The sequence below is a fragment of the Aromatoleum bremense genome (assembly GCF_017894365.1).
In the GTDB taxonomy this organism is placed as follows: domain Bacteria; phylum Pseudomonadota; class Gammaproteobacteria; order Burkholderiales; family Rhodocyclaceae; genus Aromatoleum; species Aromatoleum bremense.
In genome coordinates, this window is record NZ_CP059467.1 from 2,667,063 (window position 1) to 2,723,689 (window position 56,627).

Annotated in this window: 49 protein-coding genes and 2 riboswitches (1 of these 51 only partly in view); of the genes, 23 read left to right on the forward strand and 26 right to left on the reverse strand. The window is 67.9% G+C overall.

Going from position 1 to position 56,627, the window contains the following annotated elements; genetic code table 11:
• The first annotated feature begins 114 nt into the window (after positions 1-114).
• Genes thiD (pbN1_RS12605) through hemL form a run of 3 tightly spaced genes read left to right on the forward strand, consistent with a single transcriptional unit; the run spans position 115 to position 2,935 of the window.
• On the forward strand, positions 115-984 hold the full coding sequence (gene thiD, locus pbN1_RS12605; protein WP_169203098.1) for a bifunctional hydroxymethylpyrimidine kinase/phosphomethylpyrimidine kinase: 870 nt from the start codon (positions 115-117) through the stop codon (positions 982-984).
• On the forward strand, positions 977-1,603 hold the full coding sequence (gene thiE, locus pbN1_RS12610; protein WP_169203099.1) for a thiamine phosphate synthase: 627 nt from the start codon (positions 977-979) through the stop codon (positions 1,601-1,603). The genes thiD (pbN1_RS12605) and thiE overlap by 8 nt, the downstream gene beginning before the upstream one ends.
• Before the next feature lie 48 nt (positions 1,604-1,651).
• Positions 1,652-2,935, forward strand: coding sequence for a glutamate-1-semialdehyde 2,1-aminomutase (gene hemL, locus pbN1_RS12615; protein WP_169203100.1), 1,284 nt, complete (start codon positions 1,652-1,654; stop codon positions 2,933-2,935).
• Positions 2,936-3,063: 128 nt separating this feature from the next.
• On the opposite strand, the gene mgtE is transcribed toward hemL, so the two are convergent.
• The 14 genes from mgtE to pbN1_RS12685 all read right to left on the reverse strand — a co-directional run bounded on the left by mgtE (position 3,064) and on the right by pbN1_RS12685 (position 16,641).
• A complete protein-coding gene (mgtE, locus tag pbN1_RS12620) occupies positions 3,064-4,506 on the reverse strand; it encodes a magnesium transporter (protein WP_169203101.1) in 1,443 nt (480 codons plus the stop codon).
• A gap of 171 nt (positions 4,507-4,677) precedes the next feature.
• A complete protein-coding gene (mtgA, locus tag pbN1_RS12625; protein WP_169203102.1) occupies positions 4,678-5,370 on the reverse strand; it encodes a monofunctional biosynthetic peptidoglycan transglycosylase in 693 nt (230 codons plus the stop codon).
• Complete coding sequence (gene aroE / locus pbN1_RS12630) at positions 5,367-6,200, reverse strand: shikimate dehydrogenase (RefSeq protein WP_169203105.1); 834 nt, start codon at positions 6,198-6,200, stop codon at positions 5,367-5,369. The genes mtgA and aroE overlap by 4 nt, the downstream gene beginning before the upstream one ends.
• Positions 6,201-6,202: 2 nt before the next feature.
• Entirely contained in the window at positions 6,203-7,132 is a 930-nt protein-coding gene (locus pbN1_RS12635) for an energy transducer TonB (RefSeq protein WP_210147488.1), read from the reverse strand.
• A gap of 12 nt (positions 7,133-7,144) precedes the next feature.
• Positions 7,145-9,052 (reverse strand): ribonuclease catalytic domain-containing protein, encoded by a 1,908-nt coding sequence (locus pbN1_RS12640; protein ID WP_169203952.1) that lies wholly within the window; start codon positions 9,050-9,052, stop codon positions 7,145-7,147.
• Between the two features lie 93 nt (positions 9,053-9,145).
• Positions 9,146-10,060, reverse strand: a complete 915-nt coding sequence (locus tag pbN1_RS12645) for a methyltransferase domain-containing protein (RefSeq protein WP_169203953.1) — start codon at positions 10,058-10,060, stop codon at positions 9,146-9,148.
• The gene (locus pbN1_RS12650) at positions 10,057-10,641 is read right to left on the reverse strand and encodes a YqiA/YcfP family alpha/beta fold hydrolase (RefSeq protein ID WP_169203954.1); all 585 of its coding nucleotides are present in this window, start codon (positions 10,639-10,641) and stop codon (positions 10,057-10,059) included. The genes pbN1_RS12645 and pbN1_RS12650 overlap by 4 nt, the downstream gene beginning before the upstream one ends.
• Before the next feature lie 62 nt (positions 10,642-10,703).
• On the reverse strand, positions 10,704-11,528 hold the full coding sequence (locus pbN1_RS12655) for an undecaprenyl-diphosphate phosphatase (protein ID WP_169203955.1): 825 nt from the start codon (positions 11,526-11,528) through the stop codon (positions 10,704-10,706).
• 86 nt (positions 11,529-11,614) lie between these two features.
• Positions 11,615-11,902 (reverse strand): YkgJ family cysteine cluster protein, encoded by a 288-nt coding sequence (locus pbN1_RS12660; protein ID WP_169203956.1) that lies wholly within the window; start codon positions 11,900-11,902, stop codon positions 11,615-11,617.
• Positions 11,899-12,423 (reverse strand): DUF2478 domain-containing protein, encoded by a 525-nt coding sequence (locus pbN1_RS12665; RefSeq protein ID WP_169203957.1) that lies wholly within the window; start codon positions 12,421-12,423, stop codon positions 11,899-11,901. The genes pbN1_RS12660 and pbN1_RS12665 overlap by 4 nt, the downstream gene beginning before the upstream one ends.
• 234 nt (positions 12,424-12,657) lie before the next feature.
• Positions 12,658-12,984, reverse strand: a complete 327-nt coding sequence (locus pbN1_RS12670) for a nucleotidyltransferase domain-containing protein (RefSeq protein ID WP_169203958.1) — start codon at positions 12,982-12,984, stop codon at positions 12,658-12,660.
• 9 nt (positions 12,985-12,993) lie between these two features.
• On the reverse strand, positions 12,994-14,910 hold the full coding sequence (gene thiC / locus pbN1_RS12675; RefSeq protein ID WP_169203959.1) for a phosphomethylpyrimidine synthase ThiC: 1,917 nt from the start codon (positions 14,908-14,910) through the stop codon (positions 12,994-12,996).
• 52 nt (positions 14,911-14,962) lie between these two features.
• On the reverse strand, positions 14,963-15,832 hold the full coding sequence (gene thiD, locus pbN1_RS12680; RefSeq protein WP_169203960.1) for a bifunctional hydroxymethylpyrimidine kinase/phosphomethylpyrimidine kinase: 870 nt from the start codon (positions 15,830-15,832) through the stop codon (positions 14,963-14,965).
• A gap of 45 nt (positions 15,833-15,877) precedes the next feature.
• Positions 15,878-15,979, reverse strand: a riboswitch (TPP riboswitch).
• A gap of 83 nt (positions 15,980-16,062) precedes the next feature.
• Positions 16,063-16,641, reverse strand: a complete 579-nt coding sequence (locus pbN1_RS12685; protein WP_169203961.1) for a TMEM165/GDT1 family protein — start codon at positions 16,639-16,641, stop codon at positions 16,063-16,065.
• Positions 16,642-16,646: 5 nt separating this feature from the next.
• Positions 16,647-16,821, reverse strand: a riboswitch (yybP-ykoY riboswitch).
• Positions 16,822-16,981: 160 nt separating this feature from the next.
• Between pbN1_RS12685 and pbN1_RS12690 the strand changes: the two genes are divergently transcribed.
• Entirely contained in the window at positions 16,982-18,499 is a 1,518-nt protein-coding gene (locus tag pbN1_RS12690; RefSeq protein WP_244856944.1) for a carbonic anhydrase, read from the forward strand.
• Between the two features lie 200 nt (positions 18,500-18,699).
• Entirely contained in the window at positions 18,700-19,914 is a 1,215-nt protein-coding gene (locus pbN1_RS12695) for a hypothetical protein (protein WP_169203962.1), read from the forward strand.
• Positions 19,915-20,035: 121 nt separating this feature from the next.
• Here pbN1_RS12695 and pbN1_RS12700 read toward each other — a convergent pair whose 3' ends face one another.
• The 5 genes from pbN1_RS12700 to pbN1_RS12720 all read right to left on the reverse strand — a co-directional run bounded on the left by pbN1_RS12700 (position 20,036) and on the right by pbN1_RS12720 (position 24,130).
• Positions 20,036-21,052 (reverse strand): c-type cytochrome, encoded by a 1,017-nt coding sequence (locus pbN1_RS12700; protein WP_169203963.1) that lies wholly within the window; start codon positions 21,050-21,052, stop codon positions 20,036-20,038.
• 140 nt (positions 21,053-21,192) lie between these two features.
• Positions 21,193-22,146 carry a YihY/virulence factor BrkB family protein gene (locus tag pbN1_RS12705; RefSeq protein WP_169203966.1) on the reverse strand — a complete coding sequence of 318 codons (954 nt, stop codon included), beginning with the start codon at positions 22,144-22,146 and terminating at the stop codon, positions 21,193-21,195.
• A 233-nt stretch (positions 22,147-22,379) separates the two neighbouring features.
• Positions 22,380-22,970 (reverse strand): hemerythrin domain-containing protein, encoded by a 591-nt coding sequence (locus pbN1_RS12710; protein WP_169203964.1) that lies wholly within the window; start codon positions 22,968-22,970, stop codon positions 22,380-22,382.
• A gap of 238 nt (positions 22,971-23,208) precedes the next feature.
• Entirely contained in the window at positions 23,209-23,646 is a 438-nt protein-coding gene (locus pbN1_RS12715) for a DUF4399 domain-containing protein (protein ID WP_210147489.1), read from the reverse strand.
• A 55-nt stretch (positions 23,647-23,701) separates the two neighbouring features.
• Positions 23,702-24,130 carry a DUF4399 domain-containing protein gene (locus pbN1_RS12720; protein ID WP_169202745.1) on the reverse strand — a complete coding sequence of 143 codons (429 nt, stop codon included), beginning with the start codon at positions 24,128-24,130 and terminating at the stop codon, positions 23,702-23,704.
• 309 nt (positions 24,131-24,439) lie between these two features.
• On the opposite strand from pbN1_RS12720, the gene pbN1_RS12725 reads away from it, so the two are divergent.
• Positions 24,440-25,591 (forward strand): formylglycine-generating enzyme family protein, encoded by a 1,152-nt coding sequence (locus pbN1_RS12725; RefSeq protein WP_169202746.1) that lies wholly within the window; start codon positions 24,440-24,442, stop codon positions 25,589-25,591.
• A gap of 48 nt (positions 25,592-25,639) precedes the next feature.
• Here the strand turns inward: pbN1_RS12725 and pbN1_RS12730 are convergent, their stop codons facing one another.
• Positions 25,640-27,703: a serine/threonine protein kinase gene (locus tag pbN1_RS12730; RefSeq protein WP_169202747.1), complete on the reverse strand. Its 2,064-nt coding sequence runs from the start codon at positions 27,701-27,703 to the stop codon at positions 25,640-25,642.
• A gap of 683 nt (positions 27,704-28,386) precedes the next feature.
• Here pbN1_RS12730 and pbN1_RS12735 point away from each other — a divergent pair.
• From pbN1_RS12735 to pbN1_RS12765, 7 genes are all read left to right on the forward strand, one after another.
• Positions 28,387-30,315 carry an HD domain-containing phosphohydrolase gene (locus pbN1_RS12735; RefSeq protein WP_244856946.1) on the forward strand — a complete coding sequence of 643 codons (1,929 nt, stop codon included), beginning with the start codon at positions 28,387-28,389 and terminating at the stop codon, positions 30,313-30,315.
• A 53-nt stretch (positions 30,316-30,368) separates the two neighbouring features.
• A complete protein-coding gene (locus pbN1_RS12740; RefSeq protein ID WP_244856947.1) occupies positions 30,369-31,790 on the forward strand; it encodes an efflux transporter outer membrane subunit in 1,422 nt (473 codons plus the stop codon).
• 89 nt (positions 31,791-31,879) lie between these two features.
• Positions 31,880-34,369, forward strand: a complete 2,490-nt coding sequence (locus pbN1_RS12745) for an FHA domain-containing protein (RefSeq protein WP_169202750.1) — start codon at positions 31,880-31,882, stop codon at positions 34,367-34,369.
• Positions 34,347-35,720, forward strand: a complete 1,374-nt coding sequence (locus pbN1_RS12750; RefSeq protein WP_169202751.1) for a beta-barrel domain-containing protein — start codon at positions 34,347-34,349, stop codon at positions 35,718-35,720. The genes pbN1_RS12745 and pbN1_RS12750 overlap by 23 nt, the downstream gene beginning before the upstream one ends.
• A gap of 34 nt (positions 35,721-35,754) precedes the next feature.
• Positions 35,755-36,507: a peptidylprolyl isomerase gene (locus tag pbN1_RS12755; RefSeq protein ID WP_011236755.1), complete on the forward strand. Its 753-nt coding sequence runs from the start codon at positions 35,755-35,757 to the stop codon at positions 36,505-36,507.
• A gap of 16 nt (positions 36,508-36,523) precedes the next feature.
• Positions 36,524-39,589, forward strand: a complete 3,066-nt coding sequence (locus tag pbN1_RS12760) for a peptidase domain-containing ABC transporter (RefSeq protein ID WP_169202752.1) — start codon at positions 36,524-36,526, stop codon at positions 39,587-39,589.
• Positions 39,586-40,905, forward strand: a complete 1,320-nt coding sequence (locus pbN1_RS12765) for a sigma-54 interaction domain-containing protein (protein WP_169118599.1) — start codon at positions 39,586-39,588, stop codon at positions 40,903-40,905. Before pbN1_RS12760 ends, pbN1_RS12765 begins: the two co-directional genes overlap by 4 nt.
• Before the next feature lie 35 nt (positions 40,906-40,940).
• On the opposite strand, the gene pbN1_RS12770 is transcribed toward pbN1_RS12765, so the two are convergent.
• The 5 genes from pbN1_RS12770 to pbN1_RS12790 form a co-directional block, all read right to left on the reverse strand.
• Positions 40,941-41,705, reverse strand: coding sequence for a PP2C family protein-serine/threonine phosphatase (locus pbN1_RS12770; protein ID WP_169202753.1), 765 nt, complete (start codon positions 41,703-41,705; stop codon positions 40,941-40,943).
• Positions 41,706-42,138: 433 nt separating this feature from the next.
• A complete protein-coding gene (locus pbN1_RS12775; protein WP_169202754.1) occupies positions 42,139-42,429 on the reverse strand; it encodes a hypothetical protein in 291 nt (96 codons plus the stop codon).
• A gap of 72 nt (positions 42,430-42,501) precedes the next feature.
• Positions 42,502-42,783, reverse strand: coding sequence for a hypothetical protein (locus pbN1_RS12780; protein ID WP_169202744.1), 282 nt, complete (start codon positions 42,781-42,783; stop codon positions 42,502-42,504).
• Positions 42,784-42,875: 92 nt separating this feature from the next.
• Positions 42,876-43,148, reverse strand: coding sequence for a hypothetical protein (locus pbN1_RS12785; protein WP_169118562.1), 273 nt, complete (start codon positions 43,146-43,148; stop codon positions 42,876-42,878).
• A gap of 84 nt (positions 43,149-43,232) precedes the next feature.
• A complete protein-coding gene (locus pbN1_RS12790) occupies positions 43,233-43,514 on the reverse strand; it encodes a hypothetical protein (protein WP_169202755.1) in 282 nt (93 codons plus the stop codon).
• A gap of 360 nt (positions 43,515-43,874) precedes the next feature.
• On the opposite strand from pbN1_RS12790, the gene pbN1_RS12795 reads away from it, so the two are divergent.
• The 7 genes from pbN1_RS12795 to pbN1_RS12825 all read left to right on the forward strand — a co-directional run bounded on the left by pbN1_RS12795 (position 43,875) and on the right by pbN1_RS12825 (position 52,502).
• Positions 43,875-44,369, forward strand: coding sequence for a pyridoxamine 5'-phosphate oxidase family protein (locus tag pbN1_RS12795; protein WP_169202756.1), 495 nt, complete (start codon positions 43,875-43,877; stop codon positions 44,367-44,369).
• Positions 44,366-45,361 (forward strand): radical SAM protein, encoded by a 996-nt coding sequence (locus pbN1_RS12800; RefSeq protein ID WP_169202757.1) that lies wholly within the window; start codon positions 44,366-44,368, stop codon positions 45,359-45,361. The genes pbN1_RS12795 and pbN1_RS12800 overlap by 4 nt, the downstream gene beginning before the upstream one ends.
• Before the next feature lie 285 nt (positions 45,362-45,646).
• Positions 45,647-46,750: an efflux RND transporter periplasmic adaptor subunit gene (locus pbN1_RS12805; protein WP_169202758.1), complete on the forward strand. Its 1,104-nt coding sequence runs from the start codon at positions 45,647-45,649 to the stop codon at positions 46,748-46,750.
• Positions 46,747-49,986, forward strand: coding sequence for an efflux RND transporter permease subunit (locus tag pbN1_RS12810; protein WP_169202759.1), 3,240 nt, complete (start codon positions 46,747-46,749; stop codon positions 49,984-49,986). The genes pbN1_RS12805 and pbN1_RS12810 overlap by 4 nt, the downstream gene beginning before the upstream one ends.
• Before the next feature lie 71 nt (positions 49,987-50,057).
• A complete protein-coding gene (locus pbN1_RS12815; protein ID WP_169202760.1) occupies positions 50,058-50,711 on the forward strand; it encodes a protein-L-isoaspartate O-methyltransferase family protein in 654 nt (217 codons plus the stop codon).
• 84 nt (positions 50,712-50,795) lie between these two features.
• Positions 50,796-51,119 carry a rhodanese-like domain-containing protein gene (locus tag pbN1_RS12820; RefSeq protein ID WP_169202761.1) on the forward strand — a complete coding sequence of 108 codons (324 nt, stop codon included), beginning with the start codon at positions 50,796-50,798 and terminating at the stop codon, positions 51,117-51,119.
• A 21-nt stretch (positions 51,120-51,140) separates the two neighbouring features.
• Entirely contained in the window at positions 51,141-52,502 is a 1,362-nt protein-coding gene (locus tag pbN1_RS12825) for a TolC family outer membrane protein (protein ID WP_169202762.1), read from the forward strand.
• 9 nt (positions 52,503-52,511) lie between these two features.
• On the opposite strand, the gene waaA is transcribed toward pbN1_RS12825, so the two are convergent.
• Positions 52,512-53,807, reverse strand: coding sequence for a lipid IV(A) 3-deoxy-D-manno-octulosonic acid transferase (gene waaA, locus pbN1_RS12830; protein WP_169202763.1), 1,296 nt, complete (start codon positions 53,805-53,807; stop codon positions 52,512-52,514).
• A 136-nt stretch (positions 53,808-53,943) separates the two neighbouring features.
• Between waaA and pbN1_RS12835 the strand changes: the two genes are divergently transcribed.
• The 3 genes in view from pbN1_RS12835 to pbN1_RS12845 are tightly spaced (each overlapping or abutting the next) and all read left to right on the forward strand, a layout consistent with a single transcriptional unit that may run on beyond the window.
• Positions 53,944-54,951, forward strand: a complete 1,008-nt coding sequence (locus pbN1_RS12835) for an NAD-dependent epimerase (protein WP_169202764.1) — start codon at positions 53,944-53,946, stop codon at positions 54,949-54,951.
• A complete protein-coding gene (locus pbN1_RS12840; RefSeq protein ID WP_169202765.1) occupies positions 54,952-55,935 on the forward strand; it encodes a UDP-glucose 4-epimerase family protein in 984 nt (327 codons plus the stop codon).
• Positions 55,932-56,627, forward strand: partial view of an MraY family glycosyltransferase gene (locus pbN1_RS12845; protein WP_210147490.1) — the 5' portion only. Its footprint extends 294 nt past the window's final position; the window shows 696 of its 990 coding nt (coding positions 1-696); its start codon is at positions 55,932-55,934; its stop codon lies beyond the right edge, outside the window. Before pbN1_RS12840 ends, pbN1_RS12845 begins: the two co-directional genes overlap by 4 nt.

Genomic DNA, 56,627 nt, shown 5'->3' on the forward strand with positions numbered 1-56,627 from the left:
GGCCATCTAGCGGCGTGTTCGGCGCGAATTGGCTGTAAAATCCGCCGCATCTTACCGCATTTTCCCTGCCGCGCCAGACCAGCCGGCGTACCCAGCAGCAGGTAGCCTTAATAAATGTCTTACGGTACTTCCGACGTTCCGCCTTCCGTGCTCTGTTTTGCCACCAGTGACGCGACGGGCGGCGGCGGCCTGCAGTCCGATGTCCTGACGCTCGCGAGCATGGGATGCCACCCGCTGACAGTCGTCGCGGCGGTCGCCGTGCGCGACACCCGCGGCATCGAGGAACTACTCGCGCTCGATGCCGACGCGGTCGCCGCGCAGGCGCGCGCGGTGCTCGAAGATATCCCGGTGCAGGCGCTCAAGCTGGGGCTGGTCGGGAACGTCGAAAACGTCGCCGCGATCGCCGAGATCCTGTCCGACTACCCCGATCTGCCGCTCGTGCTGGAGCCGGCGCTGTCGTACGTCGAGGGTGACGAAGGCGCGGCAGACGAGATGCTCGCGGCGCTTGCCGAACTGGTCCTGCCGCAGGTGACGGTGCTCGTCGCGAGCCGCCACGAAGTGCTGCGGCTCGCGCTCGCCAGCCTCGAGGACGCGGACGCCGACGGCGACGCCGACGCCGACGCCGACGAGCCGCTCCTGCTCGAGGACGCCGTCGCGCACCTGCTGGCGCTCGGCATGGAATACGTGTTGCTGACCGGGGTCGGCGAACCGGGGCCGCAGGTCGTCAATATCCTGATGGGGGCCGAAGGCGTCGTGCGCACCGACGCGTGGGAGCGGTTGCCGGGGCGTTTCCTCGGCGCCGGTGCGACGCTCGCGGGTGCGGTCGCGGCCGCGCTGGCGCACGGCATGGAAGTTCCCGAGGCGGTGCGCGAAGCGCAGGAGTTCACGTTCCAGGCGCTCACCGGCGCGTACCGGCCGGGGATGGGGCTGGCGCTTCCCGACCGCTTCTTCTGGGCGCGGCCCGAGGAGCGCGACGATGCCTGACACACGCCTGCGCGGCCTGTACCTGATCACCCCGGACTCTCCCGACACGACAACGCTCGTGGCGCAGGTCGAGCGCGCGCTCAGAGGGCAGCCCGCGCTGCTGCAGTACCGCAGCAAGCAGCCGGACGCCGCGCTGCGGCTCGGGCAGGCGCGGCAGATCGCGGCGCTGTGCCGCCAGGCCGGCGTGCCGTTCATCGTCAACGACAGCCTCGAGCTCGCGCTCGCGACCGACGCGGACGGCGTGCACCTCGGCCGCGAGGACGGCGATCTCGACGCGGCGCGACGCGCACTCGGGCCGGGCCGGATTCTCGGCGTCACCTGCTACAACGAGTGGCCGCGCGCGGTCGCGGGATGTGCGGCCGGCGCCGATTACGTCGCATTCGGCGCGGTGTTCCCCTCGGCGACGAAACCGGCCGCAGTGCGCGCGCCGCTCGAGCTGTTCGTCCGCGGCCGGCGCGAACTCGATGTGCCGCTCGCCGCGATCGGCGGCATCACGCTCGACAACGCGGCGCAAGTGATCGCAGCCGGGGCGAGTCTTCTCGCGGTCGTCTCCGACGTCTTCGATGCCCCCGATCCGGGCGCGCGCGCCGCCGCCTACCGCACGCTGTTCGACGCCTGAGGGCGTCCGCTTTTTTCCCTTCAAATGCCATCACGGGTTGCCATCGACATGACCAGCAGAAACGAAGCTCTTTTCCAGCGTGCCCAGAAGTCCATCCCCGGCGGCGTCAATTCGCCGGTCCGGGCGTTCCGCTCGGTCGGCGGCACGCCGCGCTTCATCGCCAGGGCCGAAGGGGCGCGCGTGTGGGATGCCGACGGCAAGGCCTACGTCGACTACGTCGGCTCGTGGGGGCCGGCGATTGCCGGCCACGCGCACCCGGCGATCGTCGAGGCGGTGCGCGCGGCGGCGCTGCGCGGGCTGTCGTTCGGCGCCCCGTCGGAGGCCGAAGTCGACATCGCCGAACTGATCTGCGAGCTGATGCCGTCGATCGAGATGGTGCGTCTCGTCAGCTCCGGCACCGAGGCGACGATGAGCGCGATCCGGCTTGCGCGCGGCTTCACCGGTCGCGACGCGATCGTCAAGTTCGAAGGCTGCTACCACGGCCACGCCGACAGCCTGCTGGTCAAAGCCGGCTCCGGCCTGCTGACGTTCGGCAACCCGTCGTCGGGTGGCGTGCCGGCCGACTTCGCCAAGCACACGATCGTGCTCGACTACAACGACCTGCAGCAGGTCGAGGACGCGTTCCGCGCGCGCGGCGGCGAGATCGCCGCAGTCATCGTCGAGGCGATCGCCGGCAACATGAACCTCGTCAAGCCGCTGCCGGGCTTCCTCGAAGGGCTGCGCCGGCTCTGCACCGAATACGGCGTGGTGCTGATCTTCGACGAGGTCATGACGGGTTTTCGCGTCGGCCCGCAAGGTGTGCAGGGGCTCTACGGCATCACGCCGGATCTCACGACACTCGGCAAGGTCATCGGCGGAGGGATGCCGGTCGGGGCATTCGGCGGCCGGCGCGACATCATGGAGCATATCGCGCCGCTCGGTTCGGTGTACCAGGCGGGCACGCTGTCGGGCAGCCCGGTCGCGGTCGCAGCCGGCCTCGCGTCGCTGAAATTGCTGCGCGAGCCCGGCTTCTACGAAAACCTCAGCGCGCGCACGACGCAGCTCGTCACGGGGCTCGCCGCGGCGGCGACCGACGCCGGCGTGAGCTTCAGCGCCGACGCGGTCGGCGGCATGTTCGGCGTGTATTTCAGCGCCGCCGTGCCGAAATCCTTCGCCGACGTCATGGCATCCGACCGCGACGCCTTCAACCGCTTCTTCCACGCGATGCTCGACGCCGGCCACTACTTCGCGCCGTCGGCGTTCGAGGCGGGTTTCGTGTCGGCGGCGCATACCGCAGCCGACATCGACGAAACGATCGCGGCGGCGCGCACGGTGTTCGCGACGCTGGGGTGAGCGGGGCCCGCGCCCCGTAGCGCGCAGGCGGATGAGCCGAGGGCGTCATCCGCGACCTGTTTCCGGCGTGCGCCCGGAAGGCGCTGCACTACCATGCTTCCCGCCTGTCGCCCGGCGGGTTCGGCGGCTCACAGCAGGAACAGCGTCGCGAGTCCGAGGAAGATGAAGAAGCCGCCGGAGTCGGTCAGCGCGGTGATCATCACCGAGCCGCCGATCGCCGGGTCGGCGCCGAGGCGCATGCGCAACATCGGGATCACGACGCCGGCGGCGGCGGCGAGCAGCAGGTTCAGCGTCATCGCGGCCGTCATCACGACGCCGAGCGACACGCTGCCGTAGAGCCACCACGCGAGCACGCCGAGCAGCCCGCCCCACACCACGCCGTTGAACAGTGCGACGCCGATCTCCTTTTTCATCAGGCGCTGCATCGCCGACGGCTCGACCTGGCCCATCGCGATCGCGCGCACGATCATCGTGATCGTCTGGTTGCCCGAGTTGCCGCCGATGCCGGCGACGATCGGCATCAGCGCGGCGAGCGCGACGAGCTTCTCGATCGAGCCTTCGAACGCGCCGATCACGCGCGAGGCGATGAAAGCGGTGACGAGATTCACCGCGAGCCATGCCCAGCGGTTCTTCACCGAATCCCACACCGACGCGAAGATGTCTTCCTCCTCGCGCAGGCCGGCGTGGCTGAGGATCTCGGCTTCGGATTCTTCGCGGATGAAATCGACGACGTCGGCGACGGTCAGCCGGCCGATGACGCGCCGCTCGCGGTCGATGACCGGCGCCGACACCAGGTCGTAGCGCTCGAACGCCTGCGCGGCGTCGTCAGCCTCGTCGTCGGGCTCGAAACTGATGATGTTCTCGCGATGCATCGCATCCGCGACGGTCATCTCCGGATCGTTGATCAGCAGCGATTCGAGCGTCAGGATGCCTTTCAGGTGATCGTTGCGGTCGATGACGAACAGCTTGTCGGTGTGATCGGGCAGCTCCTCGAAGCGGCGCAGGTAGCGCAGCACGACTTCGAGCGTGACGTCCTCACGCACCGTCACCATGTCGAAGTCCATCAGCGCGCCGACCGATTCCTCCGGAAACGACATCGCCGCGCGCAGCTGCTCGCGGCCTTCGCTGTCGAGTGCCTGGAAGACGTCCTGCATGACTTCCGGTGGCAGGTCCGGGGCAAGGTCGGCGAGCTCGTCGGCGTCGAGGGTTTCGGCCGCGGCGATGAGCTCGTCGGGGCGCATCGTCTCGATCAGCGTCTCGCGCACCGCGTCCGACACTTCCAGCAGGATTTCGCCGTCGCGGTCGGCCTTGACGAGGTCCCAGACGAACAGGCGGTCCTCGGGCGGCAGCGCTTCGAGGATGTACGCGATGTCGGCCGGGTGGAGCTTGTCGAGGCGAGTCTGCAGCTCGGCCAGGTGCTGCTTGTGGACGAGGTTTTCGACGAGCTCGTGGCGCGGCATGTCCTGCCGATGGACGAGTTCTTCCACCACCTTGTGGCGCGACAGCAGCGCCTGCACTTCGCGCAGGTGCTGCTGGATGTCGTCCGGGTGGAGCTCGTCTTGCGCGCTCATCGGCGCCTCCGGGGCGGGTGTGGAATCGGGTATGGACAGGGCGTAAGGCGCGAATTCTACGGACTTCGACCCGCCCTTGCGACCCCGGATCCGACAAAATGCTGCGCTGCGGCGAAAGTTCGTCACCGACGCCCTCGACCCCCGTGCCGGCCGGTTCGCCGGAAGGCGGTTTCAGGGCACCGTCGCGTAACCCATCCGCGACCGGATCCGCTGCGCATGGGCGGCGAGGCGCGGTCCGAACTGCTTCTCGTAGCGGCGCGGATTCGGCAGCATCACCGCCAGGCGCGCGGCTTCGGCAGGGCCGAGGCGGCTCGCCGGGGCGCGGAAATAGCGTCGCGCCGCGGCTTCGCAGCCGAAAATGCCGTTGCCCCATTCGACGACGTTCAGATAGACCTCGAGGATGCGGCGCTTGCTCCACACGGCTTCGATCATCACCGTGATGACTGCCTCCTGGGCCTTGCGGAAGTAGCTGCGCGACGGCGACAGGAACAGGTTCTTCGCGAGCTGCTGGCTGATCGTCGAGCCGCCGGCGACCGCGCGGCCCTTGCGCTGGTTCTTCTCGAGCGCGCGCTGGATGCCTTCCCAGTCGAAGCCGTCGTGGTCGATGAAGGTGTCGTCCTCGGCGGTGATCACGGCGCGCTTGAGGTGGATCGAGATGCGTTCGTACGGCACCCACTCGTGCCGCAGTGCGACATCCGGCCGCTTCTGCTGCAGTTCGTCGAGGCGCAGCTGCATGAAGCTCGTGCTCGACGGATTGAACTGGCTCCACCACAGCACGAGCGTGAAAATCCACAGCTGGTACAGCGCGAACAGCGCGACCAGCGCCAGCAGCGCCCAGCCGAGTCCGCGCAGCGCGGTTTTCATGTGCCGTCGAGTTGGCGGCGCAGCGCGGCGAGCACCGGCGCGGTATCCGGCCTTATGCCCCGCCACAGCAGAAAGCTCTCGGCCGCCTGCTCGACGAGCATGCCCAGGCCGTCGGCCCGCTGCGTGGCGCCATCGCTGCGGGCCGCGGCGAGGAAGGGCGTATCGCCGCGCCCGTACATCATGTCGTACGCCAGCGCGCCCGCCGCGTACAGCCAGGGAGGCAGCTGCGGCGCTTCGTTGGCGAGGCTCGCGGCGGTCGCGTTGATGACGACATCGAACGCACGCCCGGCCAGGTCGACGAAGCTGCACGCGTCGAGCGCGACGTCCGGCGCGTGGCTGCGGAACGCCGCGGCCAGGGCGTGCGCCTTGTCGACGCTGCGGTTCGCGAGCGTGAGCGATGCTGGGCGCTCGGCGAGCAGCGGCAGCAGCACGCCGCGCGCCGCGCCGCCCGCGCCGAGCAGCAGGACGCGCTGCCCTTCAAGCGGGCGATCGAGGTTGTGGACGATGTCGCGGATGAGTCCGGCGCCGTCGGTGTTGTCGCCGAAGATGCCGTCGGGCCCGAACGCGAGCGTATTGACGGCGCCGGCAGCGCGCGCGCGCGGCGAGCAGCGTCCGGCCAGCGCGAACGCTTCGAGTTTGAACGGCACCGTGACATTCATGCCGCGGCCGCCGGCATTGCGAAAGCGCTCGACCGCGTCGCGAAAGCCGTCGAGCGGCGCGAGCAGCGCCTCGTAGGACAGTTGCTGCCCGGTCTGCCGCGCGAACTCGGCGTGGATGGCCGGCGAGCGGCTATGGGAGATCGGGTTGCCGATGACGGCGTAGCGGTCGATGGTCACTGGGCGATTACCTTGTCGGCGTTGGTGAAGGTCCAGGTGCGGGCAATCTCGAGGATGTCGGTGTCGCCGCGGATGTCGCTGGGGAAAGGCGCGAACGGCGCGGCGAGCTGGACGATGCGCTTCGCGGCTTCGTCGAGGATCGGCTCGCCCGAAGAACGCTGGACCTCGACGCGCTCGATCGAGCCGTCGGCGCGGATCGCGACGACCAGCAGCAGGCTGCCGTACAGCCGTCCGCGCGCCGCTTCCGGGTAGTTCAGCGTGCCGACGCGCTCGATCTTGTGGCGCCAGTCCTCGACGTACTGCGCGAAGCGGTATTCCTTGGTGCGCGCGCCGATGAACTTCTTGCGCGGGCGCCTGGCGTAGTCGTCGAGCTGGCGGTCGATCTCGGCTTCCAGGCGCGCGACGGTGGCCGCGCTATTGAGCAGGTCGAGCCCCGACGGGGTGGCGGCGGGGGCCGGTGGCGCCTCTCCGCTGCGGGGCGGGGGGCGGGAGACCGCCGCAGCGGCCTTCGGCTGCGTCAGCACGCTGCGCTGCACCGGCGCGGGCGGTGCGACGCGCTTCCTCGCCTCGACGAGCGCGTTGCCGTCGCGGCGGACTTCCTGCGGCGGCAGCGGAGACTTCGGCCTGACTTGTCGGTCGCTGTTGCCGCCGCCGTCGACGTTCGCCTGCGCCAGCGCCTCGGCCTTGTCGGGCGCGCGCGCGTGGCGGGCATTGACGAGGACGACCTCGAGCCCCGGATCGCGGATCGGCGGGCGCACCGGGAGCGTGAAACTGATGCTCAGGATCACCGCATGCAGCACTACCGAGACGGCGAGCGCCAGCTGCAGCCGGCGCGCGTCCCGCCCCGCGCCGCCGGTCAGCTTCGCCAGCGTGCGCAGGGCGCTCGCGGCGGGCGTCGATCGGCGGAGGGTCGGGCAGCTCGACATTGCGCAGCCGGCTCAGCCTTCCAGCGCGGCGTCTGCGGCCTCTTCCGGGGTCGGCTCGGCGAGCGTCTCGACGTAGCGCGCGCGGACGTCGACGTCGAGCACGTCGCTGTCCTCGATCGTCAAGCGCACGCGGCTGCCCGGCAGCTGCACCGGCAGCGACGGCACTTTCAGCAGCAGTGGAATCGTCTCCAGGCGCACGAGGTTGTCGCGCAGCACCTTGCCGTCGACCGCGATGCCGGGCTGCTGGCGCAGCCAGCGCAGGCACCAGTAGCGCTCCATCTGGCGCTGGAAGTCGGCGTATGCGGCGTAGGTCAGTTCGAAGTCGCGCAGCACCGCCATCAGGTCCGCCGACTTCGGCGCGAAGGCCGGCGGCTCGTGGCGCAGCACCGAGATGATCTGCCACTGGTTGATCATGTCGACGTAGCGGCGCAGCGGCGAACTCGACCACGCGTAGCAGTCGACGCCGAGGCCGTCATGCGGCGCGGCGACCGTCGTCATGCGCACCTTGCCGCCGCTCTGGGCGCGATAGAGGCCCGGCACGCCGGCCTCGTCGAGCAGCTTGCCCCAGGTCGCGTTCGCCAGGATCATCATCTCGGCGACCAGCTTGTCGAGCGGTGAACCGCGCCGGCGCTGCGTGATCGTCACGTAGCCGGCGCCGTCGGCGGTCTCGGTCTGCCAGTCGACGTAGAAGTTGAAATCGACCTGGTTCTGGTTGGATTCGGCCTTGCCGCGGCCGGCTTCGAGCACCGTCGCGAGATCCCACAGCAAGGTGAGCTCGCGCTTCCACTCGAAGTCGGGGCCGTCCTGCTCGTGCAATACCTGCTCGTTGAACAGCGGCTCGATGTCATGGTGGCGCAGGTTCGCGACGATTGGCACGCGCTCGACGCGGCTCTCGTGGCCGACGATCGCCAGCGCCGCGGTGACGTCGAGGTACAGCGACACCGCCGGACAGTCGCGCCCGGCGGCGAGCGTGAACGCCTCGACGACCGCGTCCGGCAGCATCGTGATCTTGTTGCCCGGCATATACACCGTCGACAGCCGGCGGCGCGCGATCGCATCGAGCGCCGAGCCGCGCGCAAAGCCGAGCGCCGGCGCGGCGATGTGGATGCCGATGCGCCAGCCGCCGCCTGCGCGCGGCGTCACCGAGAAGGCGTCGTCGATCTCGGTCGTCGTCGCGTCGTCGATCGAGAACGCCGCGACATCGGCGCGCGGCAGCTCGGCCGGCTCGTGCGGCGGTTCGAAAGGCGGGAACGCGACGCCGTCCTCGAAATATTCGAACAGGAAGCGGTGATAGTGGAAATCGTAGCTCGATGCGAGCGCGCCGCACTTGAGCAGCAGCCGCGGCGCCGACAGGCCGGCGTCGACGCATGCCGCCTCGAACGCCTTGGTCTCGATGCGGTTGCGGTCCGGGCGGTACAGCAGCTGCGGCAGCATGCCGGCGAGTTCCGGCGGCAGGCGTCCTGCGACGAGTTCGCTGCGCATGCGCTCGATCGCCTCGGCCTGCTGGCGCTTCTTTTCCAGGCCGGCGAGCGCCGCCTGCAGGATCTCGGCGGGAGCCTTGCGGAAACGCCCGCGCCCCTTGCGGTGGAAATAGATCGGCGCCGAATGCAGGCGCAGCAGCACGGCAGCGGCTTCGACGGCGTTCGGCGCGTGGCCGTGGTACTCGGCGGCGAAGTCCTGGAAGCCGAACTCGCCGTCGCCGCACACTTCCCACAGGAAACCGGTGTCCAGTTCCTCTGCGTCGGCCGCGGCGCGTTCGAGCAGTTCACCCGGCGCGGGCTCGCGGAACTGCAGCAGCACATGGCTGCTTTTCAGTTTCACGCGTTTGCCGTGAGAGGTCTCCACCTGCAGCGAGGAGTCGTTATCAGCGAGAACCGTCCCGGCCTTGAAGGCCCCGTCCTCTTCGAACAGCACAAACATCAGCTACCGCCATCAATGAGCAAGCCCGACAGTTTAAAGGATTCGGTCGCAGCGGGCTCGAAGTCCCGGGCAGGACGCGGCGCGCGGCCCTCGTCACCCGCCGCTCGTCGCGCACTGTCCGCCGAGGGTTCCTTCGGCCGGGCGTTGCGCGGTGGCGACGAGCGCGAGCGCGCCGATCGAATATCCCGTGCCGCCGATGCTGCGATGCGCTTCGAGCTCGGCGGCGATCGCGTCGCGCAACGCGTGCTGCGTGGCCTGCGGCAGGCGCGCGAGCGCTTCGGCAGCGCCCCCGGCGAGATCGAGGAAAGCCTGCCAGTACGCCGCCGCGTCGGCGAAATGGCATGTGAAGCGGCAGGGTTCGATGTGCACGTCGACGAAACCGGCCGCTGCGAGCGCCGCTTCGAGCACCGCCGCATCGCCAAAGCGGAACACCGACGGGCGGGCGACTTTCGGCGCCGGCAGCAGGCGGGCGATGCAGTCCTGTGCGCAGCGGATCAGCGGGACGTCGTCGCGTGCGCCCCACGTCGACAGCGCGACCCGGCCTCCCGGGCGCAGTACGCGGTGCATCTCGGTCAGCGCCCGCTCCGGGTGCGGGAACATGAACAGCGCGAGGCCGGCGAGCACGCAGTCGAAGCTCGCGTCCGGCAGGCACAGCTGTTCGGCGTCGGCGGCGGCGAACGAAAGCGCCGGCGCGCCGGCGGACGGCGCGGCTGCGGCAATTTCGCCGAGCGTGCGGCGTGCGCCTTCGGCGAGCATCTCCTCGGCGATGTCGCTCGCGAGCACCCAGCCGCCGGGCTGCACCTGGCGGGCGGCTGCGCGCGCGAGCAGGCCGGGGCCGCTGGCGAGGTCGAGTACGAGCCGGCCCGGTGCGAGCCGTGCCGCGTCGAGCAGCGCGTCGGCGAGGTCCGCACGCAGGTGGGCGCCGTCAGCATAGCGGGCGGCGATGCGGTTGAAGCCGGCCCGCTCGATCGACTTGAAGCGGCGCGCGTCGAAATCGGGCGCGCTCATGATGCCAGTCCCGCAAACGCGAGCAGCGCGTCGAGATAATCGTTCCAGCGCGAGAAGCCGTGGTCGCCGCCGGCGAGCACGGTCTGCCGCGCGCCGGCATATTTCGTGACCGCGTCGCGGTAGTCGAGCACTTCGTCGCCGGTCTCGGCGAGCAGCCAGTAGCGTTCGGGCCGGGTGATCGCGGCGATGTCGAGCGCGCGCAGCTCCTCGATGTGCCGCGACGTGAAGTCGAAGCGCTCGCCGGTGTAGAGGTTCGTCTGCGGGCCGATCCAGGCTTCGAGCGACAGCGGCGCGACGACGGCGGGGTTCACGAGCGCCGCCGCGAGCCCGTGCTTCTCCGCGAGCCAGGTCGCGTAGAAGCCGCCGAGCGAGCTGCCGACCAGCGTCGGAGGAAGCTCCGGCCGTTCGCGGCGGCAGTGCGCGATCTGCGCCTCGACCAGCGCGACCGCCGCGTGTGGCGACACCGGCAGCTGTTCGCACCAGAACGCGTGCGCCAATCCTTTCGCAGTCATGTGGCGCTGCAGCGCTTGCGCCTTGATCGACGCCGGAGCGGAGCGGAAGCCGTGCAGGTAGATGATCATCGGAGCCTCTCGGGACGGCCGGAAAGCGACAGTCTAGCCGCGGCCGGCGGGATGCGGCGCGGTTAGGGCTCGCTCCACTCGACGAGCCCCAGCTGCCACGTCGCGAGCACCACCAGCCCGAACACGATGCGATACCACGCGAAGGCGACGAAAGTGTGGTTCGAGATGAAGCGGATGAAGGCCTTGACGGCGAACATCGCCGCGAAGAAGGACGCGACGAAGCCGATCGCGAACACCGGCAGGTCGGCCATGTGGAGCAGGTCGCGGTTCTTGTACAGGTCGTAGACGGTCGCCGCGAACATCGTCGGAATCGAGAGGAAGAACGAGAATTCCGCTGCGGCCTTGCGCGACAGTCCGAACACGAGCCCGCCGAGGATCGTCGCCCCGGACCGCGAGGTGCCCGGAATCATCGCCGCGGCCTGCGCGAAACCCACTTTCAGCGCATCGGGCCAGCGCATCTCGTCGATCGCATTGATGCGCGGATGGTACGCGCGGCGCTCGAGCCAGAGGATCAGCAGGCCACCGACGACGAGCGCCGTGGCGACGGTCAGCGGGTTGAACAGCAGGCTCTTGATCGTCGAATGAAACATCAGGCCGAGCACTGCCGCCGGCAGGAAGCCGATGAACAGCAGGCCGACGAAGCGCTGCGCCGCGGCCTCGGTGCCGACGCCGGCCGCGACCCGCGTCAGTCGTTCGCGATAGTCCCAGCACACGGCGAGAATCGCGGCGAACTGGATGACGATCTTGAACACCTTGCTCGCCTCGTCGTTGTAGCCGAGCAGGTCGCCGAAGATGATGAGGTGGCCGGTGGAGGAAATCGGCAGGAATTCGGTCAGCCCCTCGATGATACCGAGAATGAGCGCGATAACGAGAAGAGAGAGGTCCATGCCGTAGTCGTGGAAAATTGAAGTGCCGGATTATACGGACGACGGCGTTATGCCATCGTGAAACCGGCGGAATGCCGCGCGAGCGGCTACGACGTGGCGACCCGCGGCGCGGTGGCGGTCAGCCGTTCAAGACGTTCGAGATATGCCAGCGCGCGCTCGCGCCGGTCGCCGCACATGTCGGCGGCGGGCGCGAGGCTCGTACAGACGGCCGGCCGGCGCGGATCGCCGAACAGCCGGCAGCGGTTCGCGTCGTCGAGCTGCGCGCAGCGCACGCCGGCCGGCTTGCCGCCTGCCATGCCGGGAATCGATGACGAAATCGACGGCGCGATGCAGCACGCGGCGCAGCCCGGGCGGCAATCGAGTGCCGCGCTCACGCTTGCGGACGCAAGGACGACCACCAGCCGAGAATCGCGTCGACGTCCGGTGCCAGCAGCGTCGAGCCGCCGCCGGTGAAGTGCTGCCATTCCGCGAGGAAGCGCTCGCCGACCGCGGTGACGACGGGAACGCCGGACGCGACCGCCATCGCCATCTCGGTGCGCAGCCCCGAACCGCAGGCCTCCTGCGCGCCGAACTTGTTGATGAACACCAGCGCCGCGCCGCGTTCGAGCGCGCTGCGCACCGCCATTGCCGCGTGCGCGAGCGCGTCCGGATCGAGCCGGCACGCCTCCGAACCGCTGCCCAGATCCTGCGACAACGGAAACCGTTCGCCGCCCGACAGGTCTTCGAGCTCCATGCCGCACGGATCGTCGGTCGTCGTCGGGATGTCGTGCTGCAGCACGCCTCCGAGCCGGACCCCCTGCTGCGCCAGCCGCCGCGCGGCTTCGATCAGCACCGGCTCGATGTGGTCGGCGGGCGTGTAGAGGATCGCGGCGATCGGCAGGGCATCGGAGGACATGGCGGACTCGGGCTGGCGGGATGAATGTGCGATTGTCTCATCCGCTGCAGCAGCGATGAAGGGATTGTTGGCTGCCGCAGGCAACACGCATTGGGCTGAGTGACACAGGAGAATTTGGAGAAGGTGTCCCGCGCAACCCGAGTGTGACCGCCTTGTCGCGGCGGCTATTGCAATACGACTTGCGATTCAGCCCATTTGAGTACCGCGTCGACCCGGTCCCAAGTCGCAACCGAGTCAGCCATAAACGACTTTTCCCTCGCGCAGCGCCCAGTACAGCGCTGAGCCCGGCTGGGCGCCCCAGTGTTGCACTTCGTCGGCGGAATAGACAAGGACATCCGTCGGGATGCGCAGCGGGCGTAGCAGCCGGCGCAGGCGCACCATTTCGCGCGCCCGGTCGGGGACTTCGTCTTCGATCACGAGAAGGTCGAGGTCGGATTCGGCCGTTGCATCTCCGCGGGCATACGAGCCGAACAGCAGGATTTTCCGGGGGTGCGCACCCTCCGCCAGCGCCCGGACGGCGGCGGCGACGGTCTGATCGGAGATGCGCCCCGTGCTTGCCATGTCTGCAGCCTACACCTGCCGATACACCTCGGCGCCGCTCTTGACGAACTCGACCGCCTTCACTTCCATCCCCTTCGCGAGCGCCTCGTCTTCCTTGATGCCTTCCTGTGCGGCGAAGTCGCGCACGTCCTGGGTGATCTTCATCGAGCAGAAGTGCGGGCCGCACATCGAGCAGAAGTGCGCGACTTTCGCGGAGTCCTTCGGCAGCGTCTCGTCGTGGAATTCCTTCGCCTTGTCCGGGTCCAGCCCGAGGTTGAACTGGTCTTCCCAGCGGAACTCGAAACGCGCCTTGCTCAATGCGTTGTCGCGGATCTGCGCGCCGGGGTGGCCTTTCGCGAGGTCCGCGGCGTGCGCGGCGAGCTTGTAGGTGATGATGCCTTCCTTGACGTCCTGCTTGTTCGGCAGGCCGAGGTGCTCCTTCGGCGTGACGTAGCACAGCATCGCCGTGCCGTACCAGCCGATCTGCGCCGCGCCGATGCCGCTCGTGATGTGGTCGTAGCCCGGCGCGATGTCGGTCGTCAGCGGTCCGAGCGTGTAGAACGGCGCCTCCTTGCAGTGCTCGAGCTGGAGATCCATGTTCTCCTTGATGAGGTGCATCGGCACGTGCCCCGGGCCTTCGATGATCGTCTGCACGTCGTGCTTCCACGCGATGTCGGTGAGTTCGCCGAGCGTCTTCAGCTCGCCGAGCTGCGCGTCGTCGTTCGCATCGTAGATCGAGCCCGGGCGCAGGCCGTCGCCGAGCGAGAAGGCGACGTCGTAGGCCTTCATGATGTCGCAGATGTCCTCGAAGTGCGTGTAGAGGAAGCTCTCCTTGTGATGCGCGAGGCACCACTTGGCCATGATCGAGCCGCCGCGCGAGACGATGCCGGTCATGCGGTTTGCAGTCATCGGCACGTAGCGAAGCAGCACGCCGGCGTGGATCGTGAAGTAGTCGACGCCCTGTTCGGCCTGCTCGATCAGCGTGTCGCGGAAGATCTCCCAGGTCAGTTCCTCGGCCTTGCCGTCCACCTTTTCGAGCGCCTGGTAGATCGGCACCGTGCCGATCGGCACCGGCGAGTTGCGGATGATCCACTCGCGGGTTTCGTGGATGTTCTTGCCGGTGGACAGATCCATCACCGTGTCGCCGCCCCAGCGGATCGACCAGGTCATCTTGTCGACTTCCTCCGAGATCGACGAGCCGAGCGCGGAGTTGCCGATGTTGGCGTTGATCTTAACGAGGAAGTTGCGGCCGATGATCATCGGTTCGCTTTCCGGGTGGTTGATGTTGTTCGGGATGATCGCGCGGCCGCGCGCGACCTCGCTGCGCACGAACTCGGGGGTGATCGCTTCGGGGATGCTGGCGCCGTACGATTGGCCGGGATGCTGGCGCGTGAGGAGCTTGGCCATCTTCTCGCCGGTCGGGCCCGCGGTGCGCAGCGACTCGACGTAGGCCGCGCGGTTCATGTTCTCGCGGATCGCGACGTATTCCATCTCCGGCGTGATGATGCCGCGGCGCGCGTAGTGCATCTGGCTGACGTTCATGCCGGTTTTCGCGCGGCGCGGCTTGCGGTGCAGGCCGGGGAAGCGCAGCTCGTCGAGGGCCTTGTCGGCGGCGCGGCTGCGGCCGAATTCGGAAGACAGGTCGGCGAGCACCTCGGTGTCGCCGCGCTCCTCGATCCACTGCTGGCGCAGCGCCGGCAGGCCGGAGCGGATGTCGATTTTCGCGGTGGGGTCGGTGTACGGGCCGGAGCAGTCGTAGACGAAGATCGGCGGATTCGGCTCGGCGCCCATCGACGCGGGCGTGTCGGCCTGCGAGATCTCGCGCATCGGCACGCGGATGTCCGGGCGCGAGCCTTCGACGTGGATCTTGCGCGAGTTCGGCAGCGGCGCAACCGCGGCTTCGTCGACATGGGCTTTCGCGGCGATGAATTTTTCGCTGGCGTTCATGGTGTCTCCGTATCTGGGGGGTAGTCGGGCCGCTGTACCGCGCGGCGTGTCGTTATGTGTGCTGGCGGGGCCAGACGGTGTGGAAATGATGGACCGGGCCGTGTCCCCGGCCGACGGCGAGCGCGTCGGCCGATGCGATCGCGCGCAGCAGATAGTTACGCGCGTCGCGCACCGCGGCTTCGACCGGCCGGAGTGCACGCACCTGAGCACGCAACTGAGCGCCTGCATGCTGCGGCAGCAGCGCGGCGATCGCGGACGACAGCGTGCAGCCGGTGCCGTGGGTGTTCTTCGTCTCGATGCGCGGCGACGGCAGCTCGATCATGCGGTCGCCGTCGAACAGCAGGTCGACGACTTCGGCTCCGGGCAGGTGGCCGCCCTTGAGCAGCACCCAGCGCTCGGAGGACAGCGGCAGCATGTCGCGCAGCCGCTCAGCGGCGCGGTACATCTCCTTGACCGACTCGGGCGGGCGCTGTTCGAGCAGCACGCCCGCTTCCGGGAGGTTCGGCGTGATCATGAAACTCTGCGGCAGCAGCGCCTCGATCAGCATCGCGACGGCGTTCTTCGCGAGCAGGTGATCGCCGCTTTTCGCCACCATCACCGGGTCGCAGACGACGAAGGGCGCGTCGAAATGGGCGAGCCGGTCGGCGACGGTCGCGACCACGTCGGCGGTGCCGAGCATGCCGAGCTTGACTGCGGCGAGCTTGACGTCGGCGAACAGCGTGTCGATCTGCAGGCGCAGGAACGCGACCGGCGGCGTATGCATGCCGGTGACGGCCTGCGTGTTCTGCGCGGTCAGCGCGGTAACGATGCCGCAGCCGTAGGCGCCGAGCGCGGAGAAAGTCTTGATGTCGGCGAGCACGCCGGCGCCGCCGCTCGGGTCGACGCCGGCGATCGACACGACGTTTGGAGGCGTGCGCGTCATGCGCGGAGTCCCGTGCGGGAGAATGGCTGGATCGGCGGTGAACAGGTCTGCATGAAAGCGTTTCCCTACGCCGGTGCGATCCGGATCAGGTTCAAAGGGTTTTTCTCAGCGCGTGCGAAAGCCGCACGGGCACCCCCAACGAGCTGCGAACGTTACCGGACGAGTGAGGCTTCGGCAAGGATTTTTAGCGTCCCGATCGAAACCGTTCATTTCCTCATGCCCCCCTGCGATCACCCGCCGCCGAAGCCGGCCAGCGCGGCGACGCCGAGCAGCGCGAACAATGCCGCCGCGATGCCGTGGATCAGGCGGATCGGCAACCGGTTCGCGATACGGTCGCCGGCGACGACGGCCGGCACGTTCGCGACCATCATGCCGAACGTCGTTCCGGCGACGACCGCAGCGAAGGTGCCGTACTGTGCGGCGAGCGCGACCGTTGCGATCTGCGTCTTGTCGCCCATCTCGGCGAGGAAGAATGCGACGATCGTCGTCGCGAGCACGCCGAGCTTCGGCGTGGCGAGCTCGTCGTCGTCGAGTTTGTCCGGGACCAGGATCCACGCCGCCATGGCGAGGAAGGACGCGCCGAGCACCCAGCGCAGCAGGTCCGGGCCGAGCAGCGTCGTGACCCACGTGCCGACGGCGCCGGCGAACGCATGGTTCGCGACGGTCGCGATCAGGATGCCGGCGACGATCGGCCACGGGCGACGGAAGCGGGCCGCGAGCATGAAGGCGAGCAGCTGGGTCTTGTCGCCGATTTCGGCGAGCGCGACGATGCCCGAGGACATCAGGAAGGCTTCGGCAGGAAGATTCATCAGGTTCTCCGGGCCGGCTGATGACCGATGACCGCACGCCTCCCGGGCCCGAAAAATCGGAGGGCATGCAGCCAAAAGTCTCGCCAGGCCCGAAGGCTGGCCACGCCATGCCCGACGGGCAAGTCTGTTGACGTGGTCCCCGCGAATGCGCGCGGGCGGCTACTCCCTGATGACGGCGCGCATTCTACCGGTGTGATACGTTGATTGGAAGGCAGGCATTCAAAGCGCAATCCGGAATGGATCGACGCTGGCTGCCAGGATCCTTCACGAATCGCAGCCGGTTGTCGCTAAAGATATCCTGATCCCGGCCGAAGACCGTAACACCTCCCGGAACTCCTTCATGACGATGAAATCCTCGCCGCCCCTCCTGCACTGCTGCCTGCTCGTCGCGCTGGCATTCGTCAGCCCCGCGGCGCTCGCCGAGCCCTGGGAGGTTGTCATCAGGGACCGCGAGCGCCAGGTGGAGATCGACCGCTCCAGCGTCATGGCGTCGGATGCCGGCAGCAAGGTCGCGTGGGGGCGTATCGTGCTGTCGCCGGAACGGGCCGCATCGGAAGGATATGCCGTGGTGAAGGCGCTGAACCGCTTCGATTGCCACAATCGCAGGTTCCATACGGTCAAGCGCGTCTATCTCGATGCGCGCCAGTTCGTGCTGCGCGAAGAACCTGTGCCCGACCAGCAGCCGATAGCGGTGGCGCGCAACAGCGTCGATGAGCGGGTGTGGCAGGAGGTCTGCCGGCCCGCGTCGGCGAGCGACCTGCAAAAAGTTGCGCACGACGCCGTCGCTTCGGCGGCGGCAGTCACCGATGATTCCGCGATCGACCCGCCGGTCAGGCTCGCAGCGGTCTCGACTCAGGCGCCCCTGGTACCGCCACCGAAGACGTCGCCCAGAACGGCGCCTTCCGCCGCCGCTTCGACTGCACCGCGGCCGGAGTCGAAGCCAGAACCGAAACCCGAGCCGAAGCCGGGGCCGAAGCCGGGGCCGAAACTCGAGCCGAAACTCGAGCCGAAACTCGAGCCGAAACTCGAGCCGAAACTCGAGCCGAAACCCGGGCCGAAACCCGGGCCGAAACCCGGGCCGAAACCCGGGCCGAAACCCGAGCTCAAGTTGCGTGCGGCGCAGGCTTCCCTGTCGCCGATCCCCAAGTCCGCGCCGGCCCCTTGGGTTCCCTTCGTGAGCGATGCCGCCTGGAGCTACGAAGGTGCGACGGGCCCGGAGCACTGGGGCAGGCTGCGGCCGGACTGGTCGCTGTGTGCCGAAGGCAGGCGCCAGTCGCCGATCGAGCTGGGCGGCGGGGTCGTCGTCGATCTCGAGGCGCTACGCTTCGATTACCGGGAGACGCAGTTTCGCATCACCGATACGGGGCGCACGCTCGAAGTGCGGGTCGGCGAAGGCATGGGGGTCGAGATCCGCGGCCAGCGCTATGAGCTCGAGCATCTCGAGTTCCACCGGCCCTCGCTCGCGCGGGTTGGCGGGCAGGCCTCCGACATGGCGGTGCATTTCCATCATCGCGATGCGGCCGGACGGATGGCGGTCGTCGCGGTGCTGCTCGAAGGCGCCTCCGGCGGACATCCGCTGATCCAGAGTCTGTGGAACAGCCTGCCGCTGGAGCGCGGCAGCAGCTACGCGCCGGCGTCGCCGATCGACCTCGCCAGCCTCGTGCCGGTCAGTCCCGCCCACTACCTGTATGTCGGATCGCTGGTCACGCCGCCCTGTACCGAAGGCGTCGTGTGGGCGGTCATGAAGGAGCCGGTGAAGATATCGGCGGAGCAGGTGCGCGTCTTTGCGCGTCTCTATCCGCGCAACGGGCGGCCGATCCAGCCGCTCAACGGCCGCCTGGTTCTCGAGTCGCGCTGAGGCGGATCTGCGGCGGATCTGCGGCGGATCTGCGGCGGGCAGCCCCTTCGCTGCGGGCGCTGCCCCTCGATGGCGGACCCGGGCTTTCCCGCGGGCCGCGGGGGCGCATATCATGACCTCCCGCCGCCTCCGCTTCGTCTCGTGAGCGGATCGCAGTGACGGCGGAGGGCGGATGCCGGACATCGGGGCAAGGAGGGTTCATGTTCGAGGGGATGGTAGCGGGGGCCCGCAGGGTCGGAATCCCTGCCCCGGCGGGTTTGGCGGCGACCGGGCAACGACTTCGGGAGCGGCGCGCGCCGCACGATCCGCTGCGCATCGAGGCGCAATGGGATGGCCAACGTGTCACGGCGCCGGCCATCCTCGATTTTGATTCGCGTACGCCGGATACGCGGCAGCTCGCCGGCTGCACGGTCGGGGAGGCGCTGGCGCGGCTCCCCGTGCTGTGCGCAGCGGCCCCTCGTGCGCAGACGATCGTTGCGATGGCGGCATTCGTCGCCGCCGGTGCGGAAGGGGCGGCGCGCGGCGAAGCACGGGACGAGGAGCGCACAGTCGCAGCGGAAACCGCGCAGGAGCATCTGTCGCGGCTGATGCTCGACTGGCCGGTGCTGTTCGGCCACGAGCCGCGCCGGGAGCGGTTTGCCGTGTTGCACCACGGGCTCGCGCAGATCGGCGGCGGGCGGGCAGCCTACGAGCTCGGCGGCGATCTGCTCGATCTGGTCGCGGTTGAACTGCTCGGCGGCTTCTTCCGCGCGACGCGCGAGCCGACGGCGTTGCGTGAGTTCGTCGAACGCGCCCGGCAGGGCGGCACGATCGGCGAGGCGCTCGCCGACCTGATCGAAATCGGCACCTCGACCTCCGAGCACGAGGGCGTGCCGCTGCTGCCGTCACTGTCGGCGCAGGCCTGGGGCGAGACGCTCGGGGGGTTGCCCTCGCCGCAGTTCTGTCGCACGCCGTCGCTGCACGGGCAGGCGCATGAAACCGGCGTGCTCGCCCGTCATGCGGGTTCGATGCTGGTGCGCATCCTGCTGACGAAAGGCCATCGCATCGCGGCGCGCCTGTTTGCGCGTGTCATCGATCTGGCAGATTGCGCGAGCCGCCTGCGTCATCCGCTCGCGGACGACATGCCGGCGCTGCTCGACGCGGCGCCGCTCGGCGACCGGGCCGGACTCGCGTGGGTCGAGACCGCAGGCGGCCTGGTGCTGCACGCAGTGCGGCTCGACGACGAGCGCATCGCCGAGTACTCGATCATCGGGCCGACGCAGTGGAATTTCCACCCGGAAGGCCCCTTCATGACCGAAGGTTCGGGCTGGAGCGCGGCGTCGATCGAGGCGGCGCGGCTGCGCTTCGCGGCGCTCGTGCTGTCGCTCGATCCAGGCCGGGATTTCGAGATCGTGCTGAAGCCTGTCGAGGGGTGAATCCCCGTCCGCGCGGAGCGGGCGGGGGATTGCAGGGCTCGCTACTGCACCAACGACTGCCGGCTGATTCCTCGGGCGCAGGCGGCGCGAGACAGTCGCCGTACCGGTCGTCGACGAACCGTCACTTCGCGCCTTCCGCGGCCGGTTTCTGCGGCGCGACTGCTGCATTGCGGGCTTGCGCGCGCTGCTTCGCCATCTCCATGAGAGGGGGATAAGGTCCGTAGCGGTGCTGGTCCGCCGAAGCGCCGTCCACATACGGCGGGAATGCGGCATCGACGGGCTTGTTCCACCGGGCCGGGAAATCCTTGTCGAGACTGGCCTTGATCGGGCGCGGCTTCGACAGCACGTAGGCCACGACGTCGTAGGCTTCCTCATCGTTCAGCACCGGCGTCAGGTGCGTCGTGCCCTGCGGCATGTTGTGTTTCACGAAGCGCGTCGCCGTCAGCAGGCGGTTCATGCCCGCGCCGTTGTTGAACGTGTCATTCCCCCACAGCGGCGGGAAGATGTAGCCTTCGGCGTCGCCGACCTTGCCGCGGCGCTGTCCCTCGCCATTCATGCCGTGGCATGCCGCACACGTCTTGCCATAGAGCGCTTCGCCCGCGGCGAGGTCGGCGCGCCGCTCAGGGACCTTCGTCGGCTTCGTGCCCGCACCCTCGAGTTGTGCTCCGATCGGGATGCCGCGCGACAGGTAGTGGATGTACGTCACGAAGGCCTTCATCTCGGGCGAATCGAGCGGTAGCGCGCGCCCGTTCATGCTCCGCTCCATGCAGCCATTGACGCGCTCCTCAACCGTACTGATCGAATCTTCGCGCGAACGGTACTGCGGAAAGGTCGCCGACACGCCGGTCCAGGGCATCGCGTAGGGTTTGGTCGCGTTGTCCTGGTGGCATGAAGTGCAGGCGAGATTGTTGCCAGCGAAGCGTTTTTCCTTGTCCTGCACTTCCGGCCCGATCAGCGCGAAGGTGCGCGTCGTCAGTTCGTGCCCGTAGCGCACCAGCTTGCCGTACGCATCGTTTGGAAGATTTTCCGGATTCGGCGCGGGACGATCGAGCAGGCTCGTTTTCGCGCCTTCGCCGGCGGCGCCGGCGCCGCCGGCGAGAATGGCGGCAAGGCTTGCCGCGAACAGCTTCGCTTTCATTTGTCTCCTCTCTACAGGGAAGTTTATTTAATTATTAAATGCTTATTTAATCTACCTGCGCCGGGCCTACCGGACAAGGCGCTTCGTGCTGCCCACTCCCCGTTTTGGGTAGCTGACGCAGCCCACCCGCGGTTCCATCGTCACGTGGGCGACGACGGGGCTGGCGGCGGCCGGCCTTCGAGGTCGGAAACCTTTTCCTCCACCACCTCCGTATGCACCAGTACCGCTGAATGGCGCGGCCGGATCGGCAGTCCGCGGGATTCCCGATGCGCGCGCGTGAACGCCGCGCCGAACAGCAGGATCAGCGACGAATAGTTCACCCATAACAGCAGCAGCACCAGGGAACCCGCGGCACCGTAAGTCGAAGCTGGCGCCGTCTTCGCCAGGTAGAGCGCGATCAGCGATCGGCCGAACGTGAACAGCGCCGCTGTGACGAAGGCGCCGAGCGCGACGTCCTTCCAGCGCAGGATCACGTCCGGCAGCACGCGGAAGATCGTCCCGAACAGCAGCGTGACGACCGTCAGCGACACTACCGTCTCGACGCCCGCCAGCAACGGCGCCGGCACCGGGAGCCAGTCGCTCGCGAAGGCGATGATCGAGTTCAGGATCACGCTCAGCAGCAGCGATACCAGCAGCACGAAGCCGATCGCCAGCACCACCATCAGCGACAGCAGGCGCGCCTTGACGAGCAGGAAGACGCTGCTGCGCGAGGGTTTCGCCATCACCCCCCAGATCGCGTTCAGCGAGCGCTGCATCTGCGCGAACACGGTGGTCGCGCCGAACAGCATCGCGCCGATGCCGACGAGCGTCGGCAGCAGGCCGCTGGCTTCGATGCGGCTGCTTGCCACCGCGGTCTGCACCGCTTCGGCGGCCTCGGAGCCGATCGCCTGTTCGAGCTGCGCGGCGATCTGGCCGCGCGCCGCGTCCTCGCCGAGCACCGCGCCGACGATGCTGACGACGATGATGACGACCGGCGCGACCGAGAACACGGTGAAGAATGCGAGCGCCGCGGCATGGATGAACGCGTCGCTGTCGAGCCAGTAATTCACCGTGCTGCGCAGCACGCCGAACCAGTAGCCGAATACTTTCCTCATGAACAGCCCCTCGCGCCGGGAATTCGTGCGGCCAAGCATTTTGCGCTCCGCGCACCCCTTCCCCCGTCCCTCCACCCTCGTTTTCCTCATGCCGGCAGCCGCGATCCGGGTTGGGAACGGTGGCGCTGCGTCCGTAAGCGCGTGATGTGAACGCGACGAAAGCCGCGGCTGTGTGGAAATCCGCGGCTTTCGGAATTGTGCGGCGACGCACGGGGAATCGTCGCCGTGGTCCGTCAGGCGTGATGGTGACCGCGCTCGAACACCTTCTTGACGAGGTATGCGCCCGCCACGGCGGCACCGGTTGTCATCAGCAGCGTCCCGGTATGCATCGTGCGGACGCCGTTCATCGCGATCTCGCCGGCATGCGGGGCGGACAGTTCGAGCCGGCGTTTCATCATCTCCGCGCCGAGTTCCGCGAGCCGGTTGCCGAGCAGGCGTTCCGCCTTCGGCAGCATGATGGTCTCTTCCTCGGCCGCGTGATGCAGCACGTCGCGCATCAGGCTCATGAAAGTCTCGTCGTATTGTGGGTCGGTCGGCTCCATGCCGCGCAACTGCGCGATCAGGCGCCGCATTTCCTCGTGCTCGCTCACGGACTTGTCGACCGTCGCGCTTTCGGCCATCGCCTGCCGCATCGCCGGGTAAAAGATTTCTTCCTCGAGCTGGGCGTGGATCTCGAGCGACAGGCACGCGCTGTTCACGAGCGCCTTCTTCGTCTGCGGCGAGGTGTCGGTCTCGTACTGATGGAAGACCGACAGCACGTGCGAGTGGTCGGTGCGGATCATGTTCGTCGCACTCGGAGAGAGTTTGCGCATCAGCGGGTTCATGGACTGGCCTCCGTCAAAAGTTAGGGCTGCAGTCGACGACAGCAAACGCCGTTCCCGCGCCGGGGCGGGCGCCGGAGCGGTGAGCGGCAACGGGGCGGGGGCGATCGGGGGTTGGAATGCGAGCGTGTTCCCTCCTCGTCCCGGCGGGGCGCCGCGGGGTAAGTCTTACAGGAGTTTGTAGATATCGGTACGGACGCGTCATGCCCGGGCTGCCGTATCGCGCTCCGGGGCGATCTGCTCACCGCACGGTGATCGTGATCTTCCTCGAATATACCGGCGGGTTGTGCGGGACGTGCTTGTCGTCGCCCATCAGCAACTGCAGCGTGTGCCTGCCTGGAGGCAGTTCCAGTGTCGTTTCCGTTTCCCCCGCACCGAAATGAAGGTGGTTGCGGTCGGAGGGAATTTCCTGGTCCGGCGACGGCAGATCGGTGTCGATCAGCAGATGATGGTGGCCGGTATTCGGAAAGCTCACGTCCTTCGGCGCGACGCCCATGTTGCGCAGCCCGAACCACACTTTGAACGGCCGTCCGGCGGGCAGGACCTGGCCATCGTTGGGCCAGCCGATGTAAAGATAGGCATTGGGCGGCGCAGCGGTGCTGCCGGCGATGGCGCCCTGGGCGAGCAGCAGGAACGCGGTGGCGGCGGCGATGAATAGCTTGTGCATGGGCTTGTGCATGGATCGGCTCCCGGTCTTGTCGGAAGATCAAACTGGAACTCCGGGCGTCACCCGGTCAGGGCACCGTGATCGATATCTTTTTCGAATATATGGGGGGGTCGTGCGGTTCGTGGTTGTGATCGCCCATCAGCAGCTGCAGCGTGTGCTTGCCGGGCGGAAGCTCGATGCGCGCCTCGGTTTCGCCGGCGCCGAAATGCACGTGATTCCGGTCCAGCGGAATCTGCCCGTCGGTGGAGAGTTCGGTATCGATGAGCAGGTGATGATGGCCCACGTTGGGCAGTTCGACGCCTTTCGGGCACACGCCCATGTTGCGCAGCCCCATGCGTACCCACAGCTTGCCGCCACTGATGACGGCGCCGTCCGGCGGCCAGATGATGTAGGCCTCGGCATCTTTCGGCGATGGTGTCCCCGCCGCGGAGGCAGGCGCGGGCCCGATTGCCATGACGACTGTTGCTATCGAGGCAAGAATGATTTCCCTAGACATGTTGGGCATCCTCCCCAGGAAACATGCGGGGTAAACGTCGGGGTAAACGCGGAGCGAACGCTCGTCGCGTTCGCTCCGACCGACCTGATCGCCACCTAAGATTAGGACGGAAGTTGGCCGAAAGATACATATAATGAATCGGGACATGGTTGCCTCCTGGCTTGGCGCGGGGCCTCGAAATCCGGTGGGTCATGTCCGGAAATATGTCCTGCTCCGTGCGGCGCATTCCCGTGCGAAGCGTATTGAATCCAGCTCCGGAGCTGCGTTGCGGGAGCTGCACCTCCACTACGGGACAAGCGGGGTCTGCACGTGTGGCGAGAACTTCTCATCGTCGGGGTGTTCGGGGCGTTCGCGTCCGGATTTGCCCAGGGCGCGACCGGCGCCGGTGAATGGAGCGCGCAGGCGGCGCCCGCCCAGCTTGCCGGAATCCTCCCCAAAGATAGCGCGGAGCAGTACGAGCTGACGTTCTGGGAGTCGATCAAGGACAGCGAACATGCGAGCGACTACGAGGCGTACCTGAAGGCGTACCCGAACGGACGTTTCGCACCTCTCGCCCGCGCCCGCATCGAGCGGCTGCGAGCGGCTGCGCCAAAAGTCGAGCCGCCGCCGGCCCCCCGCGCGACTCCGCCCGCAGCGGAGCGCGCGCGGCCTGCGCCGGCTGCTCCCGCCGCGCCGGAGCGACCGCGCGCGGCACCTGCTCCTGCAGCGCCGGCGCCGGAAAAACCTCCGGCCGCAGCGGCGCGTCCTGTCGAGATCAAGGATTGCCCCGCCTGCCCGGTGATGGTCGGACTGCCCGGCGGCGGGTTCGTCATGGGAAGCAACACCGACGATCCGTCGGAAAGACCGGCGCATCGTGTCTCGATCGCGCGGCCGTTCGCGATCGGCAAGTACGAGGTCACGAACGAGCAATGGGACGCCTGCGTCGCAGCCAGCGCGTGTCCGCAGCTGGCGAGGGAGGAGGGTGCGGCGAAGAACGCCCCGGTGCGCGACCTGCACTGGGACGATGCCCGGACCTATGCAAAGTGGTTGAGCGGTGCCACCGGCAAGACCTACCGGTTGCCGACCGAGGCGGAGTGGGAATACGCGATCCGCGGCAGCACGACGACGCGATACTGGTGGGGCAACCAGATGGTCGGCGGCAACGCGAACTGCAAGGGATGCGGCGAGCCTTGGCGTGAGGGCGGCCCGGCGAATGTCGGCTCGTTCCGCGCCAATCCGTACGGCCTGCACGACATGAACGGAAGCGTCTGGGAATGGGTCAGCGACTGCTGGCACAGCTCCTACAAGGGGGCGCCGGCCGACGGGCGTTCCTGGGATGAACCGGATTGCCGCGTGCGCGTGATACGCGGCGGGTCATGGCGCGAAGGAGCCGACTACATGCTGTCGTCGACCCGCTTCAAGTACGGTGCCAGCGTGCGGCACTCGCAGAACGGGTTCCGCGTCGCGCGCGACGTCGAGTAGCGATCCGGGGCATTTCGGCCTGGTCCGGCGCATCGCCGCCTTCACGAATCAGGGTACCCGTGCGCGCGTCGTGATCTGGATGAAGTCCGCCGTGATCTTGTCCTGCCCGTGCTTCGCGGCGATGTCGCGCAAGCTCTTGTCGACGGCGCGCAGATAATCCGATCGCGATTCCGATTCGGGGCGTAGCCCGTCGAAAAGCGGCACCGGCGTGACCAGCAGCACGATCAGCTCGGTGCCGAAAGGCTTCGAAATCGTCCATCCGGCCACCGTGCCGATCGTCGCGCTGTAACGCGGTGGCGCCCGGTTGGCTTGCGCCCGCCGGCTCGGCACGAGATGGACGACAGTGCCGTCGAGGACGTAATAGTCGACATGGACGTACGACTCGTAGGCGGGAGTCGTCACGTCGATGATCAGCGAGTCGCCTTCCGTCAGCGCGGCGCCGCCCGCCTGCATGCGGATCGAAGCCTCGCCGCCGGCCTGCCGGTTCTTCGCCCAGTAAGGCGCGAACGTTTCGATCACGCTGCATTTGTCGGCGCTGACCTGCTGCACGTCGGTATTCAGCGTCGTCACGCCGGGGATCGCGGTCAGCGCGTCGCGCAAGCTTGCGAGCCCGAAGGTGGCGGGCAGGTAGCCCTGCACTTGCAGCGTGTTGCCGCTGCTCGACGCCGCCAGCGCCGAGCAGGGCACTTTCGCCAGCACCGGCGTGACCGATGCCACGGACAGCGGCGGGATCGCGGCGGGCGGTGCGGGTTCGGGTGCCGAGAATTCGCCTGGGGGGGCTACGGCCGGAGGAGGCGCCTCTTGCGGTGCGCCGGCAGTGGCGGAGGGAGCTTCGCCCTGTGCGACCTCGGCGGGTGTCCGATCGTAGAGAAGCGCGATCGCGACGAGCGCAGCAGCCACCGCCGCTGCAATCCCCGCCGCGACCGGCAGTGCGACGCGCTGCTGGGGTTTCATCCCGGCGAGGAATTGCGCGACGCTGGGGGTGCGGGTTTCGCGGTCGAACGACAGCGCGGTGCGCAACGTGCGCCACGCTCTGGCCGGCAGATGTTTCGGCCGCGGCGGACGCAGTCCCGCATTGCGCGCCTGGGTTGCCGGCAACTGCCCGAACGGATGCGCGCCGGTCAGCAGCTCGTAGGTGATGCAGGCGAGCGCATAGATGTCGTCGCGCGGGTCCGGTTCGCGGTGTTCGAGGATCTCCGGGCTTGCGTACGCTGGCGTCAGGCCGCCGAGGCTGCCGGCGTCGAAGACCGTCGCTTCGGCCTCCTCCTCGGAGCGGCGGAAGACCCGCGCGATGCCGAAGTCGATGACCTTGACCGGACCCTTGTCGGTGAGGAAAACGTTCGCCGGCTTGAAGTCGCAGTGGACGAAGCCGTGCTCGTGCGCGTAGGCCAGCGCGTTGGCCATGCCGGTGATGATCGGCAGCGCTTCTGCGTACGGCATGCCGCGGAAACCCTGCGCGCGCAGCACCCGGCTCAGCGGCTTGCCGGACAGGTACTCCATCGTCAGGTACACCATCGATCCGTCGCGGTCGAAGTCGTACACCGCGACGATGTTCGGGTGGGCGAGCGCCTGGGCTTTGCGTGCCTCGCGCTGCAGCGCGATCAGGGATTTCGGATGGCCGCGGAACTGGACGTTGAGGACCTTGATCGCGATATACGGGTTCCGGTCGGAAGCTTCGAGCTTGCGCAGGTCGAGCGCCTTGTACACGGTGCCCATGCCGCCGAAGCCCAGGCATTCCTCGAGCAGGAAGCGGCCATTGACCGTGTCTCCGACGCCTTTGATGCGATCCGGTTCGGACGGCGCGGTACCTGCGGCGGGGGCGTGAATGCCGGAAATCCCGGAAACATGGGCTCCCGGAGCGAGCTGCATGCGCGTCTGGTCGTCGTTCGCGTCCTTGTGCCCCGTGCCCGTGAGGTGCTCGATGCGCCGATGCACTTCGGCGTACACGTCCGGCGGCAGCGGCAGCTTCGTGTGCTCTTCGCTCAGGACTTCGAGGAGTTTCGCCTGGTCGGGCTCGTTCGTCGCCAGCACGCGATCGACCTGCGCGAAAAACTCGTTGGGAGACAGACCGCCGCTGCGGAAAGCGTGAATCGCGTGCGAAAGACTAGCCATCTGCTTCCCCTCGGTCGGTCAGGAGTCTTCCGGGCTCACGTTCGCGCCCGGTCGGGATTACGAGGATCAGCCGGGCGATGCTGCGGGTTGGTGGATGGGCGCGCATCGAAGCGTAGTGTCGAACAGGGAGAACGATCGCGACGTCACCCTGCACGAGTTCGTCAATCGAAGTGTCTTTAAAAAATATAGTTCATCCGCGCCCGCTTGGCGGGTGCCCAGAGCGTGATCGGGAAGCGCCACGGTCGCAGAACGCGGCCTTTCCAGCCAAGTGTTCTGGCGCGGCAAACAGATTCCCTGAAATGTGTTCGATGAAAACCACTTCCGCTCGACGCGGGATCCGCTGAACGGTCGCGGAAGACTTCCCTTTTCCGGGAAATAAAACGCTTTTTCCAAGCGTTCGAGGGATTTTCCGGGTGCCGCCGATGAGATGGCACGCTCCGTGCAACAGCTCTGCCGAGCCTGCGAAAAGTGTTCGAGCGCACTCGGCACCGCAGCAGGGACTTCGGGAGAAGCTGCTTGAAAATCTTGACGCTCGGCGATCTGCCCGTGACCCGAGGATGGGCGTTTTGACGAAAGAGCGGGCGAGCGGCTTCGAGGGTTTTCGCGGTCCGGTTTGCCCGGAACCGGTATTTTCATCACGAGTCAAAGTTAAGCGATCGTCCGGCGCACGCGGGAGGGTGGGAATGCGAAACACAGTGGCCGTTCCCGAGTCACCAGGCCCGGTGACCGCGTACCTCGAAGTCACCGCAACGGGCGAGGTGTTCCCCCTCCATGACGAAGTGGTGATCGGCCGGGATCCGCAGGATTCGCTGGCCGAGGGACGTTTTCTCTGCATCCCCGAACACACCATCAGCCGCCGTCACGCGCGCGTGTGCCTGAGCGGCGGCGAGTATTTCATCGAGGACCTGCATTCGTTCAACGGCACGTTCGTGCTCGGCAAGCGCTTGCGCCCCGGCGTCTGGCATCCGCTGCACGACGGCGACGAGCTGTCGATCTCGTCCACGCAGCTCGCGTTCCATTCGCTGCTCGTGCCGCCTCGCGACAGCGCGCCGGCCGTGATCCGGCAGACGGTGGACGCGACCCAGTATGCCAGGCCACTCGAGGGACCTCCGCCGCAGAGCGAGGACGGCGACGCGCAGGGGGTGATCCGCAAGCTCCACGCGATGGCGCAGGTCGGCATCGCGCTCGGCGCCGTCACGAACTCCGCCACGCTGACCGAGAAGATCATGAACCTGATCTTCGAGCTGTTTCCGCGCGCCGAGCGCGCCTTCATCCTGCTGAGGAAGAACGAAGGCGAGGCGCCGGTGCCGGTCGCGGCGCGCTGGCGCGACGGCACCGTCGAGGACCCGGAGCAGCTGAGGATTTCTCGCACTATCGTCGACGAGGTGCTAAACAGGAAACTGTCGATTCTCTCCGTCGACACGCTGGCGGATCGCCACTTCGGCTGCCAGGAATCGATCGTTGCACAGGACATCCGGAGCGTCATGTGCGTCCCGCTGCTGCTCGAGGGCGAGGTGCTGGGACTGATCCAGCTCGACACGTCTTCGGATCCCTACGCGTTCAAGGGCCAGGATCTCGAAATGCTCACCGGCGTGTGCGCGGAGATGGCGGTCGCGCTGAAGAACTTCCAGCTGTACTCGGATATCGAGCGCCTGCTGGAAGGCTTCGTCCGCGCCTCGGTGCAGGCGATCGAGGAACGCGACCCGGTGACCGCCGGGCACTCGTTCCGCGTCGCGCACTACGCCGAGAACCTCGCCCGGGCGGTCGACCGCGCCGACGAACCCGAACTGCGCGGCATCGCGTTCTCCGAGGACCAGCTGCGCGAGATCCGTTACGCGGCGCTCTTGCACGACTTCGGCAAGGTGGGCGTGCGCGAGCATGTGCTGCGCAAGGAGAAGAAGCTCCACCACGCCGAGATGCGCCTGCTCGAACAGCGCTTCAAGTACGCGTGCGCGTGTCTCGAGCGGCAGGCCTACCGGAAACTGGCCGAGCTGCACTGCGAGCGCGAACTCGGCATCACCGCGTTCCGCGAAGAAAAGCGCCGCCTCGAACAGGATCTGCGCGAGGAGGTCGCGCGCCTCGACGAATTCCTCGCCGCGATCCGCCGCGCCAACGAGCCGGCGATCTCGTACACCGAGCGCTCGCACGAGCTCGACCGCCTCCTCGGCTGCACGGTCGACGAAGTGGACGGGGTTTCCGTGCCGTTGCTGAGCGACAGCGAGTTTGCGGCGCTCAGCGTGTCGAAAGGCTGCCTGACGGCCGAAGAGCGCAAGCAGATCGAAGCGCACGTCGCCGATTCGTATTCGTTCCTGATCCTGATCCCGTGGACGCGCGACCTTGGTGGCGTGCCGGCGATCGCCCACGGCCATCACGAAAAGCTCGACGGCTCCGGCTACCCGATGGGGCTGCGCGGCGCGCAGATCAGCATCCAGACCCGCATCCTGACGATCTCGGACATCTATGACGCCCTGACCGCCGGGGATCGTCCGTACAAGAAGGCGATGTCGCTCGAGCATGCGCTGGACCTGCTGGATGCCGAATGCCGGGCGGGACGGCTCGATGCGCGGCTGTTCAGGGTGTTTGTCGAAGCGAAGGCGTGGGCCGCGGCCTAGGCCGCGGAGCGCGAACTTTTCCCGTGGAAAGTGGAGACGCAATGGACCCGTCAATGTCGATGTCAAGGCCGTGCGGGCGGGCGCTGCCGCTGCTGCGGGCGTTGCTGGCCGGCTCGCTGGCGCTGCTGCTCGCGAGCTGCGCGGGCGTGAAAGTGCCCGAATACCAGCGCCCCGACACGCCCGGCAAGGCGTCATGGTCGCGTCCCGCGGTGTCGGCGGCCGACACGATCGCGCCCGACTGGTGGCGGGAGTTCCGCGATCCGACGCTCGACGAGCTCGTCAACCGTGCGATCGCCGGCAACTTCGACGTCAAGATCCTCGCTGCGCGCATCCAGGTCGCCGAGGCGCAGATCGGCGAAGCGCGCGCCGGTGCGCTGCCGACCCTCGACGTCGGCGCCGGCGCGAGTTTCGAGAAAAGCACCGGACAGAGCTTCCGCAAGCAGTTCAACCTCGGCACCCAGGTCAACTGGGACATCGACATCTGGGGCAAGGTCGAGAAAGGCGTCCAGGCGCAGACCGCCGAATTCCACGCGACCGAAGCCGACTGGCGGGCGGGATACCTGACGCTGGTCTCGGACGTCGCGACGACGTATTTCCAGATCCTTCAGCTCGACGAGCAGATCGACCGCCAGCAGCGCGCGCTCGACCGCAGCCGGCAGATCCTCGCGACGTTCGAGGCGATGCTCGGGCAAGGCCTCGTGCCCCGCACGCAGGTGCTGCGCCAGCGCGCCGAGAACAACGCGCTGACCCGCGATCTGCTCGAACTGCAGCGCGCCCGCGGCCTCGCCGGCAACGCACTGGCGACGCTGCTCGGTGTGCCGGCGGGCGAATTCACCGTGCCGCCGGGAAAACTGCAGGAGCGCGTCGGGCTCCCGGCGGTGCCGGCCGGGCTGCCTTCCGAGCTCCTCAACCGCCGCCCCGATATCGTCGCCGCCGAGTTCCGGCTGCTCGAAGCCTACGACCTCGTCGGGCAGGCGCGGCTCGCGCAGCTGCCGTCGATCAGCCTGACCGGGCGCGGCGGCACGTCGAGCTTCGCGCTCGGCGATCTGCTGAAATCCTTCACGTTCGGCTTTCTGCCGAGCATCAACATCCCCGCGTTCGACCCGAGCATCAAGGCGCGCCTCAAGACGACCGAGGCCCAGACCAAAGTCTTCGAGCACGAGTACCAGCGCACCGTGATCGCCGCGTTCGAGGAAGTCGAGAACGCGCTGACGAACCTCGACGCCCACCGCCAGCAGCGCACCGAACTGCAGCAGCAGATCGACCAACTGCAGATCGTCGCCGCCCAGATCCAGGCCCAGCTCAGGGAAGGGCTCGTCTCCCAGCTCGAAGTGTTCGAGACCGAGCGCTCGCTGCTCGCGGCGCAGCTCGCGCTGCTCGCCAACCATCAGCAGATTCTCGCCGACACGGTGACGCTCTACAAAGCGCTCGGCGGCGGCTGGCCGACCGTCGAGGTCGCGAATGTCCGGCGTTGAGCACGCAGATGAGGAAGTGCCCATGGGAAAACGGGAAAGCCCGGATCAGCCACGCGAAAGAGGTCTGTTCATGACGTCCGTGTTGTCGCATGAGTGACGCGGGGGCGTTCGTCGCCGTGACGCCGACCGTTGCCGGACAGGAGCGCAACGTGCTCCTGCAGGCGGTGTCGCGCCCGGAGCTGGGCGACATCCTGATCGAGGAGTCGCTGTTCGCGATCGGGCGCAACGAGCCGCCGTTCGCGACGTACGACAAGGAGATCGTCGCCGAGCTGTCGCGCCGCCACGCGCGGGTGTTCTGGGAAGCGGGCGAGCTGTACGTCGCCGACCTCGGCAGCAAGAACGGCACGAGCGTCAATGGCGTCGCCGTCGGCGAGAGGCCTTCCGCGCTGCGCGACGGCGACGAAGTCTGCTTCGGCGGCGTGCTGTCGTATCGCGTCCGGCTCGTGGCGCGGGCGAAGAAAGTGCAGCGGGCCGGGACGCTGCTGAGCCTGACGCTGACCCCCGAGCGCGACGACCTGCTGCTCGAACCGGTCGTCATTGCCTCTTTCCCGTTCCTGATCAGCAAGATCGACGACGTGATCGCGCGCTACAAGAGCGCGTACCCGCATCAGGTGAATTATATTTCGCGTCGCCATGCGCACATCTTCCTCAAGGGCGGCGCGCCGTTCATCGAGGATCTGGGCAGCACGAACGGCACCTTCGTCGGCGGCACGCGTCTCGACGAGCACGCCGTGGCATTGCACGACGGCGACGTCGTCGCGTTCGGCGGCAATCACTTCGTGTACCGCGTGAGCCTGCAGCACGAAGCCGAGACCGAGCCGACGGTGACCCGATTCACCCCCGCTGCCACTGCTGCGGAAGACGATCCGGGCAACCCGGACAGGACGATGTTCATTGCGGCGCCCGACTCGTTCCTCGACATCTTCTGCATTTCCCCGCCGCCGCAGCCGGACGAAGTCAATGACGAGGCGGCGCAAGCCGGCAGCCCGGTGCCGCTGGCGCGGCGGGAGCGCAGCCGGACCCTGCTCTTCGTGCGCGAACTGGGCAAGGCTTTTGCCGGCGGCGACCGAGGGACGGTGAAACGGATGCTGCGCTGGGGCATTCCCCTCGTCGCGCTGCTCGTCGCGGTCGCGTTCGGCTTCTACCGCGCCGGCAGTGCGGAACGCGAACTCGGGCGCCTCGTCGCCGCAGGCGACTTTGCGCGCGCCGCAGCGGTCGCCGACGCGTATCTCGCGAGCCATCCGGACGATGCGGCGCTGCAGGCGCTCGGCACCGAGGCGCTGCTGAAGGCGACGCTCCCCGAGTGGGTCGGGAACCTGCAGGTGCGCGCGTTCGACCGCGCTGCGGCGCTCGTCGCCGACATGAAGGCGCAGGCCGCGCACAACGCCGACGCGCAGCCGCTGCTCGCCGAGCTCGAGTGGGTCGGCGAGCTCGAGCGGTTCGTCGTCGAGCGCGGCGGCGTGGACGCGCCGATCCGCATCTACGCCGACGAGGAGCGCATCGGCACGCTGCTGCAGCGCTGGCACGCCGATACCCGCACCCGCCAGCGCGCGCTCGCCCGCGTCGCGGCGCACGTGCCCGAGTTCAGGGACGTCCATGCCGAAGTGCTGACCCATCTGCGTCGGCTCGAAAGCGACGAATCGGTGTATCTCGCTGCGATCGAGCGGCTCAATGCGGGCATCGCGGCCGAACTCGACGCCGGCCGCGCCGAGACGCTCGACGCGTTGTTGAACGACTACGCCGGGAAGTACCCGCGGCTCGCCGGCCTCGACGCCGTGCGCGAGGATCTGCGCCAGTTCGTCGAGCTCGACCGGGCGCTGCAGGCGCGCCGCCTCGAGCCGCTGATCGCGCTGCTCGAGAAACTGCAGTTCTCGACGCCGCCTTTCCGCCAGCATTTCGCCAGGCTCGGCGAGACGCGCCTGCCTTCCGGGGAGGTCGTGCGCCAGCACCAGGCGGCCGCCCGCGCGTGGCGCGAAGGCCGGGGCGAAGAGGCGCTTGCCGGCCTGCAGCAGATTTCCGCGGGGCCGTGGGCGGAGGTCGCCGCAGCCGAGCTCGCACGCAAGAAGACCGTGCTGCAGCAGTTCGGCGCGCTGCAGCAGGCGCGCGGCGACAAGGGCTACGACGAGCGGCTGCTGATGTTTCACGCCTCGCTCAACGAGAGCGAGGACGCCTATTTCATCCGCGCGACCGGGGCCGACGTCGCCGCCTACCGGGACCAGGCGCTCGCGCACGCCAACGGCCTGCTGGCCCGCGCCACGGCGCAGTGGCGCCAGTACCGCAGCGCCGGCGGGATCGGCGGCGAGCAGCGGCTGGAGTCGGGCATCTCCGGCACGTTCCGCTCGCAGGCCCGGCTGCTCGCCGAGGCGCAGTCCGCGGCACGACAGGGCGCGCGGATCCATAAGATGCTGAAAACGCAGATGGGCGAGCAAGCGGTCGCGGTCCAGGCCGAGATCAACGCGGAAGCCGAGCTGCAGCGGCAGTCGCTGCAGGAGCTTCACAGGGTGCTGGAGCCGGGGCTGCTCAAGGCCAAGCTGGCGCTGATCGGAGGGCAGAGCGATGAAGAGCGAAAATCACCTTAAGCCGCTGACCGAGGCCCTCGAGGATCACAGCGCCGAAGGGATCGCGATCCTGATCGCCGAACCGTCGCGCTTCGGCCTCGCTCTCGTCGCCGCCGTCCTCGGGCTGGTGCTGTCCGCGCTGGTGTGGTCGTTCGTCGGGCGCGCCGACGTGATCGTCACCGCGCACGGCGTGCTCGCGCCCGAATCGGACGTCCGGCGCGTCTATGCGCCGATCGACGGCGAGCTCGCCGACATCTACATGGAAGCGGGGCAGCCGGTGTCGCAGGGCGACGTCCTCGCCCGGCTCAATGCACGCGGAGCGGTCGAGGCGGCGACGCACGCGCTCGAGGCGCAGCTCAAGCTCGAGGACGCCGAGCGGGAGTGGAAGCAGTTTCCCGAACGCAAAGCGCTGCTCGAACGCAAGGTCGCGGCCTTGAAGCAGCAGATCGAAGCGGCGCTGCAGCTGCACGAGCGGCGCACCGCGGAAGGCACGACGAAGCTCGCCGAAGCCCAGCGCGCGCAGCTGCAGCAGGCGCGCAGCGAGCTCGACAACGCGCGGCGCATGCGCGACAGCACTCGCCTGGAGCTCGACCGCTTCCAGCGGCTGTTGGCGCTGCCCGGCGGCGGCGGGGTGTCGGAGCTGCAGGTCGAAGCGAAGAAGAGCGCGTATCTGGCGGCGGAAAACGCGCTGCGCGTCGCGCAGTCGCGGCTCGGCGAACTGGACTTCCGTCTGAGCCAGGAAACCGCGCGGGCGACGGTCGAGCTCGAAAGCGGCGACCAGGAGCTGACGCGGCTGCGCATCCAGTACGACGCGGCGGCGCGCGAAATCGCGAACGAGGAGGACAAGCTGCGGCTGCAGCTGCAGACCGCGCGCCTCGCGGCGAACGCGGCCGAACGGATCCGCTTCGAGAACATCGACAAGGACAACTTCCTGCTGATCATTGCGCCGGTGTCGGGCGTCATCACCGACGTCGCCTCGACGCAGCCCGGCGACAAGATCCAGGCGAACACGCCGCTCGGCGGCATTGCGCCGAAGGACGCGCGCGCGGTGCTGAAGATGGACATCGCCGAGCGCGACCGCGCGTTCCTGCGCGAAGGGCTGCCGGTGAAGCTCAAGTTCAACGCGTTCCCGTACCAGCGCTACGGCCTCATCGACGGCCGGCTCGAGTTCATCTCGCCGGCGACTTCGCCCGCCGCGCAGAGCAAGGAGCCGGTCTACGAAGGCCACGTGACGCTCTCGCGCGATCACTACGAAGTCGCGGACACGCGCTACCCGGTGCGCTACGGGATGACGGCGACCGCGGAGATCGTCGTCCGCGAGCGCCGCCTCATCGACCTCGCGCTCGATCCGTTCCGCCAGATCAGCGGCTGATCCGATCCGGGCGCTTACACAAGGAGCACACCAGATGACCGCGATAGTGCGAATCGACGACGAATCCATCGGCAGCGGGGAATTCGTCCGGATCCTGAAGCTTACCGGGCGCTTCGACAGCCTCATCGACGAGATCGTCCGCGACCGGCTCACCGTCCATGCGGCGAAGAAGCAGGGCGTCGCGGTGTCGGCCGACGAGATCCAGGAGCGCGCCGACCAGTTCCGCCGCGTGCTGGGGCTGCACCGGGCGGCCGACATGAACCATTACCTCGACGCGCGCGGCGTGAGCCTCGACGAGTTCGAGGCGTTCATCACCGACAGCCTGTACCAGGAAAAAATGATGCAGCGCGTCTGCAGCGACCAGGCGGTCGAAGAATACTTCCAGCTCAACTCGCCGAAGTTCGACAGCATCGAGGTCAGCCACATCGTGCTCGAAACCGAGGGCCAGGCGAAAGAGATGATGTCGCTGCTCGCCGAGGACCCCGACAGCTTCACCGAGCTCGCGCGCGAGCACTCGATCGCGGACACGCGCGACGATGGCGGTTTCATCGGCAAGGTGATGCGCGGCTCGCTCAAGACCGAAATCGAGGCCAAGGTGTTCAACGCCGCGCCCGGCGACCTGCTCGGACCGTTCGCCGCGCCCGACGGCGCGTTCTACGAGATCTTCCTCGTGAATGCGAAGAACCCGGCGCGGCTCGACGAAGAGACCGCGGCCGAGGTGCGGCGCCTGCTGCGCGAAGGCTGGCTCGCGGCCCGGGCGCAGGATCACGTCATCGAAATGCGTTAGTCCCGTCGAGGTGATCATGTCCACGGACGCCCCACCGAAACTCGATTCCCTCGCCGATTTCCTGTCGTCGGTGGAACTGCTGTCGCCCTTCACGCGCGACGAACTCGAGCAGCTGGCCGGGCAGGCCCAGCCGCGCTTCCTCGCGTTCGGCGAAACCGTGTGCAACGCCGGCGAGCCTGCCGACGGCGTGTTCGTGATCCGCGCAGGCTCCGTGCGGGTGTTCGCCGACGAGCACGGCAAGGAAATCAGCCTCGGCGTGCGCAAGGCGCGCGAGACCGTCGCCGAGATGGCGATGCTGCGCGAGTACCGGCACGAATTCTCGGCGCGCGCGTCGACGAAGACCGAGCTGCTGCTGATCCCGCGCCAGGCGTTCGAGCCGGTCCTCGCGAAGAACCCGGCGGCGCAGGCGTTCGTCACCAGCTATGTCGCGATCGGCTCGGCCGGCGGCGTCGTCGCGCGGCTGTTCGATCTGCGCGGCAAGGTCGATAAGGCCGAACTCGAGGAGCTGGTGCGCAGCGTCGGCGTCAAGCGCGTTGCGGCCGGCCGGGAGATCCTCAAGCAGGACGCGCGCGACGACCGCCGCCTGTACGTGGTCCGCCAGGGCGAAGTACGCCTCGTGCGCACCGAGCAGGGCAGCGAGTACCCGCTGGCGACGCTCGGCCACGGCGAGATCTTCGGCGAGAAGGCGTGCCTGATGCGCCAGGAACAGGTCGCGTCGGTGGTCGCGGTCGTCGATACGACGCTGCTGGTGGTCCCCGAAAAATCCGTCCACCAGATCCTCGAGCGCAATCCGAAGCTGCGCGAGGTGCTCGAGGAGCGCATCCGCTTCGTCGAACGCGAGCTGCAGCGGCAGAAAAAGCTCGCCGAACGGCGCAACCTGCGCGTCATGCTCGACCTGCAGTCGAAGCCGGAGCTCGGCGAGCGGCTGATCCGACGCTTCCCGCTCGTCGAGCAGGCCGAGGAAATGGACTGCGGCGCGGCGTGCCTGGCGATGATCTGCCGCCACTACGACATCCCGATGACGCTCGGCAAGCTGCGCGAACTCGCGAACGTGACGACACAGGGCGCGACGCTCGACAGCCTCGCGCGCGCCGGCGAATCGCTCGGCTTCACCACGCGCGGCGTGCAATGCACGTTCGACGCGCTGCTCGGCTTCGAACTGCCGTTCATCGTGCATTGGGAGGGCTACCACTACGTCGTCGTGTATGGCGTCTCGAAGCGGCAGGTGTGGGTCGCCGATCCGGCCGTCGGCTTCAGGAAGATCGCGATCGAAGAGTTCGAGCGCGGCTGGAGCGGCACCTGCCTGCTGTTCACGCCCGGGCAGAATCTCGCGCAGCTGACGGTGTCGCGCTCGCCGTGGCTGCGTTTCGTCTCGTACCTGCGGCCGTACAAGAAGATCCTCGCGCACCTCGTCATGGCGACTTTCGTGATCCAGGTGCTGGGCATCGTGCCGCCGCTGATCATCCAGAACATCCTCGACGGCGTGATCGTGCACGAGAACGTCAGCCTGCTGCACCTCCTGATCGCCGGACTCGTCATCACCAACCTCTTCACGCTGCTGATGTCGGGCATCCGGGCGTTTCTCGCGAATTTCATGGTGCGCAACATGGACTTCGCGATGATGTCGCAGTTCTTCAAGCACACGCTGTCGCTGCCGTTCTCGTTCTTCGCCAAGCGCAAGACCGGCGACATCTTCGCACGCTTCCAGGAAAACCAGACGATCCGCGCGTTTTTGACCGAATCGACGGTCACGACGGTGCTCAACCTGCTGATGGTGTTCATCTACTTCACGATCCTGTTCCTCTACAACGTGAAGATGACGCTCCTGCTGCTCGCGTTCGTCATCCCGATCATGGCGCTGACGGTGCTCGTGACGCCGAAGATCAAGAACTATGCGCGCGAAGTGTTCACCACCTCGACCGACGCCAAAGCCTTCCTGATGGAAGCGCTCGGCGGCGTCGAGACGGTCAAGGGCATGGGCATCGAGCGCCCGGTGCGGCTGAAATGGGAGAAGAAATACGCGAAGGCGCTGGAGGTGCAATACCGCGCGCAGCGCTTCAACGTGCTGGTCGGCGTCGCCAGCCAGGTGCTCAACGCCGCGACGACGATCGCGATCCTGTGGGTCGGCGCGTCGCAGGTGCTCGCGCACCAGCTCACGATCGGTCAGCTCATCGCGTTCAACGCCTTGATGGGCAGCGTGCTCGCGCCGCTGATGGGGCTGGTCGCGCTGTGGAGCCAGGTCAATGACGCCGGGGTCGCGATGGAGCGCCTCGGCGACGTGCTCGACATGGAGCCGGAGCAGCGCCCGGAAGAGGTCGCCTCGCGCGTCGTGCTGCCGGACCTGCAGGGTCACATCGCCTTCGAAGGCGTGTATTTCCGCTACGGCGGCGACGAGACGCCATACGTGCTCGAGAACATCAGCTTCGAGATCAAGCCCGGCGAGCTCGTCGCGATCGTCGGCCGCAGCGGTTCGGGCAAGACGACGCTGGCGAAGCTGCTCGTCGGCTTCTACCCGCCGACCGACGGGCGCATCGTCGTCGATGGCTACGACATGGCGACGATCGACAAGGAGTACTACCGCGCGCAGGTCGGCTACGTGATGCAGAGCAACCTCTTGTTCTCCGGCACCATCGCCGAGAACATCGCCAGCGGCGACGAGGCGCCGGACCGGCGGCGCATCGAGGAGGTCGCGCGCATGGCCGACGCCCACGCGTTCATCCGCAAGATGCCGCTGGGCTATGAGCAGATCGTCGGCGAGCGCGGCGTGGGCCTGTCCGGCGGTCAGATCCAGCGCCTGTGCATCGCCCGCGCGCTGTACCACGACCCGCGCCTGCTGGTGTTCGACGAGGCGACTTCCGCGCTCGACACGCAGTCGGAGAGCAACATCATCAGCAACATGCACGACATCCTCGCCGGGCGCACCGCGGTCGTCATCGCCCACCGGCTGTCGACGATCATGCGCGCCGACAAGATCCTCGTGCTGTACGAAGGCTCGATCGTCGAGCAGGGGCGCCACGACGAGCTGGTCGATCGGCGCGGCATGTATTACCAACTGGTGCAGAAGCAGCTGGCGGCGGCATGAAGATCCTGACTCCGGGGTTGCGCGGCAGTGCGGTGATTTCGTACGCCGGGCTGCTCGAGAAGATCGAGATCCTGCGCTCGACGCTGCGCTGGGCGCCGACGCTCGCGCGGCCCGAGATCGAGAAGCTCTTGCGGCAGGCCAACGCGGTGCGCGACGAGGTGATGCAGCTGTCGCACAAGGAGCGCTTCGTCGAGGCGGCCGCGGCCGAAAGCGTGCGCGTCGAGCGTACGCCGGGCGCGCGGCGGCGGGCGCTGCTCGAGCGCAGCTTCGTCTTCGAAGGCGCGTTCGGCGACAACCCGCAGCTCCTGGAGGCGCTCGAAATCGCCGAGAAGGCGGCGCCGACCGACCTGCCGGTCCTCATCGACGGCGAAAGCGGCACCGGCAAGGAGCTGATGGCGAAAGTGATCCACGCCAACGGCTCGCGCTCCGACAAGCCCTACATCTCGGTCAACTGCGGCGCGATCCCCGACAACCTGCTGGAGTCCGAGCTTTTCGGCCACCGCAAGGGCGCGTTCACCGGCGCGGTGAGCGATCGCAAAGGCAAGTTCGAAAGCGCGCACACCGGCACGATCTTCCTCGACGAGATCGGCGAATTGCCGCTGTCCGGGCAAGTGAAGCTGCTGCGGGTGCTCGAATCGCACGAGATCCAGCGCGTCGGCTCCGACGAGCCGATCGCCGTCGACACCCGCATCGTCGCGGCGACGAACCGCAACCTGCGCCGCCTGAGCGAAGAAGGCCGGTTCCGCGAGGACCTGTTCTATCGCCTCGGCGTCATCCACGTGACGCTGCCGCCGCTGCGCGAACGCCGCGACGAGATCCCGCTGCTGTTCGCGTTCTTCGGCGACGAGGCCGCCGCAGCACTCAAGCGCCGCCCGGTCCGCATGACGCCGCGGCTGCGGGAGTTCCTGCTGGACTATCCCTATCCCGGCAACATACGGGAGCTGCGCAACATGATTTACCGCGTCTCCTGTCTGGCCGGGGAGACCGCCGACCTGCAGCATCTGCCTGCCGATATCCGCCCCGATGCGACGCGGTCGGCACCGGCAAATGCGGCGGCCGCGCTGCCGGCTGCGAGCGACGCGTCGGCCGCGACGGCAGCCGCGATATCGCTCAGCGACGCAAAACGTGCCGCCAGCGATGAGGCCGAGAGGCTGTTCCTCGAGCGGGGCCTGCAGCAGGTCGGCGGCACCGTCGCGGAGCTTGCGCGGCGCTGCGACATGAACCGCTCACACCTGCAGACGCTGCTGAAGAAACACGGCATCCGCTCGAAGGACTTCCGCCACCGCCCGCCGTCCCGCGGCGACGAGGGCCGCTGAGCGGGCAGCCTGAGCGACTACTTGCCCGCACCCCGTCACAGTGCGGGGTTGAGCATCGTCATGTCGGCGCTGCAGGAATCTTCGGCGCGCACGACCACCGCGGTGATGTTGTCGCGCCCGCCGCCTTTCAGCGCGAGCTCGACCAGCGTGTCCGCCGCCTGCGGGCAGTCGCCCGCAGCGAGCGCGTTGGCGATGTCCCGCTCGCTCGCGTAATTCGTCAGGCCGTCGCTGCACAGCAGGAAGATGTCGCCGTCGACGACCGGCATCGAGCCTTCGTCGAGTTCGAGCGTGTCGAGGGCGCCGACCGCGCGCGTGACCAGGTTCTGCGCGGACGCGAGCGCTTCGCTGTCGACAAGGCCCCGCGCACGGAGCTCCTCGGCGTGGCTGTGGTCGTGGCTCAGCAGCATCAGCCGGCCGGCGCGATAGAGGTAGATGCGGCTGTCGCCGGCCCACAGGTACGCGCAGAACGGCCCCCAGCCGAGCATGACGACGACGGTGCTGCCGATGATCGGGACTTCGCGCATGGCCGCTTCCGCACGAAGCTGGCGATTGACGGCCTGCAGGCGCTGTCGCGCCGTGGCGATGAACCTCGTCAGGTCGGCGCACGGGGCGAGACCGTCGATCGCCGACACGATCATGCGGCTCGCCAGCTCGCCCGCGTCATGCCCGCCCATGCCGTCGGCGACCACCCACAGGCCGCGCTCGGGGCGGTCGAGGAAGGCGTCCTCGTTGACATCGCGGACCAGGCCCACGTGGCAGCGGGCCGCTGAGGTCCAGCGGATCCGGTCGGCAGGGGGCACGAGGGGTCTCGCCGCCGGCAGGTCGCCGGCTATTCGTGTCGGTCCGGTGTCGATTCGCGGGCCGGGCGCTTGCGGCCGCTATTGGAACAGCAGGGTCGGCACGGCGCGGCGCGGTGCCTGTTCCGCCGCAGCGGGGCGAAAAGCTGCGCGGGGTGCTGCGCGCCCGCCCCTCGAACGTCCGCCCAGGCGGGCGCCTCCGCTGATCGCCCGCATTGCCTCGCGGTCGAGCGCCGTGTTTTCCGGCAAATCCCTGATAACTATGGTGGCCATGGTGTGTTCCTCGAGATTCGTGGTTGGAATGACGATCGCCCGATGCCCCAGTATAGGTCACCGGCGCGACCTGTCCGGAGCGGCATCGCCGCGGTGGCGACGGAAGCCGCAAGGCCTCCGCCGCCGCGTGCGGTGATGCTCCGGTCGCACATCACCGCGGCGTCTACCGCTTGAAGTTGATGGCTGTCTGGGTCGCGGCGACGTTAATGGCCGCATTGGCAGCCGAATTGTCGATGTCGATCACCTGGATCTGATTGTTCATTTGATCCGCGACGAAGATGTTGTTGGTCTGGTAAAAGTTGGTGACAGCGCCGAAGCGGGACGACGCGTGCCCGATATAAGGGCTTATCCATCCATAGACCCACGGCGCGCCTCCCCGACCATTGACGCAGGACATTGTCTTGCGGTCCAGGGTAAGGTCGGTCCGCAGGTCCTTGACGGTGATGGCAGCCATGATGTGCCTCCGGTGCAGCTTTTCTCGAATCCGGTGGAGGCCGTGTCGAGGCCGCCACCGGGATCGCGGTCGTCAGGCCATGCCGCCGAAGAGGTGGCCGAAGAAATTGCGGTTCTTGCTGTCGCTGTCGTTCGATGCCACCTGCGTCGGCATCGAGTCGACCTGGATGATCACCGGACCGCTGCCGGCAAAGTTTGCGCCGTTGGCGACAGCCACCGGAGCGAACATCGACTGGAAGTTCTGCTGCTGAGTCGCGTTGGCCTGATCGAAGAAGCCGCCGCGGACGGCGGACATGGACTTGCGGTCGAGGGCCTTGTCGAGGGACAGATCCTTGATGGTGAGAGTCGAATTCATGGTAGTTCTCCTGAAACGTTGGTTTGGCAAACAGGCATTGATCCGGCGGAAGCTGGCGGAGACTGTCGTCGCCTCCGCCAGGCTCGTCGCTATTACCAGTAGTAGTGCGGATAGCCGATCTTGTTCTTGCTGTAGCTGTCGTTCGATGCGTACTGCGTCGGCTCGGACGTGACCTGCATATTCACCGGGCCGCTGCCGCCGAAGTTGGCCAAGTTGGCGACTTCGACCGGCGCCGTCATCGTCTGGCCGTTCGCCTGCTGGGTGGCATTGGCCTGATCGAAGAAGCCGCCGCGTACCGCGGACATCGCCTTGCGATCGAGCGCCTTGTCGAGGGACAGGTCCTTGATGATCAGAGTCGAGTTCATGATGGTTCTCCTGCGAGGTTGGTGAGGTATCGATCCGGCAGAGGCTGGCGGAGGCTGGCGGCGCCTCCGCCGGGCTCGTCGGTATTACGCGGCGTAGGGGTAGTAGTGCGAATAGCGGATCTTGTTCGTGTTGTCGGCGTCGTTCCACGCGTCCTGGGTCGGCTTGGACGTGACCTGGAAATTCACCGGGCCACTGCCGCCGAAGTCCGCGCCGTTGGCGACCGCCACCGGAGCAAACATTTCCTGGAAGTTCCCCTGCTGAGTCGCGTTGGCCTGGTTGCCGACGCCGCCGCGAACCGACGACATGGCTTTGCGATCGAGGGCTTTGTCGAGGGACAGGTCCTTGATGATCAGGTTGGATTTCATGGTCGTTCTCCTGAGAGCTCTGTTACGGGTTGGATTTGCATCGAGCACTTTCGCGCGCTCGACAGACCTATCGCAGAGACCGTGCCAGTTGTCGGGCGAGACCCGGAATTTACTTGCAATACATTGAAAACAAAGCGTTATTTTGCGAGATTCAGGAGATTCTGCGCCGCGGTCGTGGCGCGCGGCAACGTGCTGTGATGGTTTTCGTCGAACAGGTTGCCGCAATTCTGTGTGCTGGTTAGCAACAGTCTGGTTCGCCCTCTCCGCTTAAGCTCACCTTAATCTTCCCGGTACAGACTTTCGGCTGGTGATGGGGGGCACCGCCACCCGACCGACCCCTTTCCGGAGCGACCACAGCCGATGAACCTGCCGCCGTTCAATGAGGGCGAACTTGCCGCCCAGCAGCGCTGGAACACCCGCACGATTTGGGACGACGCCCGCCGCCGGCGCCTGCTGTGGGACCACATCCCGGGCGAATTCCACGCCCGCCTGGAAAACGCGCCGTTCTTCTTCCTCGCAACCAGCTCGCCCGATGGCCGCTGCGACTGCTCGTTCAAGGGCGGCGGGCCCGGACTGTTGCGCATCCTCGACGGAAGGCGCTTCGTCTTTGCCGATTTCGACGGCAATGGCGCCTTCATGAGCCTCGGGAATATCCTGTCGAATCCGCATGTCGGCTGCCTGTTCATCGATTTCGCCGACGGAAGCCGCCTGCGCGTCAACGGCAAGGCGACGATCCACGATGCGGGCGAACTACTGGCTCTCTTTCCGGGTAGCACCCGCGTGGTGATGGTCGATATCGAGCAGGTGGTGCCGAACTGCCCGAACCACGTTCCCCGGCTGGTGCCCTTGCCATGAGCCCGGCCGCAGCGGAAATGCGGGGCCGAGGAAACTACCGGATCGCGGTCAACGCCGAATGGACGAGCAAGTGCAACGCGCTGTGCCCGATGTGCCCACGCGAGCTGATCGAGCACCCTCAGCTCATGAAGCGGGAGAGCTGGCAGCAGTTGCTCGGGCGGCTGTCGCCGGAGAGGGTTTTCCGTGTCGTCATCGCCGGCTATGGCGAGCCGACCACGCACAAGGGGTTCTTCGAGTTTGTCGACGACCTTCGCGGTCATCCGGTGCGCTTCGACATGGTCAGCAACGGACACCTGCTCGACCCCGACAAGCTCCGCCATCTGGACGGCGCGATCGAACTGCTGCTGGTGTCCTTTTCCAGTATTGATCCTGCGGTGTATGGACGTGTCCATGTGAACCTCGACCACGCTCGCGTCATGGCGAACATCCAGGCTGCACGGAAACTGCTCCGGCACACGCGGCTCGCGATCAGCCTCACGCCGATGGCCGAATGCCTGCCTTCGCTGCCGGAGACGATCGACTGGCTGCGCGCGCAGGGCGTGGATACGCTGACAATGTCGCCGACCCTGTACAACCGCGCCGGCAGCCTGAAGGCCGACGAGCCGGCAACGCGCACGTTGCGCGACACCATCCGGCGCCATCGATTGCGCTCGCAGGAAATCGATTTCATTCCCGGCGCCCGCGACCTGCTGCGGCAATGGCGCCGCAACCGCTTCCGCTGCATCCCGCGCAACGTCGATGTCTTCGTTTCGGCGGCAGGAGAATATCTTTACTGCTACAACGACATCGGCCACCGGCACGTCATCGGGCACGTGGCGACCGACAGCCTGGATGAGGTGCTGAGGCGGCGCGAGGGCATGGGGCCGATCGCCGAACTGTGCAACGGCTGCAACATGCGCCACCGTTACGGGGCAGCCGAGTTGCTGAGGGCCGGCGCGTCGTTTGCCAAAGCCCGATTCGAGGGCGGGCTCACCGCGCTGCGGTCCGCCTGAGGCGCGTACCCGGTATCGCGTCGTCGCTTCCGTTCGATCGTGCTGGCTGCGGCGTCCGCGATGCCGGCGATGCCGGCGATGATCCCGCTGTCGCCCCCCCTCGTTCCGCCCGGTCGAGGTGATACGATCGCTACCGGTTCGTTGCGTCGCTGCTCCATCGGGCGCTATCGCGCTATTCTTTCGGCCGGTACTGCCGCGCGCAGGACATCGGCAAATACGCCGAAATCCATTTCGACTCGATCCTGAACGCTCTCGCGGCTGTTTCCGCGCGAGCGGAGGTTCCCGATGAAGGCCCCGATTTTCCTGGCTGCCCCGTTGGTTCTGCTGGCGCTGCTGACGGGCTGTTCCGACCCGCCGGTCGCCGACAAGCCGCCGCGCGCGGTGCTCGTGCGCAGCGTCGCCGAGACGTCCGTGCCGACGATGAACGTGAACGTGTATACGGGCGAAGTCCGCTCGCGCTTCGAAACGGATCTCGCGTTCCGCATCGGCGGCAAGATCACCGAGCGACGCGTCGATGTCGGCGCGCGGATCCGGCGTGGCGACGTGCTCGCGCGGCTCGACCCGCAGGATGCCCGGCTCGCCGCGAACGCCGCCCGCGCGCAGGTCGTCGCGGCCGAAGCGGACGTGGCGCTCGCGCGCAGTGAGTTCGATCGCAGCAAGAGCCTGCGCGAGCGCAATTTCATCAGCGAGTCCGCGCTCGACAGCCGCCGCACCGCCCTGCAGGCGGCGCAGGCGCGTTTGCGCCAGGCGCGGGCGCAGGCGGCGAGCGCCAGCAACCAGGCGGAATACGCGACGCTCGTTGCGGACCACGACGGCGTCGTCATTGCGGCGCCCGCCGAGCCCGGCGAAGTCGTTTCCAGCGGCCAGCCGGTGGTGCGCGTTGCACGGCTCGACGAACGCGAGGTGCTGATCCACGTGCCCGAGAGCCGCGTCGGCGGACTCGCGGTCGGCGCGAAAGCCGTTGTGCGCCCGTGGTCCGATCCGGACCTCGAGTTCGCGGCCGTGGTGCGCGAGATTGCCCCGGCGGCTGATGCCGCCACGCGCTCGTTCGCGGTGCGGGTCAGCGTCCCGCGCGCCGGCGAGGCGCTCCCGCTCGGGGCGACGGCGAGCGTCGCGTTCGCGTCCGAGGCGGCGGCGCAGACGGTGCTGCCCTTGCCGGCGCTCACAAGCGTCGATGGGCGCGACGTCGTCTGGATCGTCGACGACGCCTCGACGGTGCGCCCGCTCGCGGTCGAGGCCGGCGAGTTTCGCGAGAACGGCGTCGTGATCCGTTCGGGGCTGCCGCCGGGCGCGCGCGTCGTCGTCGCCGGCGTGCATCGCCTGATCGAGGGCGAAACCGTGCGGCCGGTCGACGAAGCCGCCCCCGTCGCGGTGGATGTGAGGCGATGAGCCGCGGCGCCGGGGAGGCGGGCGGCGAACCCCTCGATCACGGGCGCTTCAACATCTCGGCGTGGGGGCTGCGCCACCCGTCGCTGGTGCTGTACTTCATCGTGGTGCTGACGCTGATCGGGCTCTATTCCTACACCCGCCTCGGCCAGTCCGAAGACCCGCCGTTCACGTTCAAGGTGATGGTCGTGCGCACCGAGTGGCCCGGCGCGAGCGCGCGGGAGGTCGCCGAGCAGGTCACCGACGAAATCGAGAAGAAGCTGCAGGAGGTCGCGCAGGCGGACTATCTGCGCAGCTATTCGAAGCCGGGCGAATCGCTGGTGTTCTTCGCCGCGAAGGATTCGACGCCCGCGGACGAGATTCCGGACGTGTGGTACCAGATCCGCAAGAAAATCGGCGACATCCGCCCCTTGCTGCCGCAGGGGGTGATCGGCCCGTTCTTCAACGACGAGTTCGGCGACACCTACGGCAATGTCTTCGCGCTCGTCGGCGACGGCCTCGACTACGCGGACCTGAAGCGCTACGCCGAAGCGATCCGCAGCGAATTCCTGCGCGTGCCCGACGTCGCCAAGGTGAGCCTGTTCGGCGAGCAGCCCGAGCGCATCTTCATCGAGCTGTCGAACACCAAACTCGCGACGTTCGGCCTGTCGCTGCGCGACTTCGTCGACGCCCTCGCCGAGCAGAACGCGCTGACCGGCGCGGGCTTCTTCGAGACCGCCGACGAGCGCGTGTGGCTGCGGCCGTCGGGCGCGTTCGACGACGTCGAGGCGATCGCCGACACGCTGATCCGCGCCCAGGGCCGCGCGTTCCGGCTCGGCGACGTGGCCGCGGTCAAGCGCGGCTTCGCCGACCCGCCGGCCGAGCGCATGCGCTTCATGGGCGAGGACGGGCTCGGGCTCGGCGTGTCGATGCGCGCGGGGGGCGACATCATCGCGCTCGGCCGCGGGCTCGACGACGCGGTCGAGCGCATCGGCGCGCAGCTGCCGGTCGGCGTGCGCCTCGAACGCGTCGCCGACCAGCCGCGCACCGTCCAGCGCTCGGTCGGCGAGTTCGTCACCGTGCTCGCCGAGGCGGTCGTCATCGTCATGATCGTCAGCCTGCTGTCGCTCGGTTTTCGCACCGGCGTCGTCGTGCTGATCATCATCCCGGTCGTGCTCGCGATCACGTTCCTGTTCATGAACATCTTCGGCGTCGGCCTGCACAAGATCTCGCTCGGCGCGCTGATCCTCGCGCTCGGCCTGCTGGTGGACGATGCGATCATCGCCGTCGAAATGATGGCGACGAAAATGGAGGAGAGCTGGGAGCGCGCGAAGGCGGCGAGCTTTGCGTATTTTTCCACCGCCATGCCGATGCTGTCGGGCACGCTCGTGACCGCCGCCGGCTTCCTGCCGATCGCGACCGCGGCGTCGTCGACCGGCGAATACACGCGCTCGATCTTCCAGGTCACGGTCATCGCGCTGCTCGTATCGTGGGTCGCGGCGGTGCTGTTCGTGCCCTATCTGGGCTTCCACCTGCTGCCGGATTTCCGCGCGCGGCGCACCGGGCCATCGCGGCTCGCGCGCCTCGCCGGGCGGCTGTCGCCGCGGCTCGGGCGGTTTTTTGCCGCGCGCGCCGCGTACGGGCACGAGCTGCACGACGAATACGCGATCTACCACACGCGCTTCTACACGCGCTTGCGCTCGCTCGTGAGCGGCTGCGTCCGGCATCGCTGGATCGTCATCGCGTTGACGGTGCTGGCCTTCGCGGGGTCGATCGTCGTCTTCGGGCGCTTCGTGCCGCAGCAGTTCTTCCCCGATTCGACGCGGCCCGAGTTGCTCGTCGACCTGCGGCTCGCCGAGGGCGTGTCGCACCACGCGACCGACCAAGCGGTCCGGCGCATCGAAGCTTTCCTCGACGAGCAGGAAGGCGTCGAGAACTACGTCGTGTGGCTCGGCGGCGGCAGCCCGCGCTTCTACCTGCCGCTCGACCAGGCGCTTGCGCAGACGAACTTCGCGCAGTTCGTCGTCCTCACCGAAGGCCCGGCGGCGCGCGAGGCATTGCGCACGAAGCTGATCCGCCTCTTCGAGGAAGGGCCGGCCGACGTGCTCGGCGTCGTCAACCGGCTCGAGAACGGCCCGCCGGTCGGCTTTCCGTTGCAATACCGCGTCAGCGGCCAGGACTTCGGCCAGATGCGGCGCATCGCGCACGAGGTCGCGGCGGCGCTGCGCGCGCACCCGGCGCTGTCGAACGTGCATCTCGACTGGGAGGAGCCGTCGAAACAGGTGCGGCTGAAGATCGACCAGGACAAGGCGCGCCTGATGGGGCTGAGCACGCGCGACATCGCGAACCTGCTCAACACTTCGCTGCAGGGCCTCGCGGTGACGCAGTTGCGCGACGGCACCGAGACGATCGAAGTCGTGCTGCGCGGTGCCGAGTCCGAGCGCGTGCATCTGGGCCTCTTGCCGGACCTCGCGATCCCGACCGCGAGCGGGGCCAGCGTGTCGCTCGCGCAGGTCGCGACCGCCGAATACGGCTTCGAGCAGGGCGTGATCTGGCGGCGCGACCGGCTGCCGACCGTCACCGTGCGCGCCAACCTGTACGGGACGGTGCAGCCGGCGGTCGTGGTCGCCGACCTCGCGCCGGCCATCGGCGCGTTGCGCGGGAAACTGCCGCTCGGCTACCGCATCGAGGTCGGCGGCTCGGCAGAGGAGAGCGCGAAAGGCGGCAGTTCGGTCGCGGCGGGCGTGCCGCTGTTCCTCGTCGTCGTGTTGACCGTGCTGATGCTGCAGCTGCAAAGTTTCTCGCTGGTGTTCATGGTGCTGCTGACGGCGCCGCTCGGCCTGATCGGCGTCACCGCGTTCCTGCTGCTGTTCGACAAGCCGTTCGGCTTCGTCGCGATGCTCGGCACGATCGCGCTGGCGGGGATGATCATGAGGAACTCGGTGATCCTCGTCGATCAGATCCGCCAGGACCGCGAAGCCGGGCGTAGCGCGTGGGACGCGGTCGTCGAATCGACGGTGCGCCGCTTCCGGCCGATCATGCTGACCGCGGCCGCGGCGATCCTCGCGATGATCCCGCTGTCGGAAAGCGCGTTCTTCGGCCCGATGGCGGTCGCGATCATGGGCGGCCTGACGGTCGCGACGGTGTTGACGATGCTGTTCCTGCCGGCGCTGTACGCGGCCTGGTACCGCGTCGAGCCGCCGCCGGGCGAGGGCTCCGGGAGTCCCGCGGCGAACGTCGCAGCGCCGCAAGTGCGTTAGAATGCGAAGGTTTTTCTCATCCGGTCGCGCACTCTATTAGCGTGTGCTAATATTTGCACAGGAAGCCCAAAATGAATTTCGAACAAGCCCGCTTCAACATGGTCGAGCAGCAGATCCGCCCCTGGGATGTGCTGGATCAGGACGTGCTCGATCTGCTGATGGCGGTCAGGCGCGAGGAGTTCGTTCCCGCCGCCTACAAGACGCTCGCTTTTGCCGATGTCGAAATCCCGATCGGCTGCGGCCAGGCGATGCTCAAGCCCGTCATCGAAGGCAAGATCCTGCAGGCGCTGCAGGTCAAGCGTTCCGACACCGTGCTCGAGGTCGGCGCCGGGTCTGGCTACTTTGCCGCGCTGCTCGCCGCGTGCTCCGACTGGGTGCGCACGATCGACATCGAGCCCGAACTCGTCAAGCTCGCGGCGGGAAACCTTGCCCGCTATGGCGTCGAGAACGTCATCGTCGAGGACGGTGACGCTGCCGCGGGGTGGATCTGCCGCGCGCCCTACGACGTCATCGTCATGTCGGGCGGCCTGCCGATGTTGCCGCCTGCGCTGCTGGCGCAGCTCAAGGTCGGCGGGCGCCTGTTCGCGTTCGTCGGCGAAGCACCGGTGATGAAGGCGCGGCTCGTGACCTGTGTCGGCGAAGGTGCGTACGAAAGCGAGGATATTTTCGAAACCGTCGTGCCGATGCTGAAGAACGCGCAGCGCCACGACGAATTCAAGTTCTGAGCAGCGGCGGTTTCCGCAGGCCGGATCGCGGGCGCGCGCCACCACTGCGAGGGTAAGCGAAACTCCACTTTGGAGGATGTGACGATGCGCCAGATGACTGCTGCCGAACTCGCCGACCGGCTCGCCGATGCGTCGCGCGAAAAACCCGTGCTGCTCGACGTGCGCGAGCCGTGGGAATTCGAAACCTGCCACATCGAGGGCTCGCAGCCGATGCCGATGGCGACGGTGCCGGCACACCTCGGCGAACTCGACGCGGATGCCGAGACGGTTGTCATCTGCCACCACGGCGCGCGCAGCGCCCAGGTCGGCATGTTCCTCGAGCGCCAGGGCTTCCGCAACGTCATCAATCTGGCGGGCGGCGTCGCAGCCTGGGCGGCGCAGGTCGACCCGGGCATGGCCCGATACTGAATGAAGCGGAGGGTGAAGCCGATGAAGCGGGTGCTGGCAATCTGTGTGGCGAGCCTGATCCCGGCAGCGGTGTGGTCCGCCGATCTGCTCGATGTGTATCGCGATGCGCTGGCGAATGACGCGCGCTATGCAGCGGCCCGCGCGCAGTTCGACGCTGGCCAGGAAAGGGTCGTCCAGGGCCGCGCAGGCCTGCTGCCGGTGATCGGCGCGTCGGCCGACACGACGTGGAACGACGTCGATAGCAGCCAGTTCGGCGACCGGCGCTACAACAGCAACGCCTACGGCGTGCAGCTGACGCAGCCGCTGTTCCGCTGGCAGAACTGGGTGCAGTACAAGCAGGGCGAACTGCAGACCGCGCTCGCCGGCGTGCAGTTCGGCGAGGCGCGGCAGGACCTGATCCTGCGCGTGTCGCAGGCCTATTTCGATGTCCTCACCGCCCAGGAGGTGCTGATCGCGCAGACGCAGCTGCGCACCGCCGCCGCCGAACAGCTCGAGCTCGCGAAGGCGAGCTTCGAAGTCGGCACGGTGACGATCACCGACGTGCATGAGGCGCAGTCGCGCTTCGATCTCGCGGTGGCGCAGGAAATCGCCGCACGCAACGATCTCGACGTGCGCCGCCACACGCTCGCGCAGATCATCGGTAAGGACCCGGAGCCGCTGGCCGGGTTGCGCGGTGGCGTCACGCTGTCGCGGCCGCAGCCGGACAGCATCGTGGACTGGGCGAGCGCTGCGGAGCAGGGCGCTTATGGCGTGCAGGTCCAGCAGGTGTCGCGCGAGATCGCGGCCCGCGAGGTCGAGCTTGCGCGCGCGGGCCATTACCCGACCGTCGATGTCGTCGCCACCTATGGCCACCAGGGCGGCATCAGCACCAGCAGCAGTTTTGCCGGCACCGGCGGGCGCACGGAAAGCGATGCGCAGACCGTCGGCCTGCAGTTCAATTTGCCGCTGTTCGCGGGCGGCGCGATTTCGTCGCGCGCGCGTGAAGCGGCGGCGCTGCGGGTCAGGGCCGAAGCCGATCTCGAGGAGGCGCGCCGCAACGCCGCGCTCGCGGCGCGCCAGGCTTATCTCGGCGTGACCAGCGGCATGGCGCAGGTGCGCGCGCTGGAGGCCGCGCAGGTCTCGTCGACGTCGGCGCTCGAGGCGAACCGCCTCGGCTATGAAGTCGGCGTACGGATCAACATCGATGTGCTGAATGCACAAAGCCAGCTCGCCGACACCTTGCGCCAGCTCGCCCGCGCCCGCTACGACACGCTGCTTGCCCAGCTGCGGCTGAAGGCGGCGGCGGGGACGCTCGGCGAAGAGGACGTCCAGGTGATCAACGCGCTGCTCGCCGAGAGCCCGACGAGCTTTGCGCCGGCGCAACTCGGGCCGGCATCGCGTTAGTCTTGGCCGTCATCGCTGCCGCCCCGGCGTGTCCGGTGCCTTGCCGGATCCGGCCAGCTCCTCGACGATCGCCATCGTTCGTTCGGTCGCCCCGCGGTGCGCCGCAGCGAAACCGCGTCCCGCGGCCCCGATCGCCTGCCGGCGTGACGGATCCCGGAGCAGCGCGAGCGCCGCTGCCATTCCCGCGCCGGGATCGTCCGCGCGCAGCGCGGCGCCCGCCTCGACCGCCTGGTCCGCCACCAGCGCGAAGTTGAACGTATGCGGGCCGAGGACGACCGGGGTGCCGACAGCGCAGGCTTCGATCAGGTTCTGCCCGCCGAACGCCAGCCAGCTGCCGCCGAGCAGCGCCACATCGGCTGCCGCGTAATACGCGAACATCTCCCCCATCGAATCGCCGAGCCACACGCGCGTGTTCGGCCCCACCGGCGTGTCGTCGGAGCGCCGCTGCAAGCTCAGGCCACGCGCCCGGACCAGCCCGGCGACCTCGTCGAAACGCTGCGGATGCCGCGGCACGAGCGCGAGCAGCGCGTCGTCCGGGGCGCGCGCCACGAACGCGTCGAGAATTGGTGCCTCTTCCCCCTCCCGCGTGCTCGCGGCGAGGATCACCGGGCGGCCGCCGAAACGCGCGCGGAAAGTGTCGCTGAGCCGCAACAATGACTCGGGCGGCGCGATGTCGAACTTGATGTTGCCGGTCACGTCGACCCGCCCGCCGCCGAGCGCCGCGAGCCGCCGTGCATCGGCATCGGTCTGCGCCGCGATCGCGCTCAATGCGCCGAGCGTGAGCCCCGTCAGCGCCGGCCAGCGCGCATAGCGCGCCGCGGAGCGCTCCGACAGGCGCGCGTTCGCGAGCAGCACCGGCACCTGCCGCCGTCGACAGGCTGCGAGCAGGTTCGGCCACAATTCCGTTTCCATGATCAGCCCGACCTGCGGCCGGAAGCGGCGCAGGAAGCGGGTCGAAAGAAAACCGAGGTCGTACGGCAGATAAACGCGAAGCACGCGTGGATCGTCGCCGAACAGCGCCTTGGAGGTTGCGCGGCCGGTCGGCGTCATGTGCGTCAGCACGACGCTGCGATCCGGCCAGCGTGCGAGCAGCGCCCGCACCAGCGGCTCGGCGGCGCGCGTCTCGCCGACCGACACCGCGTGGATCCAGAACACCGGCGCCGGCGCCGCAACGCGGTAACGCCCGAAACGTTCGCCGACATGCCGCAGATATTCCGGCTGCCGCCGCGCGCGCCACAGCAGACGCAGCAGCACGACCGGCAGTGCGAAAATCCAGAGCAGGGTGTAGAGCAGACGAGCGAGCATCGAAAGAGTCCGAAACGGTTCGGCAGTATAGCGGCGTGCGGCGCGAGCCCGCTTTCGTAACCGGAGGTTGCGCAGGCAGCATTACAAGCGCGTATGAGATAATCCGCGGCTCGACGCGAACAGGACGGGCTCGACCATGAAAGTTCTCATCACCGGCGCAGCCGGCTTCATCGGCATGCACACCTGCCAAGTGCTGCTCGCGCGCGGGGACGAGGTGGTCGGCCTGGACAACCTCAATGATTATTACGACCCGCGTCTCAAGGAAGACCGCCTCGCGCGCCTCACGCCGCATCCGCGTTTCCGTTTCGTCAAACTCGATGTCGCCGACCGCAGCGGCATGGAGCGGCTGTTCGCCGCAGAAGGATTCGATCGCGTCGTCCACCTCGCGGCGCAGGCGGGCGTGCGCTATTCGCTGCAGAACCCGCACGCGTACGTCGACAGCAACCTGGTCGGCTTCATGAACGTCCTCGAAGGCTGCCGCCGCGGCGGCGTGCGGCACCTGGTGTATGCGAGCAGCTCGAGCGTCTACGGCGGCAACACGAAGATGCCGTTCTCCGAGCACGACAGCGTCGATCACCCGGTCAGCATCTACGCCGCGACCAAGAAAGCCAACGAGCTGATGGCGCACACTTACAGCCACCTCTACGGCCTGCCGACCACCGGCCTGCGCTTTTTCACCGTCTACGGCCCGTGGGGCCGCCCCGACATGGCGCTGTTCCTGTTCACGCGGGCGATCCTCGAAGGCCGTCCGATCGACGTCTTCAACCACGGGCTGATGATGCGCGACTTCACCTACATCGACGACATCGTCGAAGGCGTCGTCCGCACGCTTGACCGCGTCGCCGAACCCGATCCGGGTTTCGACGCGCTGCAGCCCGACCCCGCCCGCAGCAACGCGCCGTACCGCGTGTTCAACATCGGCAACCACGATCCGGTCGAACTGATGGCGTTCATCGAAGCGATCGAGGAGGCGATCGGCAGGAAGGCGGAGAAGAACTTCCTGCCGCTGCAGGACGGCGACGTGCCGGCGACGTATGCCGATATCGCGGAGCTCGACGCATGGACGGGGTTCGCGCCGGCGACGCCGGTGCCGGAAGGCGTCGCGCGCTTCGTCGCCTGGTATCGCGACTATTACCGCTCCTGAATGGCAGCACGCACCGTCCTCGTCACCGGCGCGACCGGCTTCATCGGCAGCCGGCTCGCGACGGCGCTCGAGGCGCGGGGCGAACACGTTCGAAGAATGTCGCGGCTGGCTTTGCCCGGCCCGTCGGCGGTGCGTGCCGACCTGCTCGACCCGGACGCGCTCGACCGCGCATGCCGCGGCGTCGAACTGGTATTCCACTGCGCAGGGCACGCGCACGCATTCGACTCGCCCGGTGACACTGCCGAGCGCCGGCACCGCGACGTGAATCTCGTCGGCACCGCGAACCTCGCCGCTGCCGCCGGGCGCCAGGGCGTGCGCGGTTTCGTGTTCCTGTCGAGCGTCAAGGCGATGGGCGCGCCCGGTGCCGCGCTTGTCGATGAGGCCTGGCCGGCGCTGCCGGAAACCGCCTACGGGCGGGCCAAGCGCGACGCGGAGCACGCCGTGCTCGCCGCCGGCCCGCGCTTCGGCATGAGGGTGACCAATCTTCGGTTGGCGATGGTGTATGGCCCCGGCAGCCGGGGAAATCTCGAGCGCATGGCGCGCGGCATCCGCCGGGGCTGGTTCCCGCCGCTGCCCGAGACCGGCGCGAAGCGTTCGCTGGTGCATGTCGACGACGTGCTCGTGGCGATGCTGCTGGTCGCGGATGACGCCCGTGCGGCGGGAAAAACCTACATCGTCGCGGATCCGCGCAGCTACTCGGGCCGCGAGCTGTACGACGCGCTGCGCGCGGCACTGGGGCTGGCGCCGGTCCGCTTGCGCTGTCCCGCGGGCGTCCTTCGATTCGGCGGCGAAATCGGCCATTGGCTCGGGAAGCTGTGTCGCAGGCCGGTTCCACTCGACCGGGCGGCAGTCGAACGCCTGCTCGGCCATGAAAGCTACTCGCCGGCGCTGATCGAGGGCGAGCTCGGCTGGCGTGCGCGGGTGTCGCTGCAGGGACTGCAAGAGACATTCGCGGCGGACTGCGGTGCGGAGCGGACGCGATGAGCGGGGCAATCGGCTTCATCGCGCTCGCCGCAATGGCTGCGGTGGCCGCGCTGGTCTCGGCGGCCACGATAGCGCTGCGACTGCGTTTTGCCGATCGCGGCGTCGACCAGCCCGGGCATCGGTCGCTCCATGAGCGGCCGACGCCCCACGGCGGCGGGCTCGGCATCGTCGCGGCAACGCTGGCGTGCGGAGGGTGGGCGGGCGCAGCACCGGTATGGCTCATCCCGGTGCTGGTCCTCGCCGCGGTGTCGTGGGCCGACGACTGGCTCGATCTGCCGTTCTGGCTGCGGCTCGGCGTGCATCTGGCATCGGCCGCGGCTGTTGTATTTTTTCACGGCGCGGGCTCGCCGCTGCTCGTCGCGCTGCAGGTCATCGTCATTGCGTGGTCGATAAACGCTTACAATTTCATGGATGGCGCCGACGGCCTCGCTGGCAGTATGTCGGCGGTAGGATTCGCCGCTTATGCGATCGGATTCGCGCAGGCCGGGCAGGCGGCGCTGGCCGGCCTGTGCATCGCGGTGGCCGCTGCTTCGGCGAGTTTCCTCCTGTTCAACTGGCATCCGGCGCGAATTTTCATGGGCGACGTCGGCGCGATTCCATCGGGTTTTCTTGCCGGCGGCCTCGGTTGGTATGGTTGCTTGATCGGCGCGTGGCCGCTGTGGTTTGCGCCGCTCGTGTTCGCGCCGTTTCTG

Bases quoted from the DNA above. Each gene is read 5' to 3' on its own strand.
- thiD (WP_169203098.1), top strand. From the start codon at position 115: ATGTCTTACGGTACTTCCGACGTTCCGCCTTCCGTGCTCTGTTTTGCC.
- thiE (WP_169203099.1), top strand. From the start codon at position 977: ATGCCTGACACACGCCTGCGCGGCCTGTACCTGATCACCCCGGACTCT.
- hemL (WP_169203100.1), top strand. From the start codon at position 1,652: ATGACCAGCAGAAACGAAGCTCTTTTCCAGCGTGCCCAGAAGTCCATC.
- mgtE (WP_169203101.1), bottom strand. From the start codon at position 4,506: ATGAGCGCGCAAGACGAGCTCCACCCGGACGACATCCAGCAGCACCTG.
- mtgA (WP_169203102.1), bottom strand. From the start codon at position 5,370: ATGAAAACCGCGCTGCGCGGACTCGGCTGGGCGCTGCTGGCGCTGGTC.
- pbN1_RS12635 (WP_210147488.1), bottom strand. From the start codon at position 7,132: ATGTCGAGCTGCCCGACCCTCCGCCGATCGACGCCCGCCGCGAGCGCC.
- pbN1_RS12640 (WP_169203952.1), bottom strand. From the start codon at position 9,052: ATGTTTGTGCTGTTCGAAGAGGACGGGGCCTTCAAGGCCGGGACGGTT.
- pbN1_RS12645 (WP_169203953.1), bottom strand. From the start codon at position 10,060: ATGAGCGCGCCCGATTTCGACGCGCGCCGCTTCAAGTCGATCGAGCGG.
- pbN1_RS12650 (WP_169203954.1), bottom strand. From the start codon at position 10,641: ATGATCATCTACCTGCACGGCTTCCGCTCCGCTCCGGCGTCGATCAAG.
- pbN1_RS12655 (WP_169203955.1), bottom strand. From the start codon at position 11,528: ATGGACCTCTCTCTTCTCGTTATCGCGCTCATTCTCGGTATCATCGAG.
- pbN1_RS12665 (WP_169203957.1), bottom strand. From the start codon at position 12,423: ATGTCCTCCGATGCCCTGCCGATCGCCGCGATCCTCTACACGCCCGCC.
- pbN1_RS12670 (WP_169203958.1), bottom strand. From the start codon at position 12,984: ATGGCAAGCACGGGGCGCATCTCCGATCAGACCGTCGCCGCCGCCGTC.
- thiC (WP_169203959.1), bottom strand. From the start codon at position 14,910: ATGAACGCCAGCGAAAAATTCATCGCCGCGAAAGCCCATGTCGACGAA.
- thiD (WP_169203960.1), bottom strand. From the start codon at position 15,832: ATGACGCGCACGCCTCCAAACGTCGTGTCGATCGCCGGCGTCGACCCG.
- pbN1_RS12685 (WP_169203961.1), bottom strand. From the start codon at position 16,641: ATGAATCTTCCTGCCGAAGCCTTCCTGATGTCCTCGGGCATCGTCGCG.
- pbN1_RS12690 (WP_244856944.1), top strand. From the start codon at position 16,982: ATGACGATGAAATCCTCGCCGCCCCTCCTGCACTGCTGCCTGCTCGTC.
- pbN1_RS12695 (WP_169203962.1), top strand. From the start codon at position 18,700: ATGTTCGAGGGGATGGTAGCGGGGGCCCGCAGGGTCGGAATCCCTGCC.
- pbN1_RS12700 (WP_169203963.1), bottom strand. From the start codon at position 21,052: ATGAAAGCGAAGCTGTTCGCGGCAAGCCTTGCCGCCATTCTCGCCGGC.
- pbN1_RS12705 (WP_169203966.1), bottom strand. From the start codon at position 22,146: ATGAGGAAAGTATTCGGCTACTGGTTCGGCGTGCTGCGCAGCACGGTG.
- pbN1_RS12710 (WP_169203964.1), bottom strand. From the start codon at position 22,970: ATGAACCCGCTGATGCGCAAACTCTCTCCGAGTGCGACGAACATGATC.
- pbN1_RS12715 (WP_210147489.1), bottom strand. From the start codon at position 23,646: ATGCACAAGCCCATGCACAAGCTATTCATCGCCGCCGCCACCGCGTTC.
- pbN1_RS12720 (WP_169202745.1), bottom strand. From the start codon at position 24,130: ATGTCTAGGGAAATCATTCTTGCCTCGATAGCAACAGTCGTCATGGCA.
- pbN1_RS12730 (WP_169202747.1), bottom strand. From the start codon at position 27,703: ATGGCTAGTCTTTCGCACGCGATTCACGCTTTCCGCAGCGGCGGTCTG.
- pbN1_RS12735 (WP_244856946.1), top strand. From the start codon at position 28,387: ATGCGAAACACAGTGGCCGTTCCCGAGTCACCAGGCCCGGTGACCGCG.
- pbN1_RS12740 (WP_244856947.1), top strand. From the start codon at position 30,369: ATGTCGATGTCAAGGCCGTGCGGGCGGGCGCTGCCGCTGCTGCGGGCG.
- pbN1_RS12745 (WP_169202750.1), top strand. From the start codon at position 31,880: ATGAGTGACGCGGGGGCGTTCGTCGCCGTGACGCCGACCGTTGCCGGA.
- pbN1_RS12750 (WP_169202751.1), top strand. From the start codon at position 34,347: ATGAAGAGCGAAAATCACCTTAAGCCGCTGACCGAGGCCCTCGAGGAT.
- pbN1_RS12755 (WP_011236755.1), top strand. From the start codon at position 35,755: ATGACCGCGATAGTGCGAATCGACGACGAATCCATCGGCAGCGGGGAA.
- pbN1_RS12760 (WP_169202752.1), top strand. From the start codon at position 36,524: ATGTCCACGGACGCCCCACCGAAACTCGATTCCCTCGCCGATTTCCTG.
- pbN1_RS12765 (WP_169118599.1), top strand. From the start codon at position 39,586: ATGAAGATCCTGACTCCGGGGTTGCGCGGCAGTGCGGTGATTTCGTAC.
- pbN1_RS12775 (WP_169202754.1), bottom strand. From the start codon at position 42,429: ATGGCTGCCATCACCGTCAAGGACCTGCGGACCGACCTTACCCTGGAC.
- pbN1_RS12780 (WP_169202744.1), bottom strand. From the start codon at position 42,783: ATGAATTCGACTCTCACCATCAAGGATCTGTCCCTCGACAAGGCCCTC.
- pbN1_RS12785 (WP_169118562.1), bottom strand. From the start codon at position 43,148: ATGAACTCGACTCTGATCATCAAGGACCTGTCCCTCGACAAGGCGCTC.
- pbN1_RS12790 (WP_169202755.1), bottom strand. From the start codon at position 43,514: ATGAAATCCAACCTGATCATCAAGGACCTGTCCCTCGACAAAGCCCTC.
- pbN1_RS12795 (WP_169202756.1), top strand. From the start codon at position 43,875: ATGAACCTGCCGCCGTTCAATGAGGGCGAACTTGCCGCCCAGCAGCGC.
- pbN1_RS12800 (WP_169202757.1), top strand. From the start codon at position 44,366: ATGAGCCCGGCCGCAGCGGAAATGCGGGGCCGAGGAAACTACCGGATC.
- pbN1_RS12805 (WP_169202758.1), top strand. From the start codon at position 45,647: ATGAAGGCCCCGATTTTCCTGGCTGCCCCGTTGGTTCTGCTGGCGCTG.
- pbN1_RS12810 (WP_169202759.1), top strand. From the start codon at position 46,747: ATGAGCCGCGGCGCCGGGGAGGCGGGCGGCGAACCCCTCGATCACGGG.
- pbN1_RS12815 (WP_169202760.1), top strand. From the start codon at position 50,058: ATGAATTTCGAACAAGCCCGCTTCAACATGGTCGAGCAGCAGATCCGC.
- pbN1_RS12820 (WP_169202761.1), top strand. From the start codon at position 50,796: ATGCGCCAGATGACTGCTGCCGAACTCGCCGACCGGCTCGCCGATGCG.
- pbN1_RS12825 (WP_169202762.1), top strand. From the start codon at position 51,141: ATGAAGCGGGTGCTGGCAATCTGTGTGGCGAGCCTGATCCCGGCAGCG.
- waaA (WP_169202763.1), bottom strand. From the start codon at position 53,807: ATGCTCGCTCGTCTGCTCTACACCCTGCTCTGGATTTTCGCACTGCCG.
- pbN1_RS12835 (WP_169202764.1), top strand. From the start codon at position 53,944: ATGAAAGTTCTCATCACCGGCGCAGCCGGCTTCATCGGCATGCACACC.
- pbN1_RS12840 (WP_169202765.1), top strand. From the start codon at position 54,952: ATGGCAGCACGCACCGTCCTCGTCACCGGCGCGACCGGCTTCATCGGC.